29 protein-coding genes and 3 pseudogenes are annotated in these 42,668 nt (G+C 69.4%); 13 read left to right on the top strand and 19 right to left on the bottom strand.

Annotated features, from left to right (window positions below):
* Positions 1-139 precede the first annotated feature (139 nt).
* The 6 genes from ACFU8Q_RS08995 to ACFU8Q_RS08970 form a co-directional block, all read right to left on the bottom strand.
* Positions 140-871, bottom strand: a complete 732-nt coding sequence (locus tag ACFU8Q_RS08995; RefSeq protein WP_384449949.1) for an SDR family oxidoreductase — start codon at positions 869-871, stop codon at positions 140-142.
* 256 nt (positions 872-1,127) lie between these two features.
* Positions 1,128-2,006, bottom strand: coding sequence for an ABC transporter substrate-binding protein (locus tag ACFU8Q_RS08990; protein WP_384449946.1), 879 nt, complete (start codon positions 2,004-2,006; stop codon positions 1,128-1,130).
* Positions 2,007-2,162: 156 nt separating this feature from the next.
* Positions 2,163-2,900 (bottom strand): SDR family NAD(P)-dependent oxidoreductase, encoded by a 738-nt coding sequence (locus ACFU8Q_RS08985; protein WP_384449952.1) that lies wholly within the window; start codon positions 2,898-2,900, stop codon positions 2,163-2,165.
* Positions 2,901-4,194: 1,294 nt separating this feature from the next.
* Positions 4,195-7,455 carry a family 78 glycoside hydrolase catalytic domain gene (locus ACFU8Q_RS08980; protein WP_384449943.1) on the bottom strand — a complete coding sequence of 1,087 codons (3,261 nt, stop codon included), beginning with the start codon at positions 7,453-7,455 and terminating at the stop codon, positions 4,195-4,197.
* A gap of 53 nt (positions 7,456-7,508) precedes the next feature.
* Positions 7,509-10,934, bottom strand: coding sequence for a glycosylhydrolase-like jelly roll fold domain-containing protein (locus ACFU8Q_RS08975; RefSeq protein WP_384449940.1), 3,426 nt, complete (start codon positions 10,932-10,934; stop codon positions 7,509-7,511).
* Positions 10,935-11,147: 213 nt separating this feature from the next.
* Positions 11,148-13,715, bottom strand: coding sequence for a beta-L-arabinofuranosidase domain-containing protein (locus tag ACFU8Q_RS08970; RefSeq protein WP_384449937.1), 2,568 nt, complete (start codon positions 13,713-13,715; stop codon positions 11,148-11,150).
* A gap of 240 nt (positions 13,716-13,955) precedes the next feature.
* Between ACFU8Q_RS08970 and ACFU8Q_RS08965 the strand changes: the two genes are divergently transcribed.
* Entirely contained in the window at positions 13,956-16,931 is a 2,976-nt protein-coding gene (locus ACFU8Q_RS08965) for a glycosyl hydrolase (RefSeq protein WP_384449934.1), read from the top strand.
* Between the two features lie 255 nt (positions 16,932-17,186).
* Here the strand turns inward: ACFU8Q_RS08965 and ACFU8Q_RS08960 are convergent, their stop codons facing one another.
* From ACFU8Q_RS08960 to ACFU8Q_RS08935, 6 genes are all read right to left on the bottom strand, one after another.
* Positions 17,187-18,323: a LacI family DNA-binding transcriptional regulator gene (locus ACFU8Q_RS08960; RefSeq protein WP_384449931.1), complete on the bottom strand. Its 1,137-nt coding sequence runs from the start codon at positions 18,321-18,323 to the stop codon at positions 17,187-17,189.
* Positions 18,320-18,640 carry an L-rhamnose mutarotase gene (locus ACFU8Q_RS08955; RefSeq protein WP_384449928.1) on the bottom strand — a complete coding sequence of 107 codons (321 nt, stop codon included), beginning with the start codon at positions 18,638-18,640 and terminating at the stop codon, positions 18,320-18,322. Before ACFU8Q_RS08955 ends, ACFU8Q_RS08960 begins: the two co-directional genes overlap by 4 nt.
* A gap of 76 nt (positions 18,641-18,716) precedes the next feature.
* On the bottom strand, positions 18,717-19,802 hold the full coding sequence (gene rhaS, locus ACFU8Q_RS08950) for a rhamnose ABC transporter substrate-binding protein (protein WP_384449925.1): 1,086 nt from the start codon (positions 19,800-19,802) through the stop codon (positions 18,717-18,719).
* 95 nt (positions 19,803-19,897) lie between these two features.
* Positions 19,898-20,932: an ABC transporter permease gene (locus ACFU8Q_RS08945; RefSeq protein WP_384449922.1), complete on the bottom strand. Its 1,035-nt coding sequence runs from the start codon at positions 20,930-20,932 to the stop codon at positions 19,898-19,900.
* Positions 20,925-21,980, bottom strand: a complete 1,056-nt coding sequence (locus ACFU8Q_RS08940; protein WP_384449919.1) for an ABC transporter permease — start codon at positions 21,978-21,980, stop codon at positions 20,925-20,927. The genes ACFU8Q_RS08945 and ACFU8Q_RS08940 overlap by 8 nt, the downstream gene beginning before the upstream one ends.
* Positions 21,977-23,506: a sugar ABC transporter ATP-binding protein gene (locus ACFU8Q_RS08935; protein WP_384449916.1), complete on the bottom strand. Its 1,530-nt coding sequence runs from the start codon at positions 23,504-23,506 to the stop codon at positions 21,977-21,979. The genes ACFU8Q_RS08940 and ACFU8Q_RS08935 overlap by 4 nt, the downstream gene beginning before the upstream one ends.
* Before the next feature lie 384 nt (positions 23,507-23,890).
* Here ACFU8Q_RS08935 and rhaI point away from each other — a divergent pair, with 384 nt between their 5' ends.
* The 3 genes from rhaI (at position 23,891) to ACFU8Q_RS08920 (ending at position 29,033) form a co-directional block, all read left to right on the top strand.
* The gene (rhaI, locus tag ACFU8Q_RS08930) at positions 23,891-25,051 is read left to right on the top strand and encodes an L-rhamnose isomerase (protein ID WP_384449913.1); all 1,161 of its coding nucleotides are present in this window, start codon (positions 23,891-23,893) and stop codon (positions 25,049-25,051) included.
* A 177-nt stretch (positions 25,052-25,228) separates the two neighbouring features.
* Complete coding sequence (locus ACFU8Q_RS08925; protein WP_384449910.1) at positions 25,229-27,268, top strand: bifunctional aldolase/short-chain dehydrogenase; 2,040 nt, start codon at positions 25,229-25,231, stop codon at positions 27,266-27,268.
* Positions 27,269-27,527: 259 nt separating this feature from the next.
* The gene (locus tag ACFU8Q_RS08920; RefSeq protein WP_384449908.1) at positions 27,528-29,033 is read left to right on the top strand and encodes a rhamnulokinase family protein; all 1,506 of its coding nucleotides are present in this window, start codon (positions 27,528-27,530) and stop codon (positions 29,031-29,033) included.
* 234 nt (positions 29,034-29,267) lie between these two features.
* Here the strand turns inward: ACFU8Q_RS08920 and ACFU8Q_RS08915 are convergent, their stop codons facing one another.
* The 4 genes from ACFU8Q_RS08915 to ACFU8Q_RS08900 are packed head-to-tail and all read right to left on the bottom strand — an operon-like array spanning position 29,268 to position 33,320.
* Positions 29,268-30,083, bottom strand: a complete 816-nt coding sequence (locus tag ACFU8Q_RS08915; protein WP_384449905.1) for an ABC transporter permease — start codon at positions 30,081-30,083, stop codon at positions 29,268-29,270.
* Positions 30,084-30,126: 43 nt separating this feature from the next.
* The gene (locus tag ACFU8Q_RS08910; RefSeq protein WP_384449902.1) at positions 30,127-31,011 is read right to left on the bottom strand and encodes an ABC transporter permease; all 885 of its coding nucleotides are present in this window, start codon (positions 31,009-31,011) and stop codon (positions 30,127-30,129) included.
* Between the two features lie 13 nt (positions 31,012-31,024).
* Positions 31,025-32,227 (bottom strand): ABC transporter substrate-binding protein, encoded by a 1,203-nt coding sequence (locus ACFU8Q_RS08905; RefSeq protein WP_384449899.1) that lies wholly within the window; start codon positions 32,225-32,227, stop codon positions 31,025-31,027.
* A 55-nt stretch (positions 32,228-32,282) separates the two neighbouring features.
* A complete protein-coding gene (locus ACFU8Q_RS08900) occupies positions 32,283-33,320 on the bottom strand; it encodes an ABC transporter ATP-binding protein (protein WP_384449896.1) in 1,038 nt (345 codons plus the stop codon).
* 113 nt (positions 33,321-33,433) lie between these two features.
* Between ACFU8Q_RS08900 and ACFU8Q_RS08895 the strand changes: the two genes are divergently transcribed.
* The 6 genes and pseudogenes from ACFU8Q_RS08895 (at position 33,434) to ACFU8Q_RS08870 (ending at position 37,643) form a co-directional block, all read left to right on the top strand.
* Positions 33,434-34,252, top strand: coding sequence for a FadR/GntR family transcriptional regulator (locus tag ACFU8Q_RS08895; protein WP_384449894.1), 819 nt, complete (start codon positions 33,434-33,436; stop codon positions 34,250-34,252).
* Complete coding sequence (locus tag ACFU8Q_RS08890) at positions 34,206-35,006, top strand: cache domain-containing protein (RefSeq protein WP_384449891.1); 801 nt, start codon at positions 34,206-34,208, stop codon at positions 35,004-35,006. Before ACFU8Q_RS08895 ends, ACFU8Q_RS08890 begins: the two co-directional genes overlap by 47 nt.
* 215 nt (positions 35,007-35,221) lie before the next feature.
* Positions 35,222-35,473 (top strand): annotated as a pseudogene (locus ACFU8Q_RS08885) (IS110 family transposase); the annotation flags it as partial.
* 177 nt (positions 35,474-35,650) lie between these two features.
* Complete coding sequence (locus ACFU8Q_RS08880) at positions 35,651-36,058, top strand: RidA family protein (RefSeq protein WP_384449888.1); 408 nt, start codon at positions 35,651-35,653, stop codon at positions 36,056-36,058.
* A gap of 111 nt (positions 36,059-36,169) precedes the next feature.
* Positions 36,170-36,748 carry a TIGR03086 family metal-binding protein gene (locus ACFU8Q_RS08875; RefSeq protein WP_384449885.1) on the top strand — a complete coding sequence of 193 codons (579 nt, stop codon included), beginning with the start codon at positions 36,170-36,172 and terminating at the stop codon, positions 36,746-36,748.
* A gap of 241 nt (positions 36,749-36,989) precedes the next feature.
* Positions 36,990-37,643 (top strand): class I SAM-dependent methyltransferase, encoded by a 654-nt coding sequence (locus ACFU8Q_RS08870; RefSeq protein WP_384449882.1) that lies wholly within the window; start codon positions 36,990-36,992, stop codon positions 37,641-37,643.
* Between the two features lie 62 nt (positions 37,644-37,705).
* Here ACFU8Q_RS08870 and ACFU8Q_RS08865 read toward each other — a convergent pair.
* A pseudogene (locus tag ACFU8Q_RS08865) lies at positions 37,706-37,834 on the bottom strand (IS630 family transposase); the annotation flags it as partial.
* A gap of 270 nt (positions 37,835-38,104) precedes the next feature.
* Here ACFU8Q_RS08865 and ACFU8Q_RS08860 point away from each other — a divergent pair.
* Both ACFU8Q_RS08860 and ACFU8Q_RS08855 read left to right on the top strand, forming a co-directional pair.
* The gene (locus ACFU8Q_RS08860; protein WP_384449879.1) at positions 38,105-38,578 is read left to right on the top strand and encodes a hypothetical protein; all 474 of its coding nucleotides are present in this window, start codon (positions 38,105-38,107) and stop codon (positions 38,576-38,578) included.
* 188 nt (positions 38,579-38,766) lie between these two features.
* Positions 38,767-38,923, top strand: a pseudogene (locus ACFU8Q_RS08855) (IS5/IS1182 family transposase); the annotation flags it as partial.
* Between the two features lie 55 nt (positions 38,924-38,978).
* Here the strand turns inward: ACFU8Q_RS08855 and ACFU8Q_RS08850 are convergent.
* On the bottom strand, positions 38,979-39,332 hold the full coding sequence (locus tag ACFU8Q_RS08850; protein WP_384449876.1) for a beta/gamma crystallin domain-containing protein: 354 nt from the start codon (positions 39,330-39,332) through the stop codon (positions 38,979-38,981).
* A gap of 662 nt (positions 39,333-39,994) precedes the next feature.
* Here ACFU8Q_RS08850 and ACFU8Q_RS08845 point away from each other — a divergent pair.
* Positions 39,995-40,978 carry a phosphotransferase family protein gene (locus tag ACFU8Q_RS08845; protein ID WP_384449873.1) on the top strand — a complete coding sequence of 328 codons (984 nt, stop codon included), beginning with the start codon at positions 39,995-39,997 and terminating at the stop codon, positions 40,976-40,978.
* A 237-nt stretch (positions 40,979-41,215) separates the two neighbouring features.
* On the opposite strand, the gene ACFU8Q_RS08840 is transcribed toward ACFU8Q_RS08845, so the two are convergent.
* Positions 41,216-42,668: amidohydrolase (locus tag ACFU8Q_RS08840; protein WP_384449870.1), on the bottom strand; the 1,453-nt coding region annotated here is incomplete at its 5' end.

Raw genomic sequence — 42,668 nt, 5'->3', positions numbered from 1 at the left:
GCCTGGGCGGGTGCCGGGCAGCGCGGCGTATCGCGTGGCGACGGTGGTCAGGGTTCAGTCTGAACGACTCCCTGGCCGCGCTCCGCAGTCCGCTGCGCGGCAGGCCCCTCACTCGGTGGTTCCGCAGAAGGTGGCTGGTTCAGGAAAGCCAGTCGGTGTAGTGGGTGGGGGCGATGCGGGCATCGTTTCGGGCCGTGAGGACGTCGCCGCGGACGGCGGCGAACATGCCGGCGGTGCCATCAGTGACGACGGAGCGCCCGTCGCCCTTGGCAGTCAGCGTGAGTCGGCCGAGCTCGTCGAGGGGGTAGACATCGGGGCCTGCGACTTTGACGACGCCGTTCACAGGGCTGCCTGCGGCGACTTCGGCGACAACGCTGGAGACATCCGCGGCGGCGATCGGCTGGATCGGCGTGCGTGGCAGGCGGACGGTGTCGCCGTCGGAGGTCATGGCCAGGGTCGCGTCCATGAACTCCATGAACTGCGTGGCGCGGACGATGGAATATGGGATCGGCCCGGCCTTGAGAATGTCTTCCTGAAGCACCTTCGCCCGGTAGTAATCCAGTTCAGGCACTTGGTCCACGCCGATGATCGAGAGGATGACGAAGTGCCTGACCCCGGCCTTCTCGCTCGCGGCCAGAAGGTTGTCCATCGAAGTCTGGAAGAAGGCGAGTGAGGCGTCGTCGAAGGTCGGGGAATTCGTCAGGTTGATGACGACGTCGGCGCCCGCCACGGCCGCCTCCAGCCCCTGGCCAGTGATGATGTCTACGCCTGTCGACAGGGAGTGCGGTACGGCTTGGTGCCCGGCCGCGTTCAGGTTCTCCACGACCCGTGACCCGATCAGCCCGGTTCCGCCGATGACTGCGAACTTCATGGCATGCGCCTTCTTTCGATGATTGACGCCCCATATACACCTCATGAGGCTCCGATTGCCTGGATAACGGTCGCGCCGGCGTCGCCGGACTCCTGAGGGCTGTCCCGTAATCCCTGGCGGGCGCACGACGACAGCTACGGCACCTCGCCGCGTTGCCGGAACGCCCGAATACAGCCAGTATGCGAGCGCCCCTCCGCCTTGCGATGCACCGCATCTGACGCCGCGCGCTGATCCACCAGGGATGACGGGACAGCCCTTAGGGCGTGGCGGTTGCGGTGCGGTAGAACTCGGCTGCGGTGATGGTGGCGGGGACGCCGAGTTCGGCGGCGACCGCGGTGATCGCGGTGGCGCCGACGGCGAGGTCGGCTTGGCCGCCGGTGGTGAAATAGGGTGCGATGAACGTCTCGTAGTGGGCTCGGGCTTCGTCTGCGGTGTGTCGGCCGAGGAACGTCTGGATGTACCGCACCGTGGTGTCGGGTTCGTTGTGGATCACCTGCAGGGCACGCCGGTGGGCTTGCACGACGGCCTGGACCGCGGGGTCGTCCGGCTGGATATATGTGGGGTCGACGGCCACCCCTACGGTGGGGATCTGGAAGTGGTCGCCGACCCAGGCCAGAACCTGCCAGCCGTGCTCGGCAGCTATCGCCTCCGGTGCCATGGTGCTGCCGACCAGGGCGGCGTCGATCCTGCCGTCGCACAGTCGGCGCAGGTCCATGCCGTAGTCGCCGGGCGGGCGGACGATGGTGTCGATGTCGCGGTCCGGGTCGAGGCCGACCTGGCGCAGCACGATCCGGGCGAAGCACCCGGGTGCGGTGTGGGGAGCGTGTACCGCCAGCCGTCGGCCGACCAGGTCTGCCAGGGAGGTCAGGCCGGGGCGGGCGAGGAACCAGAACAGCGGGCGGTGGGTGTTGACATTGAGGGCGACCCAGGGGATGTCATCGACCAGTCGGGACAGCAGTGCCCGGCCGAGCCCGATGGTGGCGCCGTGGCGCAGCCGCTCCGTGTCCCAGGAGCAGCCGTCGTGCAGCGCGACGTGGACGCCCTCGTCGGCGTAGTAGCCCTGCTGGTCGGCGATGTACGCGACCAGTTCCTCGTGCAGGCCCCGCCCGACGTAGGCGAGATCGATCGTGTACATGAACGTTGCTCCTTGATCGTGTCGCCGCCGTGCACCCGCGCATACCGCGGGCCCGGCCACTGCGGCTCATGGTGTTGAGGTCACGGTGTGCCGGGTGCGGTCCAGCCATCGGCCGGACCGGGACGATATGGCCCCGTGTGACAGGACAGCGGGGCATCAGTACATGGACATCCCGCCGTTGACCACGGCCGTGGTGCCAGTCATGAAGGCGTTGTCCTCGCCGGCGTAGAAGGCGATCGCTTGAGCGACGTCGCCCGGGTGTGCCAGGCGGCCCAGGGGGGTAGCGGCCATCTGCCGCTGCTTGTGCTCCTCGTCGAACGCATCCGCCGCCATGCGGGTGTCGTCCACCGGGCCGGGCTCGACGACGTTGACCGTGATGCCCAGCGGGCCCAGTTCCTGGGCGAGGTACCGGCCGAACTGCGTCAGCGCGGCCTTGGCCGTGCCCAGTGCGATCATGCCTTCCCGGGGCTGGCGGCTGAGGCCGGTGCCGAGATAGATGATGCGTCCCCAGCCCTGTTCGGTCATGGCGGGCAGGACGGCTTTGGTGACCACGAACGCCGCACGCATCTCGTCGTCGAGCTTGCCGCCCAGTTCTTCCCACGTCATGTCCTGGAACGGCTTGATCACATACGGGGTGAGCGCGTTGTTCACGAGCACGTCGATGCCGCCCCATGCCGCCTGGACCTGCTCGATCATGCTCTCGACCGCCGCTGCCTCGCGCGCGTCGGCCCGCACGGTCATGGCATGGCCGCCTGCTGCCTCGATGTCGGCCACGACCTCCTCGGCTGCCGTGCCGCTGCGGAGGTAGTTGACCACCACGCGCATCCCTCGCGCGGCCAGAAGGCGCGCGGTGGCCGCACCGATTCCGCTGCTGGCACCTGTTACCAATGCCACCCTGCCGGTTGCCCCAGTCACAGGCCCATCTCCTGCTCATCATCGCGGGCCGTCGGCATGACCGCCCGGAGTTGTTCATCGTCAATGCCCGGGTGTGCTGAGCGGATCGCCCGGGTGCACCACGCTCGTACTGGGCGGCGGCTTCTTCCGTTCCGAGGGCAATGGGGAGGACAGCGCCTTCGCCACCCGCGACACCTTGTACCGCTGGGCCAACACCCGTCCCGACACCGACGGATCCAACCGACGATCCCGGCGGATCCGCTCAAAAACCCGCTCACGCGACCTGTACACCCACGGACTCCTGACACGACCGTGATCGACGCACACAGACTGACCTGCCCAAACGGATCCAAGTCCCTATTACGCCATCAGCGGCATGTCACACGCCATCAGACACGATGACACTCATTCTCGTTGCCGAAACAGTGGCTCTCGATCTCGTTGCCCCACTGGCTGACAAGCTTCAGTTCACCGCCATCAGCGAGGACGGGCGTCGGCCGGGACCGGGCCGTAATGTGTCGGTCGAGCGACTCGGGGTGCGGGACCACGGACTTCACGGACGCCGGGCCACCCTGGGCTCGCGGCTCCACCGGGCAGGCTCGTAGAAGTACCCGGCGCCACCTGACCCGAGGACTACCCACGGACAGAGCCACTTCCACCACGGTGCCCCCAGCACGCCGGAGCGCGCGGCGGCGCTCCGCCTCCGGTGCACGCCGGCAGACCAGGCCGGCCGCTCGTGCGGTCAGGTCGGCTTCGGAACGTCTCGGGCTGCGGGGTGCGCGGGCCCGGCACCGAGCCGGCCGTGGTGGCCCAGGGATCGGCTGCCGGATCCTTGTGGCTGGGTATCTCATCGAAGTCCGCCACTGCCGTGGTGTGCCGACGAGGGCCGCCGTCAGCAGCCACTTCGCGCGCTCTTCCCAGGAAAATCCGGTGGAGCGGAGGATGCGTTCCCCTCTCGGCCACGAACAGCGGCGTGGGCCAGAGAAGTTCGTAGTTGCCCAAGTCCCGAATCACGGCGACATCACCCATCGGTGACCTGCTCAGGGCCTGGTCGTTGGCATCGCGTGCATGAACATCCGCCGGTGCTGGACCGGTGAAGCCCCATGCAGCCGCGAGCCGGACCGGCCGCCCGGGCACTGGCTGTCCCTCCGCCGCCGCCCCGGCGCGTTGGGACAGGGGTGCCCGGGAAAGATCCCGGGCCCCCTCCCCTCGATGCGCCGCGACGGCGCCTTCTACGAACCCAGAACCCCGCGTCCCGCTCGGAGCAGGACATGGAGGTCCCTCGAAGACCCGGTCACTTACCGGGTGTGAAGCTCGACTTGAAGGTCCAGGTGCCCGATCCCACCTGGTAGATCTGCACGCCGTCCCGGTGGCCGACCAGCCGGGCGCCGTCAGGAGCGGTGACGGGGCCGGAGGTGGACGGGACCTCGACGGTTGCCGTGGTGCCGGCCGGGACGCGTGCGGTGAGGGAGAGCCTGTTCGTCTCGCGCTGCCACTGGCTGGCCGCCTCACCGTACGGCGTGGTGAAGGTGGCGCGTGCCGAGGTCAGGTCGCCGACGACGGCCGGGGCGATCCGCAGTGAGCGGTATCCGACCGATCCCGGTGCCTGGGCGAGGCCCGCCAGGCGGGTGGTGAACCAGGAGTCGATGGCGCCGAGCATGAAGTGGTTCTGCGACTGGCCCGAGCCGCCGTCCCAGGACTCGCCGAGCGCGGTGTTGCCCGCCAGCACCTGGTAGCCGTAACTGGGGCTGGTGGTCTGCGTGGCGATCCGGTGGACGATGTCGTCCCGGCCCGCACCGGACAGGACGCGGAATGCGGCCGGCAGGGAGATCTCACCGAGCAGCAGATGGTAATCGGCTGCCTCGACGGATGCCGTGAAGTGGTCCAGGAGACGTTCGCGTTCGCCAGCCGGGTAGGCGCCCATGTCCAGGGCGAGGGCCTCCGCGCCCTGGCCGCCGCCGCCGAAGGTGCCGCTCTGCTGGTCGTAGTGCTTCTCCGACAGGGCCTGGACGCTCGCGTCGGCCTTGGCACGATAGGTGGCCGCATCCTCGTCCTCGCCCAGCTCCTTGGCCATGTCGGCCAGGGCGTCCACGACGTGCCAGTAGCCGTACGTGCCCGACACCGCCTTGGGGAAGCTGGTGTCCGGGGTGAACCAGTCGCCGAGGGAGTAGTCGAGGATGCCACCGGAGACCTTCTGCTCCAGGAACGTCACGTACTTCTTCATCCGGGGGTAGTACGCGCGCATCGTCTCCTGGTCACCGTAGGTGGTGTACAGCTGCCAGGGCACGAGAACGAACGCTCCGCCCCAGTTGGCGTCGTTGCGGTAGGTGCCCGCGAGTTCGACGTAGTCGGGGACGGTGGAGGGGATCAGGCCCTCGCTGGTCTGCGCGTCGGCCATGTCCCGGACGATCTTGCGGAGGTAGGCGCGCATGTCGTAGTTGGCGGCGAGGGAGGGGAAGACCAACTGGTCCTGCTCCAGCCAGCCGAGCTTCTCACGGCTGGGGCAGTCGGTGAGGATGCTCATCATGTTGCCCTCGACGGAGCGCCGGATGAGCGAGTGGATGCCGTTGATCAGGCCGTCGGAGCTGGAGAAGGAACCCGCGGAGTCGTTGTCGGCCCGCAGTACCTTGCCGTTGGCCGAGACTGTGGCGCCGTTCGGCAACCCCTTGATCTCGATGTAACGGAAGCCGTGGTAGCTGAACTTGGGGTGCCAGGTCTCGGGTCGCTTGTCGTTGCCGGTGGTGTAGCTGTCCCATAGCGGGGCGCCGACGTTGCTGATGGACTGGTGGGCGTGCCCGTTCTTGAGGCTCTCGGCCGGGTAGGCGCGGATGGTGGTGCCTTCCGGGGCGGAGACGGTGATCTCCGGCCAGCCGGCGATGTTGCGGCCGAGGTCGAAGATCCGGCTGCCCTCGGCGACCCCGTCGACCTCCTTGCCCTTGAGTGTCTCGACGACCCGGACGGGTTCCGTCTCACGGGCGCTCAGGGCGGCCGGGGCGGAGTCGGCGCCGAGGGTGACGGCCCGGTCCCAGTGGGAGCGGTCGCCTTGGGGTTCGTCCCAGTCACGGATCTCGCGCCGGGCGTCGTAGTCCTCGCCGCCGTACCAGTTGGAGGAGGTGGTGGCGCCGAGGGTGGTACGCCAGTCGTCGCCGGTGGCGATGCGACGCACGGTGCCGTCGGCGAGTGTCACCTCCAGCTGGGCGATCAGCTTGGGGTCGCTGCGGTTGCCGTACAGCTTGCGGTACCGGTCGGCTGTGCTGATCTGGTTGGAGATGCCGTTGCCCAGCTCGACCGCCAGCGTGTTCTCGCCGCGGTGCAGCCGGTTCGTCACGTCGTAGGTGGCGTACTGGACCCGGTCGGCGAAGTCGGTGTTGGCGGGTTCCAGGACGGCGTCGCCGACCGGTTCACCGTTGATGCCGGCGTCGTACACGCCGAGTCCGGCGATGTAGAGGCGGGCCGACCTGATGTTCCCCGGGAGGGTGAAGTCCTTCGCGAACAGAGGCAGTCCGGAGGGCAGGTAGGGCTTGGGCGGCTTCTGGCCGGTGACATGTGCCACCCGCGTGTACGAGCTGTCGGCCTCGTCGGAGGTGGACAGCGCGTAGTCGACGGGGAAGCCGGGCACCTGCCCGTCGTCGGTGAGGGCGTCGGCACGCGGGTACAGCACGACCTGGTCGAAGGTCTTGGTCTCCTTCAGGTCGAGGGTGACGGTGACGGGCGCGCCGGAGACGTCGGAGCCGGAGTGCGGCAGGCTGGAGTAGCCGGCCGCCTGGCTCCAGGCGCTGTTGGTGACGGCATCGGTGGCGAGCCTGGGCTCCCACACCTTGCGTTCGGTGTCCGACTCGGAAGCGGTGACCGTGGCGCCCCGGGCAAGGTCGGCGCCGGGGTCGTCGCTGTTGCGCACCTCGATCTCGGCAAGCTGGAGCCGGTGGGCGAGGGCGGGGAAATCGTCGGCGAGGGGCAGGCCCAGCTCGGTGACGTCGAGACGGACGTACCGGGCGGTGGTCCGGGGCACCTTGACGGTGACGGGTTCGACGCTGTGCTTGCTCAGCTGCCAGTCGTCGTTGGTGATCCAGTCCGCGGACCAGTCGGCGGCGCGGGTCAGGCCGGTCTCGAAAACGACCGGGCTGCTCCAGTTGCCAGGGCGTGCGCCGCCGCGGGACCAGAGCTGGACCCTCCAGTAGACACGGGTGCGGGAGCCGAGCGCGCGGCCGGCGTAGGTGGCCCGCGGGACGGACGACTCGATCTTGCCGGAGTCCCACAGGTCGGGCCGTTCCGACATCAGCCGGTCGCGGCTGGTGGCGGCCTGGATGCGGTAGGCGGTCTGGGCCGTATCGCGTCCGCGGGAGGTGAGCTGCCAGCTCAGGTCGGGGGTGGTGTCGTCGATGCCGAGGGCGCTGCTGAGGTGCTGGGTGCGCAGTACCTCGGCGGCGACCGTGCTCTGCAGCGGGGAGGCCGCAGCGGGCGGCGCGAAGGGCGCCGTGGTGACCAGGGCGGTGAGAGCGGAGGCGAGCACGAGGGATCGGCTTGACGTGCGGGATGAACGGGACGTGCGAGACATGCGGAACTCCACGAGTACGTCGGAAAGATGGGGTGACCGGTACGGTGCGGGCGTCAGTCCAGTTCGACCGTGAGCGCCAGGCGCGGGAGCAGCTTCACCGGCCCGAGCAGGCCGGACGGCAGGGGCTTGTTCCGCTCGTTGGAGAGGGTGTTGGACACCCGTACCGAGAACTGGTTGACGCCCGGCCTGAGGGCATCGGTGACGTCGACGAGGTAGGGGGACCACAGGGCCGGTGCGAGCTTGTGCCCGTTGACGGTGACCTCGGCGACCTCGCGGACCGTACCGAGGTCGAGGATGTGGTGGCGCCCGGCCAGAGCGCGGGCGTCGAGGGCGACGTCCTTGGTGTAGGTGCCGCTGCCCGAGTACAGGCGGGCGATGTCGCTCCAGTCGGCCAGGGGGCGGGTGACGGGTTCGGCGCCTTCCTGGGCGAGGGTGAGGGTCCAGTCGCCGTCGAGGGCGAGGGGCGTGAGCTGCTCGGTGACGCGGGCCGTCCCGGTGCGGGTGTGGCTGCCGTCGCGGGCGGTGAGGCGGTACGTGCCGGGAGCCTCGCCCAGCGCTGTCACCCGCAGCCTGTTGCCGTGCCGGGTGATGCCGGTGACCGGCAGACCGCCGGTCTCGGTGAGGTAGGGGGTCTCCTTGGCCTTGCGCCGCACCACTACCGCGAGGGTCTCGTAGGGGGAAAGGGTGAGCCGCACCCGGACGCCCTTGGAGGTGGGCAGCCCACGGACCAGGGCGGGGCCGGTGGTGCCGGTCGCCGGGTCCCACACCTCGGGCACGCCCTGGGCGGGCAGCAGGGCCTCGGTGGTGACGGCCGTGCCGCTCTCGTTGTTGAACAGGAAGGCGACGTCCTCGCCACGCCGGGTGCGCAGTACCCGCACGGCCTCGGCGGCCGGTTCGAGGACCGCCGCGGCGACACCGGCCGTGTGGCAGGCGGCGCCGAGGCCGGCACCGTCCGCGACCCGTACGGCCTTGCCCCTGCCGACGGTGCGGCTGCCGGTGCCGGACGGGAAGAGCGCCGCCAGGGAACGTCTGAGTGTGGTGTTGTCCCCGTCGGCGGCAAGGGCGGGCAGGTCGCCCAGGGCGACGAGGGTGCCGCCGCCCCGGACGAACGAGGTCAGGGTGTGCACCGCGGCCGTCTCCAGCACGGGGGTGACCGGCAGCACCACCAGGTCGTAGGAGGCCTCGCCGACCCGGAGCACACCGTCGCGCGGGGCGGCGTGCGCGAGCAGGTCCGGGTCACCGGCCAGGGCGCCCTCGTGCAGCAGGTCGAAGTCGACCTGGGCGCGCTCCAGGGCGAACGCGGTCTCGGCGAAGGCGGCGTCGACTTCGCCCTGGCGGGCGGTGGCGGTGAACTGCTCGGCGGCACGCTGCGGCTGCAGCAGCGCGGTGCGGGCCCCGGAGGTGCCACGGGCCAGCTCCATGACCCGGCCGATCCAGGCGGTGATCGGGGGCATCGACCACCACCAGGGGTTGCGGGGGCCGAACGGCGGCGCGAAGTAGACATGGGTCTCGTCGGTCCACAGTGCGTGCAGCGCGGTGAAGTTGATGCCGCGCGTCGCGTACGCGCCGAGCAGGGCCCGTATGAAGTCGGGGGCGACCTGCCAGCCCATGTTGCCGAAGGCCTCCATCAGCACGCGCGGGCGCCCCATCTGGTGGGCGACGGAGGCGGGGTTGCGTGGGTCCATGGTGGGCGTGTCGAGTTCGTACTCGGCGGTGATCGCGTCGCCGCCCGGTACCTGCGCCCACTGGTTGACCTTGTGCAGGTCGCCGGTGGACTGCATGCGCTTGGAGGGGGCCGTCTCGTCGTAGAGGGGGTTGGTGATCAGGCTCACGCCGCGATCGCCGTACCACTTGGCCTGCTTGGCGAAGTACTGGGCGAACCGGTTGGAGACGGCCTCCCAGTAGCGACCGTGCAGGATCCTTCCCTGTTCGCCGAGTTCGTCGAAGGCACTGGCGTAGGCGGCGCCGGGCTCGGCGCCGACAGCCTTCAGTTCCGCGGCGAGCGTGGGCGACCAGGGCCGGCGCTTGAAGGGGTGGGGGGCGGCGGAGGCGATGAACGGCTCGTCGTCCCAGAAGCCCTTGATCACCGAGCCGAAGTAGCGGCGGAAGCGGCGGTAGTACTCTCCGGGCACGATGTCGAGGAAGAGTTCGACGGGCTCGTCGTCAAGGAGGTCGGCGTATCCGCGCGTGTAGCCGCTGGAGTCGTCGGTGAGCGGCGCGCCACCGAACAGGTCGATCTGCCAACGCCCAGCGGGCGCCTGCCAGGTGCCGTCGAGGTGGCCGGTGAGTTCGACCAGGTCGCCTGCGTCGGTGGAGCCCACGGGGCGGGCGGTGGCGGCGATCGGGCGGGCGGCGTCCTCGGGCAGGTCCCGGAAGGTGAAGTCGCCCGCGGCGGACGACTGGTCGAAGGTCTGCTGGTAGAGGGCGGTGCCGTCGGCGGCGGTGACGGTCAGGCTGTCCCACAGGGAGCGCTGCCCGTCCCGGGCGTGCACGCCGACGCCGCCCTGGGCCAGGGCCTCGTCGGTGACGGTGCCCTTGTCCTTGCCGTCGAGCGTGACGGTGGCCGTGCCTCCGGCGACTGTGACGGCCAGGGTGTGGAACTTGGTCTTGTTGAAGCCGTCGGTACGTGTGGACCGGGCGAGTTGAGTGAACTCCGTGCCGACGACCCGGCTGATGGTGACGACACCGGTCTGCTCGAACTCGACCAGCAGTGCGTCGTCGCCCGCCGCCGAGGCCTTCACCAGCATTCCGGCCGCGATGACGTCGGGCTTGACGCTGCCGGAGACGGTGCAGTCGCCCCATCCGGCGCTGTCGCTCAGCACGGCGGGGCCCGCCAGGACGGCCGCGTCGGCCACCAGGTTCCCGGTGTCGACGCCGACACCGGTGGTCCGGGTCAGGCGCGCGCTCGCCGGTCCCTGGACGATGTGCGTGGAGCGCCACAGGCCCTTCAGGCGCAGGTCGGGGCGGGCCTCGTAGGTGCGTGAGCCGACGGTGCCGCCTCGTGTGATGAAGTAGCCGGCCCGGCCGCTGGGGAAGTGGTTGTCGTTGAACAACCACACCTTCATGCCGGTCTTCTCGGCGGTGGTGAGCACGTGCTCGATGATGTCGAACCAGCCCTCGGTGAAGAAAGCGGGCTGCATCTCGGCGTTGTCGTAGGGAAAGACGATGACCTCGTATATGCCCTTGGAGCGGAGGTCGGCCATCTGGGTCTCGACGAGCTCGTTGGTGACCGGGCCGTTCCAGTACCAGTACACGGCGGGCCGGCTGTCGCGGCCGGGGTCGGCGAAGTCGATGTCGCCGAAGGCAGGCAGGGAGGTGCCGTCGGAGTGGCCGGGGTGGCCGGACTGCCCGGACGCGAAGGCGGGCAGTCCGTTCAGAATGCCACCGGTGGCGGTGGCGGTGGTGAGCGCGGCCAGGGTCACGAAGCGGCGTCTCGTCAGTCGGGAGGCGCCTTCGGGCGAGCTGAAGAAATGCGGCATGGGAGTGCGATCTGCTTTCTGTGCTGGGTTGCGTAAGGACGGCACGCCACGCGTGATGCGTGACGGCACGAGAGATTGACGATCAGTCATGTCCGCGGACGACGACGTCCGGCCGTCGGCACAGGAGGGCGGACCCGGACCACACCGGGCCCGGGTCTGCCAAAAGAGCCCGCGGTCCTCGGCCGGACGGTCCTGAGCCGTCGGGGGACGGCCTCATCTGCGTGCCAGCGCCGCCATGTCCTGCGGCGACAGCATCCGGTTGTGGATTCGGAAGTCCGCCACGGCACCGTGCAGATAGGGGTGGGTGGCGTTCTGCGAACGTCCCAGGTAGTTGCGGCTGGTGTCGCCGAGCAGCAGGGGTGAGCAGACCATGGCCTCGTTGCGCCCGGCCTCGGTCCCGTCGATGTACAGCACTCCCGTGCCGTCGCCGAGGGCGAGCGCCACATGGACCCACCTGCCCTGCGGCAGCGGCACACCGGAGTCCACGACGTCCTCGCGCTCCATCCCGGCGATCTTGAGGGCGGCCCTCGGGAAGCCCGTTCCGGTGCGGGCCGCGAGGAAGAGGTAGGTGTTCTTGTGGTAGCCGAGGTCGAAGATCCGTGCCGAGTTGGCCACCGAGTCCAGGCGCGTCCAGGCGCTCACCGTGAGCTCGGTCAGGCCGGTCAGCAGGCCGCGCGGCAGCACGACATGGCCGCCCGCGCCGTCCAGCGCCACCGCTCCGGCCGCTCCGCGACCGGCAGTCCATGCCGCGCCCCCCGCGAGCAGGCCGTCGGGGTGGTGTCCAGTTCTGTCGGCGACGGTGGTGCCGGCGCCCTCGTCGAGCAGGTAGCGTGCGATGTCCCGCGGGCGGTCCTGGCGGGGTGGGCGTGCGAAATAGACGTTGTAGTGCTGGTGGTGGACCTGGTGGAAGGGCCGCAGGCTGATCGGTGTCCCGTCCGCGCGTGCCGTGAACGCGGTCCCTCCGTTCGCGGTCCGTCGTACCGGTCCGTCCTCAAGGGTGGGAATCGTCACAGACCCGGTAGTCCCGTACTCGCCGGCCAGTACCAGCGGCCCGTAGGACAACCCCACGACATGCGGATTGTCCGGTGCGGGGCGCTCCACGACCTCGCGGGGCAGGGTCATCTCGACGGTATCGCCGGACCGCCACTGCCGGTCGAGGGTCGCGTACGTCCCCGGCTTGGCGTCGCAGTCGACGATGCGGCCGTTGACGGTGATACGGGCGGTCCGGTGGCGCGTGCCGTCGGCGAGCCATCCCGGTATCCGTATCCGCAGCCGGAACCGGGACGGCGAGCCGGTGACCGTGAGCCGGACCCGCCCGGAGTCGGGGTATCCGCCGCCTTCCTGACGAATGATCATTTTCTCTTTGCGCCAGTGCAGTTCGGAGGGGATGAAGAGGTTCACGTAGAGCTCGGGGCGACCGGCGCGGGCCGAGTGGAAGTAAATGCTGTCCGCGAACTTCGTGTGGGTCTCCAGGCCGGTGCCGTGGTCGCACGAGAAGTTGTCGTAGTCGCCGCTGTAACTGCCGGGTGCGGCGCCCAGACCACCCTTGGGCTGACGCTGCGACCCTGCCCACAGGCCGGTGTAGTAGGTGACGAATCCGTGTTCGGAGTCGGGGTCCTGCTCGCCGAGCATCTGGTTGTACAGGGCCCACTCGTAGTGGGCCATGCGCTCGGCCCGGGAGGGGTCGTGCAGGAACAGCCGCCGACCCAGCTTGAGCATGTTGTACGTGTTGCAGTTCTCGCAGGTCTCCTCGGACAGCCGGCTGACGATCTCGCCGGGCGGGCCGAAGAACTCCTGGTTGGCGTTGCCGCCGATGACGTACGAGTGGTCGTGGACCAGGATGTCCCAGAAGTTCGAGGCGATCGCGCGGTAGCGCCCCTCGCCGGTCGCCTCGTACATCCGGGCCGCGCCCACGATCTTGGCGATCTCGGTGTTCGCGTGCCGGCCGTCCAGTTGGTCGCGTCCCTCAGCGAGCGGGCCGAACAGATCCTCCTGGTCGAAGCGGCGGGCCGTGCGCAGGGCCGCCCGGCTGCCGGTGGCCAGATGCAGGGCGGCGAGCACGTCGTTCATACCGCCCCACTCCACGCGGCGCACGTGGTCGAGCTGGTCCGGGGTGAGCGGTGCGGTGCGGCGGTCGGCCCAGCCCGCCATGGCCTCGAGAACGCCCAGGGCCCGCTCGTTCCCGCACAACTGGTACTGGTCGAGGAGGCCGGCCATGATCTTGTGGATGGTGTAGTACGGCGCCCAGGGCTTCGCGCCCGCCTCCAGGTCGGCGAAGACCTGCTCGGGGAAGGCCGAGAGGTAGCCCTCGCCGTATCCCGCTGCGGGAGACGCCGCCTGACACTCCGCCAGCACATCGACGATACGGCGGGCCTTGTCCGCGTACCGGTCGTCCCCGGTGTTGGCGTGCGCCAGCGCGAGCCCGGACAGCAGGTGCCCGGTGCTGTGGCCACGCAGCTGAACGTCCGGGGCCTCCCAGCCGCCGCAAGGCTGCGCGCTCGACGGCAGGCCGACGTTGATGCGGAACGTGTGCAGGAGACGGTCGATGTCGACAGCTTCGAGATAGGCGCAGGTGTGCCGCATGTTGTCGAGGAAGGGGCTGTCCAGCAGCCGTACCGATCCCGGCGCGAACTCGGCCAGCGCGGGGCGAAAGGCCGTGGATCCGGTCGGGGAGCCACGGTCACCGGCCGCGGCGGCCGGCGCCCCGCCGACCGCCCAAGCGCCGACCGCAGCCCCGGTTCCCATCACGAAGCGTCTGCGCGTCAGGCTCTTTCGTGGCATGCGGAGACTCCTCTGCACAGCGAGAGTTGAATCGTTTTTTTGGACGACGGCAACTCTGGGGGCGCGATCACCGCGCGTCAAGACGTACGCAACAGCTCTTTTCTTCACCCCTATTGCCTTGAGCTCACCGAGGACATAGGTTTCCGGCGCGTTAATTGAATCGTTTGAAACGTCGTTTCAAACGGACCTGCATTCCGGGGCCCGGTACTTCGCGCCCCGGTGGGCCCGACAAGGAGCAACATGAGCCTGCGACGGCGAACCGTACTGACGATGGGGGCCCTGGCCGGTGCTGCCGCGACTTCCCTGCCCCTGACGGCAGTTCCCGCGGCGGCGAGGGAGGGCAAGGGGGGCGCCGTGCCGCGCGGCTTCGAGGACCCCGCGCCCGGCGTGCGCCCCAAGTTCCGCTGGTGGTGGCCCGACGCGCTGGTGAACACCCGTGAGATCGCGGACGAGATCGAGAGGATCGCCGAGGCCGGTTTCGGCGGGGTGGAGATCGCGGCCGTCACCCACAGCCTCAGCCGGCAGATCGACGCCCAGCGCTACGGCTGGGGCACCCCGGCGTGGACGGCGGCCGTGGAGGCCGCGCTGCGGGCCGCGAAGCGGCACGACGTGGTGGTGGACCTGACGGTCGGCCCGGCCTGGCCGGCCGCGGTTCCCTCGATCACCCCGGACAGCACTGCGGCCGCCAAGGAACTCGCTCACGGCCGGCTCGTGGTGGCGCCGGGCGAAACCTACTCGGGGCCGCTACCGGCCGCCGTGTCCGAGGCCTCCGGGGACGTCACCGTCCAGCGGCCGCTGCTGGTGCAGGCCGTCCGGATCGCCGCAGGCAGCTCGGCCGACGCCGTCCCCGTCGTCCTGGACCAGCCCAGCGTCACCGACGTCACTTCGGCGGTGCGCGGCTCCACCCTGACCTGGACCGCACCCGACGACGGCACCTGGCTGATCGTGCCCTACTGGGAGCGCGGCTCCGGCCAGCGCCCGGAAGGCCCGGCGCACACCGCCCCGCTCTCCTACGTCGTCGACCACTTCAGCGACGCGGGCACCGGCGCCGTCACCGGCTTCTGGGAGCAGCACATCCTCACCCCGGCGATCCGGTCACTCTTGCGCGACGTCGGCGGCGCTCTGTTCGAGGACTCCATCGAACTCGAGACCGACGCCACCCTGTGGACCCCGAAGCTGCCCGCCGAGTTCGAGCGCCGCAAGGGGTACTCGCTGCTGCCGTACCTGGCGACCATCGTCGAGAAGAAGGAGAAGCCCGTCTTCAGCTTCGGCTCGGCCATCGACAAACCGGTGCGCAGCGACGTCATGGACGTCATCACCGAGCTGTACGTCGAGCACCACCTGCGCCCGCTGCAGAACTGGGCACACACCCTGGGCCTGAAGCTGCGCATCCAGCCGTACGGCCTGGAGACCGACGCGATCTACAAGGCCGCGATCCTGGACATCCCCGAGGGCGAGTCCCTCGGCTTCAAGAACCTGGACGACTTCCGGTGCCTGGCGGGCGGCCGGGACATGGGCGGCCGGCTCGTCCTGTCGAACGAGGCCGGCGGTGTGGCCGGCGGCGCCTACTCGACCACCTGGTCCGCCACTCTCAAGAAGCTGGTCACCCAGTACGCGGCCGGCGTCAACCAGGCGGTATTCCACGGCTTCGCCTACGCCGACGCGCCCGGCGCCTCCTGGCCGGGCTTCGCCGCCTTCTCGCCGTACAACGGCAGTGCCGGCTACGGCGAGGCCTGGGGCCCGCGCCAGCCCACCTGGCGGCACGCCGACACCGTCGCCGACTGCCTGGCCAGGGTCCAGCAGGTGCTGCAGACCGGGGTCAACCAGGTCGATGTGGGGGTGCTTCGCCAGAAGGGCTACGCGGGTTCCGGGCTCGGGGCGCCCTGGTTCACCAGTGACGGCGTGCCCGCCGGCTGGACGCACACCTTCCTCAGCCCGCGTCTGCTGGACCTGCCCAGCGCCGTGGTGCGCAACGGCCGGTTCGCCCCCGACGGCCCCTCCTGCAAGGCGCTGGTCGTCGAAGGCGACGTCATGAGCGGCCGTGAGCACACGCTCCAGCTCGATGTGGCCCGGCGACTCGTCGCGTACGCGGACGCGGGCCTCGCGATCATCCTGATAGGCGACTGGTCGGACGCACACGTGCCCGGAATGCCCGCGGCCGCGGACGACAACGCCCGGCTGCGCGAGCTGCTCGTGGAGTTGCAGAAGCGTCCCACCGTGCACGCCGTCGCGGACCGTCCCGACGTTCCCGAAGCCATCGAGGCACTGGGGCTGCGGCGCGACGTGGAGTACGCGGAGACGTCGATGCTGCTGCACGCGCACCGCCGGAGCGACGACGCGGACTACTTCTTCTTCGCCAACGACGCAGTCAGCAAGAAGGGGTCGACGGGTTCCCGGATCCGTCACGACGTCACCCTGACCGGTCATGTCCGCGGGGCCGTCCCCCACCTGCTCGACCCGTGGACCGGATCGGTCACGCCGCTCGCCGCGTACACCCGCACCGAGGACGGGCGGATCCGTCTCACGGTGGACCTGGCGCCCGGTGCTGTGAGCATCGTGCGGCTGTCCCGGCCCTCCGGTGGCGTCTCCGCCCGGCACGTCACCGCAACGGGGGCCGACGAGGTGGTCACCACCGACGGCCGGAAGTTCGAGCTGCGGGCCGCCACGGCGGGCTCCTACCGCACCACGTTCGACAACGGGCGCTCGATGAATGCCGTCATCCGGACGGTGCCCGCACCGTTCGACCTGGAGTCGTGGAAGCTGAACGTCGAGGACTGGCGGCCGGGCTCGACCGCCACCGAGACCGTCCATGTGCAGCACCAGCTGTCACTGCCGGACGGGCTGCTGCCGTGGTCGCAGATCACGGGTCTTGAGGACGTTTCGGGCGTGGGTACCTACCGCGCCACCTTCACCCTGGGCAGGGAGTGGACCGAGGGGACCGGGGCGCGGCTGGAGCTGGGCGAGGTCTGCGACACCTTCCGCATCCGCGTCAACGGCCACGCCCTTCCGCCGGCGGACCAGGTGACGCGGGTGGTGGACCTGGGCTCGCGGCTGCGGCACGGCTCCAACTCCGTCGAGGTGGAGGTGGCGACGACGCTGCTGAACCGGCTGCGGGTGGCCGACGCGCCGGTCTTCGGCGCCGCCAAGCGTCAGGCGTACGGGCTGCTGGGCCCGGTGCGGGTGGTGCCGTACGGGACCGCGACCGTGCACGCGTGAGCACGGCACCGAGGTGAGCGCGGGCCGGGGACCAGCTATCCCCGGCCCGGCGTGTTGTACGGGAATGACGGAGATCGGGCGTGACCTGCCGGGCGGCGCGGGCACGGCGGAACGCGGAACACCGGGGCCGCTCCCCGGCTCCGGGAAGCGGCCTCGGTGATTCTCGGCCCTGTGTGATTCTCGGCCCTGTGTTTCTCGGCCTCCGGAAGCCGACGCTCCGGGCCCGGTGGTGATGTTCCGCGGCCCCGGCGTACCTCAGCCGCCCGCCGTGCTCGACTGCCGTACCACCAGCTCCGGCTGGAGCACCACGTGTTCGTGCCGGTGCTCGCCGGCTTTCTCGCCCGTTTCCCGCAGCAACAGGTCGGCGGCGATGGTGCCGATGGCGTAGGCGGGCTGACGCACCGAGGTGAGCGGCACGGTCGCCGCGGCCGCGAACTCGATGTCGTCGTAACCGACGATGGCGATGTCGTCGGGCACCGTCACACCCGCGGTGTACAGCGTCTGGAGCACCCCCAAGGCCAGCAGGTCGTTCACGCAGAACACTGCGGTGGGCCGCCGCGCCAGCCCCAGCAGGCGGGCTCCGGCGTCCCGGCCCGCGGCCACGTCGAGGCGCTCGGTGGGCAGTTCGTGCAGTGCCTCGTGGGACAGCCCCTCCTCGGCGAGGGCAGCCAGGGCACCCGCCCGCCGGTCCTGCACCTGTTTGAGGTGCTCGGGCCCGCTGACGAACGCGATCCGGCGGTGGCCGACAGCCGTCAGGTGCCTGATGGCCAGGGCACCGCCGGCCACGTTGTCGACGGCGACCGAGCAGCCCTCCTCGTCGCCGATCACCCGGTCCACGACCACTAAGGGAATACCGAACCGGCGGAACTCTCGTAGCGTACGGCCGCTGGAGTCGGCGGGGGTGACCAGCGCCCCGCGCACCCGTTGCTCCGCGAAGAGGGCGAGGTAGTCCGCCTCCTCCTGGACGCTCTGGCCACTGTTGCAGACCATCACGCGCATGCCCGCGTCGCGTGCGGTGCGTTCGGCCCCGCGCACGACGTCGACGAAGAACGGGTTGCCCATGTCCAGGACGAGCAGCGAGACGATACGGCTGCGGCCCGCCCTCAGTTGGCGGGCGGACTCGCTGCGGACGTAGCCGAGGCGGGCGATCACCTGCTGGACATGGCGGCGGGTCCGGTCGGAGACCCGCTCGGGGCGGTTGAGCACATTGGAGACGGTGCCGACGGAGACCCCCGCCTCCCGTGCCACGTCCTTGATATCGACCGTGGACCGGTTGACCGGCGTACTTTTTCCTGAGTCGCCCTCCCGGTCGGCGCCGCGGATGACGGGACCGTGGAGCGGCGGGAACGGCTCGGAGCCGTCCGTCCCGAAGAAACCCAGCCCGGTTCTCATGTCAGGTGGAACACCTCCGTGAGCGGGAGCATGGCGGAGTCGGGTGCCCGGCCGTCCAGCTCCTCGAAGAACCCGGCCATCTCGGCCTGCCACCGCGCGTTCACATCGGTGGCGTCCATGGCGGCGCGGGCCGCGTCGAAGTCCTCGGTCTCCAGATAGCCGACCAGCAGACCGTCCTCGCGCAGGAAGAGCGAGTAGTTGTGCCAGCCGGCCGCGGAGAGTGCCTCGCGCATCGCGGCCCACACGTGGCCGTGGCGTTCGCGGTACTCATCGGCCCGGTCGGACCTGACCTTGAGCAGGAAGCAGACGCGTTGCATGTCATGTCCTCGATTGGTGCGTACAAAGGCGGGGCCGCTCCCCGCGGTCGCGGCGAAGCGGCCCCCTCCGCCGGGATCAGAACTTGTACTGGTCGATGTTCTTCGCGTCGAAGACGGTCGGCTTGCCAAGGGAGACCACACCGTCCTTGCCGATGGTGTAAGTCCCCATGTCACCGGCCTTGAAGGCCTGTCCCTCGGCGCCGGTGATCTGGCCCGACTGCAGGGCGACGACAGTGCGGGCGGCGAGCTCACCGAGCTTGTTCGGGTCCCACAGCTCGAAGGCGTCGACGGTGCCGTTCTTGACGTATGCACGCATGTCGTTGGGGGTGCCCAGGCCGGTCAGCTTGACCTTGCCCTTGTACTTGGAGCCGGACAGGTACTGGGCGGCGGCCTTGATGCCCACGGTGGTCGGGGAGATGATCCCCTTCAGCTCGGGGAATTCCTGGAGCAGGCCCTGGGTCTGCTGGAAGGACTTCTGGGCGTCGTCGTCGCCGTAGGCGACCTTGACCAACTTGATGTCCTTGTACTCGGGCTTCTTCAGTTCCTCCTTCATGAAGTCGATCCAGGTGTTCTGGTTGGTGGCGGTCTGGGCGGCGGAGAGGATCGCGATCTCGCCCTTGCCGCCGATCTGCTTCGCCAGCTGCTGGACCTGGGTACGGCCAAGGTCCTCGGCGGACGCCTGGGAGACGAAGACCTGACGGCAGTCGGTCTTGGTGTCGGAGTCGTAGGTGACGACACTGACACCGTTCTTCATGGCCTGCTTCAGCGCGGTGCACAGGGCGCCCGGGTCCTGGGCGGACACCGCGATGCCGTTCACCTGCTGCTGAGTGAGGGTGTTGACGTAGGACACCTGGCCGGAGGTGTCGGTGCCACTGCTGGTGCCGACCTCCTGGTAGGTCGAACCGAGCGCCTCGACGGCCTTCTTACCGGCCTTGTCAGCGATGGTGAAGTACGGGTTGTTGACCTGCTTGGGCAGGAACGCGATCTTCAGGCCCTTCTTGGTCTCCGCGTTGGCGTCTGCCTTTCCGGTCACGGCCGAACCGGACGTCTTGTCCGTGTCGTTCTTGGTGGTGCCGCCGCAGGCGGTGGCGCCCAGGGCGAAAACGGTGGCGGTGGCGACGGCAAGGGTGAGCCGACGAGTTCTGACGGTGGCGAGAGACATGAGGGTCCTATCTTTGCGAAGTACGGCTTTGTACAGGGATGCTGTTTGGCAGGGATGCTGTCTGGCTCGAGGCATGGCGGCCGGTGCCGGCTTCGTCAGGTGGTGGCGGCCGGTGGTGTCAGGGGGACCGCGGTCGCCTTCCTGCGGGCCCTGCTCCGGGCGATCTGCCGACCGACGCGCGGGGCCAGGACGGAGACCACCAGCAGGACACCGGTGACGACGATCTGGGACTGGGCGGAGACGTTGAGCAGGCTCATCACGTTCTGCAGGGTGCCGAGCAGGAACACACCGGCGATCGCGCCGCCGAGCGTGCCCTTGCCGCCGTCGAAGTCGATGCCGCCGAGCAGGACCGCGGCAATGACCGAGAGTTCGAGGCCGGTGGCGTTGTCGTAGCGGGCGCTGGCGTAGTGCAGGGCCCAGAAGACACCGGTGAGCGCGGAGAGCAGACCGGTGGTGACGAACATGGACAGCTTCAGGCGCTTGACGCGGATGCCGGCGAACCGGGCCGCCTCCTCGGAGGCACCGGTCGCGAACAGCGAACGCCCGACGGGAGTGGCGTGCAGGACGACGACGGCGATGGCCAGCAGCACGAGGAACGGCACCGCGGCGTACGGGATGAAGGTGTCGCCGATCCGGCCCGCGCCGAAGTCCAGGAACTGGGAGGGGAAGTCGGTGACCGAGTCGGACCCGAGGACGATCTGGGCGATGCCGCGGTAGGCGGCCATGGTGCCGATGGTGACGGCGAGTGAGGGCAGGCCGAGACGGGTGACGAGCAGTCCGTTGATCAGACCGCAGACCACACCGAGCGCCAGACACAGCGGGATGATCGTCTCGATGGCCATGCCCTCGTTCCACAGCGCGCCCATCACCGCGCCGGAGAGGCCCGCCGTGGAGCCCACGGACAGGTCGACCTCGCCGGAGATCACGAGCATCGTCATGGGCAGCGCGATCAGGGCGATCGGCAGGGTGTTGCCGATCAGGAAAGAGACGTTGAGCGCGTTGCCGAAGTTGTCGACGAACGAGAAGGAGCACAGCAGCAGGACGACGAACAGGGCGCCCACCGCGCTGTCCCAGCGCACCGCGCCGCCGAGGCCGCGCCGGGCCATGGCCTTCGTAGTGGTGTCAGTCATGGCGGGCACTCCTCATCTGTGCGGCCTTCTTGCGCAGCCCTGCGGCGACCCGCAGGGCCAGGATCCGGTCGACGGCGATGGCGAGCAGCAGCAGGAAGCCGTTGATCGCGGTGACCCACACCGAGCTGACGCCGATCGCGGGGAGCACGCTGTTGATGGAGGTGAGCAGCACGGCCCCGAGCGCCGCTCCGTAGACACTTCCGGAGCCGCCGGTGAAGGCGACGCCACCGACCACGACGGCGCTGACCACGGTGAGTTCGTAACCGTTGCCGGTGGCGGAGTCGACGTTGCCGAAGCGGGCGAGGTAGAGGGCACCGGCGAGTCCCGCGAGGGCTCCGCACAGGACGTACGCGGTCATGATGCGGCCCCGGACCGGGACACCCGCGAGACGGGCCGCCTCGGGACTGGAGCCCAGGGCGTAGAGGTCGCGTCCGCTCCGGTAGCTGCGCAGGTAGTACCCGACCGCGAGGAGCACGACGAGGGCGAGCAGGGCGAGGTAGGGAACCGCCCGGATGCCGTCGTGGCCGAAACCGACGAAGCCTTTGGGCAGCGCGTCCGCGGTGACCTGCCGGGAGCCGACCCAGATGGAGTTGATGCCGCGGATGATGTAGAGGGTGCCGAGGGTGACCACGAGGGCGGGCACCTTGCCGAGGCTGACCAGGGCCCCGTTGAGAAGCCCGAAGAGCGCTCCGAGCGCGCCCGCGAGCAGCACCGCGACCAGCGGACTGCCGCCGCCGTTCAGGTAGTTGCCGGCGGCGAAGGCAGAGATGCCGAGCACCGAGCCGACCGACAGATCGACGTTGCGGGTGATCACCACGACGGCCTGGCCGGTTGCGACGAGGGCCAGGATGGTCGCGTTGAGCAGCAAGTCCTTGATGCCCTGCTCGGACAGGAACTCGCCGTTGTAGATCTGGGTGGCGCCGAGCATCACCACGAGTACGGCGAGGACTGCCAGTTCGCGCACCTTGAACATCTTGTCGATGAGGCTGCGGGCTCCGGAGGCCTGGGATCCGGGTGCACTCCGCACCGGTTCGGCGGTGGTGGTCATGCCGCGTCCCTTCCTCGGACTGCGCGGCCGGTGGCCGCCGCCATCACGGTCTCCTCGGTCGCCTCCGCGCGCGGTATCTCCGCGGCCAGGCGGCCCTCGTGCATCACCAGGACCCGGTCGGCCATGCCGAGGATCTCCGGCAGATCGGAGGAGATCATCAGCACCGCGACGCCCTGGGCGGCGAGCGAGGACAGGAGCCGGTGAACCTCGGCCTTGGTGCCGACATCGATGCCGCGGGTCGGCTCGTCGACGATCAGCACCTGGGGGGCGGTCGCCAGCCACTTGGCCAGGACGACCTTCTGCTGGTTGCCGCCCGACAGGGTGCCGACGACGTCGGCCAGACGGGCGTACTTCACCTGGAGCTTCACGGCCCAGTCGACGGCGCGGTCGCGCTCGGCCCGGCGGTTCATCAGTCCGGCGCGGGTGGTTTCCGCGAAGCCGGTAAGCCCGATGTTGCGTCCGATGGACATCTCCATCACCAGGCCCTGGGCGCGGCGGTCCTCCGGGACGAGGGCGACACCGGCGGCCATCGCCAGGCTCGGAGCGCCCGGCTTGAGCTTCTGGCCGAGCACCTCGACCTCGCCGCCGTCCCAGCGGTCGACGCCGAACACGGCCCGCGCCACCTCACTGCGGCCCGCCCCCACCAGTCCGGCCAGACCCACTATCTCGCCGCGCCGCACCTCGAAGGACACGTCGGTGAAGACGCCCTCCCGGGTGAGCCGGCGCACCGTGAGCGCCGGCTCGCCGATCTCGGTCTGCTGCTTGGGGTACAGCTCGTCGAGGTCGCGGCCGACCATGCGGCGTACCAGGTCGTCCTCGGTGAGTCCGGCCAGCGGCTCGCTGCCGATCCAGGCGCCGTCCCGCAGGGTGGTCACCCGCTGGCACAGCTCGAAGATCTCCTCCAGGCGGTGCGAGATGAACAGCACGGCGGCGCCCTGCTCGCGCAACGTCCTGACGACGCCGAAGAGGCGGGCCACCTCGCTGCCGGTGAGGGCGGCGGTCGGCTCGTCCATGATCAGGACACGGGCCTCGAAGGAGAGCGCCTTGGCGATCTCGACGAGCTGCTGGTCGGCGATCGACAGTCCGCGGGCGGGCTGTTCGGGGTCGAGGTCGACGCCGAGGCGGGCGAAGAGGTCGGCGGCGGCCTGCTTCACCGCGCGGTGGTCCACCCGGCCGAAGGAGCGGGAGGGCTGGCGGCCCACGAAGATGTTCTCGGCGACCGACAGGTCGGGGAAGAGCGTCGGCTCCTGGTAGATCACGGCGACCCCCGCGTCGCGAGCGTCGGCCGGGCCGTGGAACTCCACCGTTGATCCGTCGAGCAGCACCGTACCGGTGTCGGGCCGGTGCACGCCGGCCAGGGCCTTGATCAGGGTCGACTTGCCCGCACCGTTCTCGCCGGCGAGGGCGTGGACCTCTCCGGCGTACAGCCGCAGGGAGACTCCGCGCAGGGCCCGGACGGCGCCGAAGGACTTGCTCACCTCCTCCAGCGCGAGTACCGGAGTCGCATCCGGTTCGGGTTGCGTCATGTGTTTCTCCATGGGGATCAGGGTCGGCCAGGGGATCTGGGCACGCCGAACCGTGCCGATGCGGTCACCCGGCATGAAATGTTTCAGTGAGGTTGCCCGGAAGCTAGCCCTGCCCGCCCCTCAGGGTCAAGGGGTCAACTTCGGGGCAACGCGACGAAACAGGAGAAGGCGATCAAGTCCACCTGGCCGACACCCCTTGCCCCGTACGGAATAAGGGCTGTCCACGGCTGCGCAAAACCGATAGCACGATTACGTAACGCGGCGGTCGGCCGGCGAAGACTCTTGACGCTCACGAAACCCGGGGCTAACTTTCCGGTGCAATGAATCGATTCACACATTTGTGTGTCTGCCAGCCCGACCAAGGGCGCGCTTCCCGAGGTGAACATGACTGACATCGCTGCCGTGAAGGCCGCACTCGCCGGACAGCGGATCGAGACGCCGTCCTGGGGCTACGGCAACTCCGGTACCCGCTTCAAGGTGTTCGCGCAGACGGGAGTGCCGCGCACCCCGTGGGAGAAGCTGGACGACGCGGCGAAGGTCCACGAGTTCACCGGAACCGCGCCGACCGTCGCGCTGCACATTCCCTGGGACAGGGTCGACGACTACGCGGCGCTCGCCTCGTACGCCGAGGAGCGCGGCCTGAAGCTGGGAACCATCAACTCCAACACCTTCCAGGACGACGCATACAAGCTGGGCAGTGTCTGCCATCCGGACGCCACCGTCCGCCGCAAGGCCCTGGACCATCTCCTCGAATGCGTCGACATCATGGACGCGACCGGTTCGAAGGACCTCAAGTTGTGGTTCGCCGACGGCACCAACTATCCCGGCCAGGACGACATCCGCGAGCGCCAGGACCGGCTCGCCGAAGGCCTGGCGAAGGTGTACGAGCGGCTCGGCGACGACCAGCGGCTGCTGCTGGAGTACAAGTTCTTCGAGCCCGCCTTCTACACGACCGACGTGCCGGACTGGGGCACGGCGTACACCCACTGCCTCAAGCTGGGCGAGAGGGCGCAGGTCGTCGTCGACACCGGACACCACGCCCCGGGCACCAACATCGAGTTCATCGTCGCCACCCTGCTGCGTGAGGGGAAGCTCGGCGCCTTCGACTTCAACTCCCGCTTCTACGCGGACGACGACCTGATGGCCGGCGCTGCCGATCCCTTTCAGCTGTTCCGGATCATGTACGAAGTGATCCGCGGCGGCGGCTTCACCCCGGACGTCGCCTTCATGCTCGACCAGTGCCACAACATCGAGGCCAAGATCCCGGCGATCATCCGTTCGGTGATGAACGTCCAGGAGGCGACGGCCAAGGCGCTGCTCGTCGACCGTGCGGCGCTGACGACCGCCCAGCGCTCGGGCGACGTGCTCGCCGCGAACGCCGTGCTGATGGACGCCTACAACACGGACGTACGTCCGCTGCTGGGCGAGGTGCGCGAGGAGCTGGGCCTGGACCCGGACCCGGTCGCCGCGTACCACCGTTCCGGATGGGCGGCCAGGATCGCCGAGGAACGGGTCGGCGGGCAGCAGGCCGGCTGGGGCGCGTGAGCGCCACGGCGGTTTCGGCCGGGCCGTCACGGGACCGCGAGCGTGCAGCGGTCCCGCCACACCGGCCGAAGCCGCCGCACGGCCGCCCATCGGCGGCACGGTCGGCCGGCGCCGCGGCTCCCTTCGCCCCTCGGGGCCTTTGAGCACAAGCAGACACTCTCCTTAAGGACTAGGAACATGGCTCCTCATCCCGAAGCCGCGGCCCTGCTGGCCCGGTCCCGCCGGCTCGGCGCCGACCCCCGCAACACCAACTACGCGGGCGGCAACACCTCCGCGAAGGGCACCGAGACCGACCCGGTGACCGGCGGCGACGTCGAACTCATGTGGGTCAAAGGGTCGGGTGGCGACCTCGGCACGCTGACCGAGGCCGGTCTGGCCGTGCTGCGCCTGGACCGGCTGCGCGCCCTCACCGACGTCTACCCCGGGGTGGAGCGCGAGGACGAGATGGTCGCCGCGTTCGACTACTGCGCGCACGGCAAGGGCGGCGCCGCCCCGTCCATCGACACCGCGATGCACGGCCTGGTGGACGCTCCCCACGTCGACCACCTGCACCCCGACTCCGGCATCGCGCTGGCCTGCGCCGCCGACGGCGAGAAGCTGACCGCCGAGTGCTTCGGCGACAGCGTGGTGTGGGTTCCCTGGCGCCGCCCCGGATTCCAGCTCGGCCTGGACATCGCGGCGGTCAAGAAGGCCAACCCGCAGGCGATCGGCTGCATCCTGGGCGGCCACGGCATCACCGCCTGGGGTGCCACGGCCGAGGAATGCGAGCGCAACTCGCTCCACATCATCCGCACCGCCGAGATCTTCCTCGCCGAGCGAGGCAGGGCCGAGCCGTTCGGGCCGGTCGTCGAGGGGTTCGAGGCCCTGTCCGAAACGGAACGCCGGGAACGGGCCGCGGCCCTGGCACCGTACGTCCGGGCCCTCGCCTCCCAGGACCGCCCCCAGGTCGGCCACTTCACCGACTCCGAGGTCGTCCTCGACTTCCTCGCCCGCGCCGAGCACCCCCGGCTCGCGGCGCTGGGCACCTCCTGCCCGGACCACTTCCTGCGTACGAAGGTCCGCCCACTCGTTCTCGACCTGCCGCCGACCGCCCCCCTGGACGAGGCGGCCGCCCGCCTGAAGGAGTTGCACGCCGCCTACCGGGAGGAGTACGCCGCCTACTACCAGCGTCACGCGGAGCCCGGCTCCCCCGCGATGCGCGGCGCCGACCCGGCGATCGTGCTCGTCCCCGGCGTCGGCATGTTCTCCTTCGGCAAGGACAAGCAGACCGCGCGCGTGGCCGGCGAGTTCTACGTCAACGCGATCAACGTGATGCGCGGAGCCGAGGCCGTCTCCACGTACGCGCCGATCGAGGAATCGGAGAAGTTCCGCATCGAGTACTGGGCCCTGGAGGAGGCCAAACTCCAGCGGATGCCGGAACCCAATCCGCTCGCCACACGCGTCGCGCTGGTGACGGGCGCGGGCAGCGGCATCGGCAAAGCGATCGCCCGCCGGCTGGCCGCCGAGGGCGCCTGCGTCGTGATCGCGGACCTCGACGCGACGAACGCGCAGGCGGTCGCGGACGAGTTGGGCGGCCCCGACAAGGCCGTCGCCGTCCCCGTGGACGTCACCTCCGAGGAACAGATCACCGACGCGTTCAAGGCAGCGGTACTGGCCTTCGGCGGCGTCGACCTGGTCGTCAACAACGCGGGCATCTCCATCTCCAAGCCCCTGCTGGACACCACCGCGAAGGACTGGGACCTCCAGCACGACATCATGGCCCGCGGCTCCTTCCTCGTCTCCCGCGAGGCGGCCCGCGTGATGATCCGGCAGGAACTGGGCGGAGACATCGTCTACATCGCCTCCAAGAACGCGGTCTTCGCCGGCCCCAACAACATCGCCTACTCCGCCACCAAGGCCGACCAGGCCCACCAGGTACGGCTCCTGGCGGCCGAGTTGGGCGAGCACGGCATCCGCGTCAACGGCGTCAACCCGGACGGCGTCGTCCGCGGTTCCGGAATCTTCGCGGGCGGCTGGGGCGCGCAGCGTGCGGCGACCTACGGCATCGAGGAGGAGAAGCTCGGCGAGTTCTACGCCCAGCGCACCCTGCTCAAGCGCGAGGTGCTCCCCGAGCACGTCGCGAACGCGGTATTCGCGCTGACCGGCGGTGACCTCACGCACACCACCGGCCTCCACGTCCCGGTCGACGCCGGTGTCGCCGCCGCCTTCCTGCGATAGCGGACACGCCGCCACCGGGCCGGGTACACCGCGCCCGGCCCGGTGACGGCCCGCCGATCCCGCCGGCGCCGACCCCGCACCGTCTGTTCCGGCATCCCCTGCACGGGGGCGTCCGGACGGTTCACCACCGCACGGGACCGTCCGGACACTCCGTGCGCCCACGCGCGCGGGCCCGAGGACAGCATTGACCCCACGCGCCCGCCGCTCCGGCCCCGCCCTCCCCCATCGACACCGCACGCCCCGCGGAGGAGCCACCCACATGACCACCACCCCATCCCCCTCCGCCTCCCCCGCTCTGTTCGCCGCGGCCGACCTGGGTGCCACGAGCGGGCGGGTCGTCCTCGGCGAGGTCGCACCGGACCGCCTCGTCCTCACCGAACTGCACCGGTTCGCCAACGCGCCGGTGCGGCTGCCCGACGGACTGCGCTGGGACGTGCTGGCGCTCTTCCAAGGGGTTCTCGACGGGCTACGCCAAGTCGCCCGCAGGACCGGCGGCCGGATCGCGTCCATAGGAGTGGACAGCTGGGCGGTGGACTACGGGCTGCTGGACCGCGACGGGGCGCTGCTCGGGTACCCCTTCCACTACCGCGACAACCGCACCGACGGCGTCCCCGACACCGTGTGGGAGCGGATCGGCGCCCAGGAGCTGTACGGGATCACAGGCCTTCAGCACCTGTCCTTCAACACCGTCTTCCAGCTCGCCGCCGCGGCCGGCACCGCCCAGATGGACGCCGCCCGAACCCTGCTGCTCGTCCCCGACCTGCTCATCCACTGGCTGACCGGAACCGTGGGCGCCGAGGAGACCAACGCCTCCACCACCGGGCTCTTCGACGCACGCACCGGCGCCTGGCGCCCCGACCTCCTCGACCGGCTCTCCCTCGCCCCCGGCCTACTGCCGCCGCTGCGCGCACCCGGTGACCCCGCAGGCACCCTGCTGCCGCACATCGCCGAGTACACCGGACTCGGCACCAGCACCCCGGTGACCACGGTCGCCTCCCACGACACCGCCTCCGCCGTCGTCGCAGTACCGGCCACCGCCCCCCGTTTCGCGTACATCTCGTGCGGCACCTGGTCCCTGGCGGGGCTGGAGCTGAACGCCCCCATCCTGAGCGAGGAGTCCCGGGAGGCCGGCTTCACCAACGAGCGTGGCGTCGACGGCACCATTCGCTACCTGCGCAACATCATGGGCATGTGGCTCCTGGAGGAGTGCCGCCGCACCTGGGCGGCGCAGGGCCTGCCGACCGGACTGTCCGAGCTGCTCTCCGAGGCCGACCGGGCCCGGCCGTTCGTCTCGGTGATCGCCGCGGACGCGCCGGAGTTCCTCGCCCCCGGTGACATGCCGGAACAGATTCGCGCCTACTGCCGCCGCACCGGGCAGCCCGTCCCCGACAGCCAGGGCGCCCTGGTCCGCTGCATCGTGGAGAGCCTGGCGCTGGCACACCGCCGGGTCCTGCGGCAGGCCGCGCGGCTCGCGGACCACGACATCACCCAGGTCCATCTGGTGGGCGGCGGCTCGCGCAACGAACTGCTGTGTCAGCTGACCGCCGACGCCTGCGGGCTGCCTGTGGTGGCGGGCCCCGCCGAGGCCACCGCGCTCGGCAACGTCCTCGTCCAGGCCAGGGCAGCCGGTCTGGTCGGCGAGCTCTCCTCGATGCGCCGGCTCGTCGCGGACACCCAGCAGTTGCGCCACTACGCGCCCGGCGGCGACCCTGCCGCCTGGGACGCGGCCGAGGCCCGTCTCGCGCCGGCCGGAGAAGGCCTATGAGGTGTGTCGCCCTCTGCGCGGCTGCGTGAACGACGTTCTCCAACCGGGCACGGCCTCACCGCCGTGAAACTCCTCGAACATCCCGGTCCTCTCGCTCGGATCAGGCCGGATCGGTGGGCGGGCTCCGTACGGCGACTGAAGGCCGTCCGCGAAAAGACGCCGCCCCGGCTGCACTCCCCCGCCGCCGCCCCGAGACGACGCCCGGTCGGGTGTCGCGACAGACACCCCGACCCATCAGATGCGGCTGCCGGAGGCAGTATCCGACGACAACCGCTGGGCGAGGTAGATCGGTATGACGGACAGCAGGACGAGGACGGCGGCAACGACATTGACGACGGGGGCCTGTTGGGGTCGGGCCATGTTGGAGAAGATCCAGACGGGGAGGGTCTGGACACCGGGCCCGGCGGTGAACGTCGTCACGACGATCTCGTCGAAGGACAGGGCGAAGGCGAGAAGTCCGCCCGCTACCAGCGCGGAGCGCACCAGAGGGAAGGTGATGTCGAGGAACGTACGGAAGGTGTGGGCCCCTAGGTCCATGGCGGCCTCCTCGTACGATCCCGGCATCCGGCGCAGCCGGGCGATCACGTTGTTGAAGACGACCACGATGCAGAAGGTGGCGTGGCCGACGACCACCGTGAACATTCCGAGGCCCACTCCGAGCGGTTCGAGGACCGTACGGAAGGCAGTGTTGAGCGCGACACCGGTGACGATGCCCGGCAGTGCGATCGGCAGGACGACCACGAAGGAGATGGCCTCGCGTCCGAAGAACTTGTATCGCTGGCAGGCGAAGGCGATGAGCGTACCGAGGACCAGGGCGATCGCGGTCGCGCCGAGCCCGGCCCTGACCGAGGTCCACAGCGCGTTGCGGGCGCCTGAGCTGTGCCAGGCGGCCACCCACCAGTCGACGGTGAGGCCGGGTGGCGGCCAGCCCGAACTGCGGTCCGGATTGAGGGAGTTGACGAGGACCAGGAGCAGCGGGACGTAGATCACCGCGAAACCGAGCCCGGCGGCGATGCGCAGTGTGACGCGCGCGGGGCGGGAAAGATTCATCGGGGGCCTTCGCTGTGCGTGATACGGAGGTGAAGGAGAGGGGTCAGAGACTGCTGAGGGCTCCGGTACGGCGCACCGCGAGCAGATAGAGCACGATGATCACGACGGGCACGGTGCCGAGCGCGGCGGCCAGCGGCAGGTCCAGGGTGATGTTGGAGTAGATGAGGTTGCCGATGAGCTGCGTCTTGCCGCCGACGATCTGTACGGCGATGTAGTCGCCGAGGCTGAGCGAGAAGGTGAAGACCGAGCCGGCCGCGATGGACGGCAGAATCATCGGCAGTACCACGGACCGGAAGGTGCGCCCGGTGCGGGCGCCGAGGTCGGCGGAGGCGTCCAGGAGACTGGCCGGGAGCTGCTCGAGTCCGGCGTGGATCGGCAGGATCATGTACGGCAGCCACAGGTAGGTCAGCACCAGGACGGTCGCGGTCAGTCCGTAGCCGGGCCCTTCGAGTCCCAGTGGCTTCAACGCCCAGTCGAGCAGGCCGCCCTGGGCGAGGATGAGCCGCCAGGCATATGCCTTGACGAGGTAGCTGGCCCACAGCGGAGTGAGGATCGCCACGACGAGGAGCGGCCGCCGTTTGGGGTTCGCGATGCGGGCGGTGTAGAAGGCGATCGGGAAGGCGATCAGTACACACAGCGCGGTGACCGCGAGGGCGACGCCGATGCTGCGCAGGGCGACCTGACGGTAGACGTCGGTGGTGAACAGTGCCGTGAAATTGTCCGTGTTCCAGATCTTCACCACGTTGGAGGTGAAGGAGTCCGTGGTCCAGAAGGCGGAGAGGAACAGCACGGTGAGCGAGCCGATGTAGGCCAGCGTGAGCCAGGCCAGTGGCGCGGAGAGCAGCAGGGACAGCTGCAGCCGGGGGCGGCGGTGCAGGGTCCCGGCGAGCCGCCGGACGGGTCCGGCGGCAGGCGCGGTGGTGGTCATGGACAGGTAACCCTCAGCCCTTGATCTCGGTCCAGGCCTGGACCCACTTCGCGTACGGCACGCACTTGGTGTCCGTACGTCCGTCCATGCACTGCGCGATGGGCGTGGTCCAGAAGTGGACGTCCTTCCAGTACGACTCGTCGGCGGCGTGGTAGGTGGTGCAGTGGCTCTTGTCCGCGGTCAGTGTGCAGGCCTTCGCGTTGGACGGTGCCTCACCGAAGTACTCGGCGACCTGGGCGTTCGCCTTCGGTGAGATGATCCAATTCATCCAGTTGTAGGCGCAGTTGGGGTGCTTGGCCTTGGCGGAGATCATCCATGTGTCGGACCATCCGGTGGCGCCCTCCTTGGGGAGGACGGCCTTGACCGGGACCTTCTCGTCCTGGGCGGTATTCAGGATCACCTGCCAGCTGGTGCCGACCACCGAGTCACCGCTCTTGAAGGCGGAGACCTCCTTCAGGTAGTCGCTCCAGTACTCACCGATGTCGGCGTTCTGCTCCTTGAGCAGGTCGACGGCGGCGTCGAACTGCTTCTGGTCCAGGGCATACGGGTCCTTGATGCCGAGAGACGGCTCGGTCTTCATCAGGTACAGGGCGGCGTCCGCGATGTAGATCGGCGAGTCGTACGCCGTTACCTTCCCCTTGTACGCCGAGGACTTGTCGAAGACCGCGGACCAGGAGTCGGGCGCCGGGGAAACCTTCTTCGTGTTGTACATCAGCAAATTGGCGCCGCGGCCGTGTGGAATGCCGTAGGAGACACCCTTGACCGAGTTCCACTGCTGGTCCTTCAGCCCGGAAAAGACGTCCTTGTAGTTGGGCACCAAGTCGGTGTTGACGGGTGCGGCGTCGCCGGAGGCGATCAGCCGCAGCGCCGCGTCACCGGAGGCGGAGACCGCATCGTACTGACCGGTCTTCATCAGGCTGACCATCTCGTCGGAGGTGCCCGCGGTCTTGGTGTTGACCTGACAGCCGGTCTGCTTCTCGAAGTCGGTGACCCAGTCGACCTTCGGGTCGTTGGAGCCGTCCTCGGCGTATCCGGCCCAGGCGATCAGGTTCACCCGGCCCTCCGACTTGCCGAGGGTCTTCTGCGCGGCGAGCTTGGGCGGGGTGAAGTCGCTGCCGCCGGGCGACGTGGCGGCATTGTCCGAGGAACCGCAGGCGGTGGCGAGGAGCAGGGCGCCGAGCGCGGCCGCTGCTCGGGACGTTCGGTTCAGACGCACAGGGATCTCCACGGAAGGGGGAAGGGGCGGGTACGGGTCGTGCGGGTGTGTGCACTCACCGGGCCTCAGGTACCCGGAAGTTGTGCCGTTGGTGCCACTGGAGCGTGACTCGGGAGCCACGGAAGGCGGCGACGTCCTCGGAGGAGGTCTCCAGGTTCTGCTGGAGGGCGGTGAGCCGACCGCCTGCGTCGAGGTCCACCAGGAAGCGGGTGGCGTCCCCCAGGTAGACGACCTCCGCCACGGTGCCGGTGGCACTGGAGTGCTGCGGCTCGTCGGCGATGGCGGATTCCTTGAGTACGCGGATCTTCTCCGGCCGGATGCTGTACGTTCCCCGGTCGCCCACGACCTGCTCCGCGGCAGCGTCGGTCAGCAGGTTCGACGTACCGACGAAGCCCGCGACGAACGGGGTGGCGGGACGTTCGTATATCTGGGCCGGGGTCCCGATCTGTTCGACGCGGCCCTGGTTGAAGACCGCGATCCGGTCGCTCATTGTCAGCGCTTCCTCCTGGTCGTGCGTGACGAAGACGAAGGTGATGCCGACCTCGCGCTGGATCGCCTTGAGCTCGACCTGCATCTGCTCGCGCAGCTTGAGGTCGAGGGCGCCCAGCGGCTCGTCGAGCAACAGCACCTTCGGACGGCCGACAAGGGCGCGGGCCAGTGCCACGCGCTGGCGTTGGCCCCCGGAGAGCTGGGAGGGGCGACGCGTGCCGAAGTCCGCGAGACGCACGCTCGCCAGCGCTTCCCTGGCTTGCTTCAGACGCTCGGCCTTGGGCACCTTGCGGACCTTGAGGCCGTAGGCGACGTTCTGCTCCAGGGTCATGTGCGGGAAGAGCGCGTAGTCCTGGAAGACGGTGTGCACGTCGCGTTCGAAGGGTGCCAGACCGGTGACGTCGGAGCCTGCGAGCTCGATGGTTCCGACGCTGGGTGCCTCGAAGCCGGCGATCAACCGGAGCACTGTGGTCTTGCCGGAGCCGGACGGCCCCAGCATCGAGAAGAACTCGCCGTCCGCGATCTCCAGATCGACTCCGGCCACAGCCTCTGTCCGACCGAAGGACTTACGCAGGTTCTGCAACCGGATGGCCATTCCCTCCATGGGCGGGAACCTTTCTGGTGCTGTCGGGAGTTGACCGTAAACCTATGAAGCCATAGTTCTAATTTCAAGGCCCCGTTAAGGCAAAAGCTCGGTCAACTGGCAAGGTGGTGATCGTGAACCGAGACAGACCCGGCGCCCGCAGAGTCGTCTTCACGCCCGTCGACACCCTGGCCCGCGTGGATGCCGTTGTGCGGCGGCTCGGTGACGCCATCGACCTCGGACTGCTCGCCGACGGCGAGCGGCTGCCCGGCGAGAGCGACCTCGCCGCCCAGCTCGGCGTCTCCACCGTGACCCTGCGGGAAGCGCTGATGGCCCTCAGGCAAAGGGGCCTGGTCGCCACTCGCAGGGGCCGTGGCGGAGGCAGCTTCGTCACCGTGCCCGACGGTCCCGCGGAGGGCCGACTGCTTGCCCGCCTCTCTGACTGGAGCACCGAGGAACTCCGCGATCTCGCCGACCACTGGGCAGCCGTCTCGGGTGCCGCCGCGCGGCTCGCGGCCCAGCGCACCGAGCCCGAGGATCTGCAGCAACTGCACAGGTCTCTGGAAGAGTTGGTGAAAGCCGAGGACTCGGGGGAACGCAGCCGCGTCTTCGGGCGCTTCCATGTCGAGCTGGCCGCAGCCGCCCAGTCAGCCCGGCTGACCAGGGAAGAAGTCACTCTCCAGACCGAAGTGGGCGCACTTCTGCGCCTCGTACTCTGCGAGGACGAGCACCTCAAGGACGCAGCGGATCGTCACCACGCCGTGATCTCAGCCGTGCATGATGGGGCGGATGACCGTGCCAGGGCCCTGGCCGAACAATGCGTGCGGGCCTCCATGGCGCCCCTGATCGAACTCCGCCTCGGCTCGGCCGACGGTGCGCGCGGTCCCCGTCCGAAGGAGGGCCCCGATGGGCAGCAGTCCCCGTCTCGCAAGCGCCGGATCGGCAGTACTTGACGAGATGACGGCCGCCGACGCGGCCGTCCGTGTCCGAGACGCGCTCGAAGAAGTCTTCGACGCTGTAGGCAGGACCGCTACGGACACGGAGTCGGTACTGGCCTCGGCCGTCGCAGACGACCGTCGGCCGGTCTCGACCGATCTGGCCGCGCTCCGCGCCGGCCTGCACGCCTGTCTCGCCCAGTACGACCTGGTCTCGGGGCTCGGCTTCGTGGCGGCACCAGGACTGCTCGACGACGTGCCGGCGTGGCTCGAGTGGTGGCAGACCACCGCGGACGGTACCGTGCATCCGCTGTTGCTCGATCTGGACCCTGAGCACTCGGCATACTCCAACTACACCCACTGGGACTGGTTCACCCTCCCCCGCGACACCGGACAGCGGGCAATCGCGGGGCCCTACGTCGACTACCTCTGCTCCGACGAGTACAGCCTCACCCTCTCCTCTCCGGTAACGGTCGGGGGACGCTTCATGGGAGTGGCCGCCGCCGACATCTACCTACGGCGCTTCGAAGCCGTCGTCACGCCCCTGCTCCAACGCCTGCCGGGACCCGCCCGCCTGGTCAACGCGCGCGGCCGGGTCGCCGCCTCCACCGACCCCCACCACTTCGTTGGATCGCTCACCAAGGGCCCGGACTTCGCGGCGGTACTGGCCGGACCTGACATCAGCACCGAACACGGTGGGCAGCAACTGCGGCCCTGCAACGGAATCCCTCTCATCCTGGTGACGGCGCCACCCCCGGCAAATCACCGGTAAGCCTGGTTCTGCCGGACGCCAACGGATGCATGCCTCGGCCCGACGAGTTGTCTACGGGGATCGGCTACGCACGCCACCGCGCCCTGTTCACTGCCCGCTCCCGCCGCGTCGACCCGCGGCGCCGGCTGGATCCGCAGCGGTGACTGCGCCCGAACCCCAGCCCAATGCCGCGCACGCCCAACGCTGGATCTTCCACGTCCGGACCGGATCACCTCCGCGCCTCGCGGAACCAGCGCCTGGCTGCCGTCGGCTACGTCTGGGCCTTCGCGGCCCTGACCGCCTCACTCGGCGCCCGAGCCCACTACGACCGCCGCAGCAAGGCCGGCGACCGGCACACCGCAGCCCAGAGAAACCTCTTCAACCGCATGCTCGGCTGCCTGCACCACTGCCTCACCGTCCGCACTGACTACGACGAGGCAATCGCCTTCCTCACCCTCAAGGCACCCGACGTCGCTGAGGCCGCTTGACAGATCAACCGCATCGGATGTCTGGCGAGACCGTCACGCCGCCGACGAACGGCTACGGGACGTGGTCGACAGGGCGAGCGTTGCCTGATGCGGCTTCGCCGACAGGTAATTGATGCGGCGTGGTGTGTCGGCGCCTGAGAGCATGACCGGATCTCACACGCACCGAAGGGAACTGTTGTGGCTCGTGCTATCACCCTGATCCGTTCCAGCTCGCTGTCCGACGTCGCCGAGTACGCGTATGCGGCCACCGCGCCGGCCGAATCACGTTTGATCTTCCTCGCCGGGGCATGCCCACTGAACGAAGACGGGTCCACGGCAGCTATCGGGGACTACGCGGGGCAGGCGGCGAAAGCCTTTGAGAACATGCGGATTGCGCTGACCGAGGCTGGTGCATCGGTCGAGGACGTCATCAGCACCCGAGTGCTCGTCGCGTCAACCAGCCAGGCAGATCTGGTGGCCGCCTGGGAGGTAGTCCGGGAATCGTTCGGAGACCACGACGTCCCCAGCACCCTGATGGGAGTCACCGTGCTCGGCTACTACGACCAGCTCGTAGAGATCGAAGCCGTCGCTGCCGTGCTCGACTAGCCAAAACTTGGTGCGTTTCAGGCAACGTGCGCCCCGACAGGCATCGGGACGGTCTGAAGCGCCTCCGAAAACGAGTGGCACGAAAACGGGGGCACGGCTAACGTCGCGGCCGTGGATATCAGGGAACTGGACCGCCGTGCCCTCGCCACCTTGGGAACGGTGATCGCGCAGATTGGCCCGGACCAACTTCGTCTTCCAACGCCGTGTGCCGACTGGACACTGCACGGCCTGCTCCGCCACCAAGTGAGCGAGAACCTCGGCTTCGCAGCCGCCGCAGCAGGCGTCACCGGTGACCTCCGGGCCTGGGACCAGGGCAACTTGGGCGGGGATCCTTACCAGGCGTACCTCGACTCGGCCGACGCCATGACGAGGGCGTTCGCCGAGGATGTCCTGGACCATTCGCTCCAGATCAGGGAGTTCGGGTTCTTTCCCGGCCGGGTTGCGCTCGGTATGCATGTGCTCGACTGCGTAGTCCACGGTTGGGACGTCGCTCAGACCATCGGCGTTGCCTACGATCCGGGCGCCGACCTCGTCCGCTACTCACTCAAGGTCGCGGCGCAGATCCCGACCGGAGCACCGTCCGACGACCGGGCAGGGACTCCGTTTGCCCCGGCGGTCGAGATCTCCGCGAGCTCTCCCGCCCTGGAGCGGCTGCTCGGACTCGTCGGCCGTCGTCCAGCGGCAAGCTGAACGACGGCTCATCAACGGGTCGTGCACCGACTTCTACACCGTAGAAACGCCGTCCGGTATCGCCCGGTGCAGGAATCGACCGGCACGATGTACCGAGGCACGTTGCCTGATGCGGCACGTGCCGTGACCGGAAACGATCACCGGTGGTGTGACGGCTGGGTGTCTACAGCGGTGGATGTCGCGCAGGTCAACATCAAGATCGTGCCACGGCCTGTCAGTTGCCTGGTCTAGGGTCGCCCGCATGGCTGAGCCCTCCTTTCTGACCGCCGTCCGCGAGTCGTACGACACGGTCGCCGCCGATTACGTCGAACGCGTCCCGTCTCCAGCCGAGATTGATCCGCTGTCACGTGCGATGCTGGCGGGGTTCGCCGAACTGGTGCGGACGGCCGGCCTGGGGCCGGTCGCGGACCTGGGATGCGGCCCAGGACGCGTGACGGCGCACCTGGCCGGGCTGGGGGTGTCCGCCTTCGGCGTCGATCTGTCGCCGAAAATGATCGGGCTGGCCCGGCACGCCTATCCGAACCTGCGGTTCGCTGAGGGCTCGATGACCGCACTGGAGATGAGGGACGACGAGCTCGGCGGCATCCTGGCCTGGTACTCCACCCATCACACGCCCCCGCAGTGGCTGCCGGCGGTGTTCGCCGAGTTCCACCGCACGCTCGCGCCCGGCGGCTACCTGCTCTGGGGAGACTATGTCGGCAATGAGCGGCTGCAGCCGAGGAAGGGCTACGGCCGTCCGGTGTCCTACGAGTCGTACCTCCTGCCCCTGGACCGCATGGTCGACCTGCTGGACCATGCCGGACTCGTCGTCACCGCGAGACTGGAGCAGGAGCCCTGCGGACGCGTGACGAGACCGCACGCCTGCCTCCTGGCCCGCAAGCCCGAAAGGCCCTGACGGGGCTTGTTCCCGGGGTGAGGCCGCTCGTGCTGGACCGCTGACGATCACGGGGCGGGCGGTCAGACCGCTGGGTTGACAGGGCGGCCGCCCCAGCGGATGCCTTTCTCGCTGCGGACACGGGCGCGTTCCCGGCACTGCACGGCCAGGACGCCTGGATGGCGTGCGTTCTGATTGCGCCAGTGCAAGTAGGTTGATCGGTGTGGACGACGGAATGGAGCCGGTTCATCTACCGGCCGGTGAGGACGTCCAGGCGGGGGCTGAGGTGAAGTGGGCAGGGACGGCCCGGCGCAGGACGTACGGGCCGCCGACTTCGGGGCGGTCCCAGGCGCGTTCAACGGCGTCGGTGACACGGTCGGCGCAAGCAGTGTCGTTTCGGCGATGAAATCGCTGGACTGTACGGGTGAGTTCGTGGCTCAGGGGCTGTCGCGGACACATGCGGACTGCGTAAATCCGGGGTTGTGATCAAGAACCTCGTGTTGCGCAGCCTCCCCGCGCTCACCCTCGCAGCCCTGCCCATCCTTGCCGCCGTTCCTGCCGCTGACGCCGTGGAGAACAGCCGTACCGTCCAGAGCACGCAGACCCGAAAGGTCCTGCGGAGCGACTCCCGTTTCTACGCGCCCGCCACCCTCGGCAAGAACCAGGCCTGGACCTCCGGCAGCGGCCGTACCGTCCTGCGTGTTCAGAGCGACGGCAACGTCGTCGTCTACAAGGACAACCGTCCCGCCTGGCAGGCCCCGAACGTATACCCCAACGCCGACCACCTCGTCATGCAGGAGGACGGCAACTTCGTCATCTACAACAGGGCCGGTCAGGCCATCTGGGCCGCCGGAACCTGGCACAAGGGTCGCTACCTCGCCGTCCAGGACGACGGCAACGTCGTCGTCTACAACAACGCCAACCAGCCCGTTTGGGCAACCAACACCGGCGACTGAGCGACATTCCCGCATAGGACAGGGCCCGGACCAGTCGCCCGGGCCCTGTCTTCTCCCGTATCGTTCGCTACTCCCGCAAACACAGCCGAATACTCGTGGCAGAACGACTGACGTTGCGTGGCAGACCGCACGTGTGCCGCGTGCAGCATCCCGTTCAGGCCCGTGGCCCTGGCAGGCGCGGAGATGTCCTTTCCGAGTTGCGGGCAGTCGGCATGCTGGACATGGACGATGCGGCGATCGACGGCTCCTGCGTCAGGGGCCCTGAAGGGGGCTCATGCCGGGCCATCGCCGGTGGACCATGGCCGACTCGGCTCCGAGCACCATGTGATCCTCGATCGCCCCGGCCACGCCCGGAAGGGCGTGACCGGACAGTCATTCCCCGCAACGGGCTGTCAACTCGTCACAGGATCTGGATGGCGACGACCTTCGGTGCGCGGTTCGGGAAGGTGATGTCGTGCCAGCGCTCGATCTTCACCGAGTCACCGTTGGCGTCGTAGTAGATCAGGTCGTTGTTGCCCGTGGAGATCCGGTCGACCCACCACCCGCCGAAGTCGGTCTTTCCGGCATTCGCGTAGCAGTCGACGCTCTCACGGCCGTCGAGGTGCGACCAGATCTTCAGGAAGTTCTCCCCGCCGACACATTGGACGTGGTCGATAGCGAAGGCGTTACCGCTCGGCAAGCTGACGGTGAGCGCGGCAGTTGTGGCGAGCGCCACGGCCACGGAACGCGCGGCCCTCTTGCTTTTCGAGATCACAGATTCTCCTTCACGCGAAGGCCGGAACACGGGCCGACCCTGTCGTCGATGTTGTGTCATGACGGAACGGTGCTTCGTCGAGCAGACAACCGGATACGACCCGACAGGCAGCCATGAGACCCCATCGGGCAGCTCGAACGATGCTGTCTCCACGCTACAAACGGAACGAGGCCATACCGGCCGTAGCCAGGGAAAACACCTCAAAATGGTGATAACTCGAGGTAAGGCCGTGGCGCACGGTGGTGGAGGTAGCCGCTGAACGTTCCGGGGCCGTAACCGTCTGCGAGCTGTTCGCAATCCTGCGGCAGAGGCATGCCGAGGTCGGCTTCGACCAAGTCCCAGCAAATTTGGTCTGGCCGGTGACGCCTCGGGCACGGTCGCTCCTCGCGCCCCGGACCCGGACGGCCGCCCGGTCGCAAGACACCCGGCCCACCCCGCGCCGCGACGTGCACACAGTCGGCGAACGAACCCCGCAAAGCGACGAACGAAGAAGCCGACGCCCCCACGTCCACCCCGCACAGGTTGAAGATCAAGCCAGTTCCGTTGGCCGGCGAAAGACTCGACGGAGTAGCGGCAGATCAGCAACCTTCGGATAGTTGGAGGTAGTTGTGGGTGGATTGCCCAAGCTATGTGGCCATCGGGTGGTAGATAGCCTGGCTCCCATGAACAGGAGTGAAGGCGCCGAGCGTACCGGTGGGGACCGTGAGAGCCAGGACTGGAGTGCAACGCGCTCGTGGGTGGAAAAAGGACTGCCCGAGTCGGAACGCATTGAGGATGTCACGCGGTTGCGCGGCGGGTGGACCTCGGAGATGCGTCGTTTGAGCATCTCCGGGCCGAGCGGTCGACGCTCGCTGGTCCTTCGATCCTTCGTCGAACCTTTCTTCCTTCGGCACGCGGAGGGCCTGCTGTCGCGCGAGGCAATGATCCTGCGCCTGCTCGGTGAGACAGACGTGCCCGCGGCCACCCTCGTGGACGTGGACGCGACGGCGGAGTACTGCGACCACCCCTCCTTGCTGATGTCGCTGCTGCCCGGGAGCGTCCGTCTGGCCGACCAGGGAGCCGACCGGCGTGCCGACTTGCTGGCCGGCCGGCTCCGGCGCATCCATCAGGTGCAGGTCACCGAGGAGACCCGGCCCCGCACCTATGAGGCGTGGACCACGCCCGAACGGGTAAGCACACCTGGCTCCTCACGGCGGCCCGAGCTCTGGCGGCGGGCCGTGGACGTCATCCGACGCGAACCGCCGCACTACCAGCCCTGCTTCCTGCACCGGGACTTCCACCCCGGCAATGTTCTGTTCGAGGGCGACAACGACGACCTGCGGATCAGCGGCGTCGTCGACTGGGTGGAGACCTCCTGGGGGCCGGCCGACCTGGACGTGGCCCACTGCTCGACGGCCCTGGCCCTGCTGCACGGAGTTCCGACAGGCATGGGCTTCGCCGAACGGTACGTCGCGGCGGGAGGGACCCTGACCGACGAGCCCGCGGCGCATCTGTACTGGCGGCTGCTGGACGCGTTGGCCTTTGCTCCGGATGCCGAGAAGGTCGGCGTCCCCTGGCGCGAACTGGACCGCACCGATCTGACCCCCACCGTGCTGTCCGGCAGACTGGAGGAGTACATCCAGGCTCTTTTCGACCGCTACGCGTGAATCCCGCTCGGCCCCGGCGGGCAGTGCCTCAGGTCGGCGAGCCTGTCATGCTTCGAGTTCTCCCAAGCGCTCGACGAGCTGACCGCGTTCGAAGCGGGCTCCGGCACGAACCAGGGGAACCAGGTGGCCGACAGTGACAGCACAGGGCAGGATCGGCCCGCAGATCCGGATCGGGCGGATGGCGGTGTGGCCGCCGCCTCCATCCGGAGGGGGCGGCGGCCTCCAACCGCCGTGCATCTACTCGCTGTGGACCACCTCGCCGGCCACCAGGGTGAGCACGGCCCGGGTACCGGCCACGGGCGTGCCGGGAGCGAAAAGGTCCCGGTCGAGGACCGCGAGGTCCGCGGCCATGCCCTCGCGCAGGCAGCCGGTCTCGTCGTCGTTGCCGTTCACCCACGCCGAGCCGGCAGTGTAGGCGCGCAGGATGTCGGCAAGGCGCAGGCGCTGCTCGGGGCCGTACGGGCGGTCGGAGCCCGGCCAGTGGGCGTGCGCCGAGCCGGGTGGTTCGGTGCGGTGCACCGCGACGTGCATGGCCTGCCAGGGGTCGGCCGTGGTCACCGGCCAGTCGCTGCCGCCGGCGAGCCGGGCGCCGCTGTCGAGCAGCCGGCGGAAGGGGTACTGACGCCGGGCGCGCTCCTCCCCCAGCAGTGGATCGACCAGCTCGTCCGTCTGCGGATGGTGGGTCGCCCAGAGGGACTGGATGTTGGCCGTCACCCCCAGCTCGGCGAACCGGCCGATGTCTGCGTCGTCGATCAGTTGCACATGCGCGATGTGGTGCCGCCGGTCGCGCACTCCATTGGCCCGCGAGGCAGCCGCGACCGCGTCCAGGCACTCGCGGACCGCGCGGTCGCCGATCGCGTGGAAGTGGACCTGGAAGCCGGCCGCGTCCAGCCGGGTCACCGCCTCCGTGAGCAGTTCGGCGGGCACGTTGGAGTGGCCCAGGTTGCCGGTGGCGCACCCGCACTGGTCGAGGTAGGGCTCCAGCAGGGCGCCGGTGCCGGTCTCCAGTACGCCGTCCTGCATGACCTTCACCGTGCCCGCCCGGAACCGGCGGCCGTGCTCGCCGCGCCGGGCCAGAAGATCGTCCAGCTGTTCCAGGCCACGGTCCCGGTCCCACCACAGGGCTCCGGTGACCCGGGCCTTCAGCAGCCCTTCCGCGTCCGCCCGACGGTAGGCGGCGAGTGTGTCGCCGGCCCCGCCGTAGGCGCCGACGATGGCGTCCTGCCAGCCCGTGAGGCCGTACCGGAAGAGGTGCTCCTGGGCATGGCGGAGCGCTGCGCGCTGCTCCTGCGGGGTGTTCTCCGGCAGCACCCGGGCGACCAGGTCCATCGCAGCCTCGTGCAGCACCCCGGTGGGCCGGCCGGCCGCGTCGCGCTCGATCCGCCCGGCCGCGGGGTCCGGTGTGGACGCGTCGATCCCGGCGCGTTCCAGCGCCACCGAGTTGACCCACGCCGAGTGGTGGTCGGCGTTGGGCAGGAAGACCGGCCGGTCCGCGACGACCGCGTCCAGCAGTTCCTTGGTGGGCCAGCCGCCCGGGAAGCAGTCCATGCCCCAGCCGCCGCCCAGGATCCACGGTCGGCCAGGGTCGGCCGCCGCGTACTCCCGGACGAGGGCGGTGCACTGTGCGGCGTCGGCGGCGCCGGTCAGGTCGCAGCGCAGCGCCTCCATGGCGCCCCAGACGGGGTGGATG

The organism is Streptomyces sp. NPDC057543 (genome assembly GCF_042801895.1).
GTDB lineage: Bacteria > Actinomycetota > Actinomycetes > Streptomycetales > Streptomycetaceae > Streptomyces.
The sequence above is the reverse complement of the archived record's forward strand: the minus strand, read 5'-3'. Positions and strand labels throughout refer to the sequence as shown.

Coding starts and splice junctions, on each gene's coding strand:
- ACFU8Q_RS08995 (WP_384449949.1), bottom strand. CDS start 871: ATGAAGTTCGCAGTCATCGGCGGAACCGGGCTGATCGGGTCACGGGTC.
- ACFU8Q_RS08990 (WP_384449946.1), bottom strand. CDS start 2,006: ATGTACACGATCGATCTCGCCTACGTCGGGCGGGGCCTGCACGAGGAA.
- ACFU8Q_RS08980 (WP_384449943.1), bottom strand. CDS start 7,455: ATGTCTCGCACGTCCCGTTCATCCCGCACGTCAAGCCGATCCCTCGTG.
- ACFU8Q_RS08975 (WP_384449940.1), bottom strand. CDS start 10,934: ATGCCGCATTTCTTCAGCTCGCCCGAAGGCGCCTCCCGACTGACGAGA.
- ACFU8Q_RS08970 (WP_384449937.1), bottom strand. CDS start 13,715: ATGCCACGAAAGAGCCTGACGCGCAGACGCTTCGTGATGGGAACCGGG.
- ACFU8Q_RS08965 (WP_384449934.1), top strand. CDS start 13,956: ATGAGCCTGCGACGGCGAACCGTACTGACGATGGGGGCCCTGGCCGGT.
- ACFU8Q_RS08960 (WP_384449931.1), bottom strand. CDS start 18,323: ATGAGAACCGGGCTGGGTTTCTTCGGGACGGACGGCTCCGAGCCGTTC.
- ACFU8Q_RS08955 (WP_384449928.1), bottom strand. CDS start 18,640: ATGCAACGCGTCTGCTTCCTGCTCAAGGTCAGGTCCGACCGGGCCGAT.
- rhaS (WP_384449925.1), bottom strand. CDS start 19,802: ATGTCTCTCGCCACCGTCAGAACTCGTCGGCTCACCCTTGCCGTCGCC.
- ACFU8Q_RS08945 (WP_384449922.1), bottom strand. CDS start 20,932: ATGACTGACACCACTACGAAGGCCATGGCCCGGCGCGGCCTCGGCGGC.
- ACFU8Q_RS08940 (WP_384449919.1), bottom strand. CDS start 21,980: ATGACCACCACCGCCGAACCGGTGCGGAGTGCACCCGGATCCCAGGCC.
- ACFU8Q_RS08935 (WP_384449916.1), bottom strand. CDS start 23,506: ATGACGCAACCCGAACCGGATGCGACTCCGGTACTCGCGCTGGAGGAG.
- rhaI (WP_384449913.1), top strand. CDS start 23,891: ATGACTGACATCGCTGCCGTGAAGGCCGCACTCGCCGGACAGCGGATC.
- ACFU8Q_RS08925 (WP_384449910.1), top strand. CDS start 25,229: ATGGCTCCTCATCCCGAAGCCGCGGCCCTGCTGGCCCGGTCCCGCCGG.
- ACFU8Q_RS08920 (WP_384449908.1), top strand. CDS start 27,528: ATGACCACCACCCCATCCCCCTCCGCCTCCCCCGCTCTGTTCGCCGCG.
- ACFU8Q_RS08915 (WP_384449905.1), bottom strand. CDS start 30,083: ATGAATCTTTCCCGCCCCGCGCGCGTCACACTGCGCATCGCCGCCGGG.
- ACFU8Q_RS08910 (WP_384449902.1), bottom strand. CDS start 31,011: ATGACCACCACCGCGCCTGCCGCCGGACCCGTCCGGCGGCTCGCCGGG.
- ACFU8Q_RS08900 (WP_384449896.1), bottom strand. CDS start 33,320: ATGGAGGGAATGGCCATCCGGTTGCAGAACCTGCGTAAGTCCTTCGGT.
- ACFU8Q_RS08890 (WP_384449891.1), top strand. CDS start 34,206: ATGGGCAGCAGTCCCCGTCTCGCAAGCGCCGGATCGGCAGTACTTGAC.
- ACFU8Q_RS08870 (WP_384449882.1), top strand. CDS start 36,990: ATGGCTGAGCCCTCCTTTCTGACCGCCGTCCGCGAGTCGTACGACACG.
- ACFU8Q_RS08845 (WP_384449873.1), top strand. CDS start 39,995: ATGAACAGGAGTGAAGGCGCCGAGCGTACCGGTGGGGACCGTGAGAGC.